The organism is Halomonas cupida, assembly GCF_900142755.1.
Classification (GTDB): domain Bacteria; phylum Pseudomonadota; class Gammaproteobacteria; order Pseudomonadales; family Halomonadaceae; genus Halomonas; species Halomonas cupida.
In genome coordinates, this window is record NZ_FRCA01000009.1 from 163,205 (window position 1) to 219,407 (window position 56,203).

At 59.5% G+C, this 56,203-nt stretch carries 54 protein-coding genes and 1 pseudogene (2 of these 55 cut by a window edge); 24 read left to right on the forward strand and 31 right to left on the reverse strand.

From position 1 onward, the window contains the following. Nucleotides 1-1,743, reverse strand: partial view of a methionine synthase gene (metH, locus tag BUE38_RS16120; protein ID WP_073436267.1) — the beginning only. Its footprint begins 1,959 nt before the window's first position; only the first 1,743 of its 3,702 coding nucleotides appear in the window; it begins with the start codon at nt 1,741-1,743; its stop codon lies off the left edge, out of view. A gap of 342 nt (nt 1,744-2,085) precedes the next feature. On the opposite strand from metH, the gene nfuA reads away from it, so the two are divergent. After that, nucleotides 2,086-2,676 (forward strand): Fe-S biogenesis protein NfuA, encoded by a 591-nt coding sequence (gene nfuA, locus BUE38_RS16125; RefSeq protein ID WP_143166367.1) that lies wholly within the window; start codon nt 2,086-2,088, stop codon nt 2,674-2,676. Nucleotides 2,677-2,772: 96 nt separating this feature from the next. Here nfuA and BUE38_RS16130 read toward each other — a convergent pair whose 3' ends face one another. Beyond that, nucleotides 2,773-3,615: a phosphodiesterase gene (locus BUE38_RS16130; RefSeq protein WP_073436269.1), complete on the reverse strand. Its 843-nt coding sequence runs from the start codon at nt 3,613-3,615 to the stop codon at nt 2,773-2,775. 265 nt (nt 3,616-3,880) lie between these two features. Here BUE38_RS16130 and BUE38_RS16135 point away from each other — a divergent pair, with 265 nt between their 5' ends. Beyond that, nucleotides 3,881-4,321, forward strand: a complete 441-nt coding sequence (locus tag BUE38_RS16135; RefSeq protein ID WP_073436270.1) for a VOC family protein — start codon at nt 3,881-3,883, stop codon at nt 4,319-4,321. Between the two features lie 49 nt (nt 4,322-4,370). Here the strand turns inward: BUE38_RS16135 and BUE38_RS16140 are convergent, their stop codons facing one another. The 3 genes from BUE38_RS16140 to BUE38_RS16145 all read right to left on the reverse strand — a co-directional run bounded on the left by BUE38_RS16140 (nt 4,371) and on the right by BUE38_RS16145 (nt 6,384). Next, a complete protein-coding gene (locus tag BUE38_RS16140) occupies nt 4,371-5,402 on the reverse strand; it encodes a DNA-binding protein (protein WP_073436271.1) in 1,032 nt (343 codons plus the stop codon). 434 nt (nt 5,403-5,836) lie between these two features. Continuing rightward, nucleotides 5,837-5,980 carry a hypothetical protein gene (locus tag BUE38_RS23005; RefSeq protein WP_159438903.1) on the reverse strand — a complete coding sequence of 48 codons (144 nt, stop codon included), beginning with the start codon at nt 5,978-5,980 and terminating at the stop codon, nt 5,837-5,839. After that, nucleotides 5,980-6,384 carry a hypothetical protein gene (locus BUE38_RS16145; RefSeq protein ID WP_073436272.1) on the reverse strand — a complete coding sequence of 135 codons (405 nt, stop codon included), beginning with the start codon at nt 6,382-6,384 and terminating at the stop codon, nt 5,980-5,982. Before BUE38_RS16145 ends, BUE38_RS23005 begins: the two co-directional genes overlap by 1 nt. A gap of 209 nt (nt 6,385-6,593) precedes the next feature. Here BUE38_RS16145 and BUE38_RS16150 point away from each other — a divergent pair, with 209 nt between their 5' ends. Next, nucleotides 6,594-7,772: a tyrosine-type recombinase/integrase gene (locus tag BUE38_RS16150; RefSeq protein WP_073436273.1), complete on the forward strand. Its 1,179-nt coding sequence runs from the start codon at nt 6,594-6,596 to the stop codon at nt 7,770-7,772. Between the two features lie 77 nt (nt 7,773-7,849). On the opposite strand, the gene BUE38_RS16155 is transcribed toward BUE38_RS16150, so the two are convergent. The 8 genes from BUE38_RS16155 to BUE38_RS16190 form a co-directional block, all read right to left on the reverse strand. Next, nucleotides 7,850-8,614 (reverse strand): SDR family oxidoreductase, encoded by a 765-nt coding sequence (locus tag BUE38_RS16155; protein ID WP_073436274.1) that lies wholly within the window; start codon nt 8,612-8,614, stop codon nt 7,850-7,852. Between the two features lie 3 nt (nt 8,615-8,617). Then, nucleotides 8,618-9,649: a zinc-dependent alcohol dehydrogenase gene (locus tag BUE38_RS16160; RefSeq protein ID WP_073436275.1), complete on the reverse strand. Its 1,032-nt coding sequence runs from the start codon at nt 9,647-9,649 to the stop codon at nt 8,618-8,620. A gap of 78 nt (nt 9,650-9,727) precedes the next feature. Then, complete coding sequence (locus BUE38_RS16165) at nt 9,728-10,852, reverse strand: mandelate racemase/muconate lactonizing enzyme family protein (RefSeq protein WP_073436276.1); 1,125 nt, start codon at nt 10,850-10,852, stop codon at nt 9,728-9,730. Between the two features lie 5 nt (nt 10,853-10,857). After that, the gene (locus tag BUE38_RS16170) at nt 10,858-11,835 is read right to left on the reverse strand and encodes an ABC transporter permease (RefSeq protein WP_073436277.1); all 978 of its coding nucleotides are present in this window, start codon (nt 11,833-11,835) and stop codon (nt 10,858-10,860) included. A 1-nt stretch (nt 11,836) separates the two neighbouring features. Next, nucleotides 11,837-12,835: an ABC transporter permease gene (locus BUE38_RS16175; RefSeq protein WP_073436278.1), complete on the reverse strand. Its 999-nt coding sequence runs from the start codon at nt 12,833-12,835 to the stop codon at nt 11,837-11,839. After that, nucleotides 12,832-14,415 (reverse strand): sugar ABC transporter ATP-binding protein, encoded by a 1,584-nt coding sequence (locus tag BUE38_RS16180; protein WP_073436279.1) that lies wholly within the window; start codon nt 14,413-14,415, stop codon nt 12,832-12,834. The genes BUE38_RS16175 and BUE38_RS16180 overlap by 4 nt, the downstream gene beginning before the upstream one ends. A gap of 55 nt (nt 14,416-14,470) precedes the next feature. Then, nucleotides 14,471-15,439: an ABC transporter substrate-binding protein gene (locus BUE38_RS16185; RefSeq protein ID WP_073436280.1), complete on the reverse strand. Its 969-nt coding sequence runs from the start codon at nt 15,437-15,439 to the stop codon at nt 14,471-14,473. A gap of 55 nt (nt 15,440-15,494) precedes the next feature. Continuing rightward, nucleotides 15,495-16,973: an aldehyde dehydrogenase family protein gene (locus BUE38_RS16190; protein WP_200802199.1), complete on the reverse strand. Its 1,479-nt coding sequence runs from the start codon at nt 16,971-16,973 to the stop codon at nt 15,495-15,497. 263 nt (nt 16,974-17,236) lie between these two features. On the opposite strand from BUE38_RS16190, the gene BUE38_RS16195 reads away from it, so the two are divergent. Together BUE38_RS16195 and BUE38_RS16200 are read left to right on the forward strand one after the other, a co-directional pair. Further along, nucleotides 17,237-17,938, forward strand: a complete 702-nt coding sequence (locus BUE38_RS16195) for an FCD domain-containing protein (RefSeq protein ID WP_073436281.1) — start codon at nt 17,237-17,239, stop codon at nt 17,936-17,938. Nucleotides 17,939-17,954: 16 nt separating this feature from the next. Beyond that, nucleotides 17,955-19,643, forward strand: coding sequence for a GMC family oxidoreductase (locus BUE38_RS16200; RefSeq protein WP_084541992.1), 1,689 nt, complete (start codon nt 17,955-17,957; stop codon nt 19,641-19,643). 97 nt (nt 19,644-19,740) lie between these two features. Here BUE38_RS16200 and BUE38_RS16205 read toward each other — a convergent pair whose 3' ends face one another. Next, nucleotides 19,741-21,357 (reverse strand): acyl-CoA dehydrogenase family protein, encoded by a 1,617-nt coding sequence (locus BUE38_RS16205; RefSeq protein ID WP_073436282.1) that lies wholly within the window; start codon nt 21,355-21,357, stop codon nt 19,741-19,743. Nucleotides 21,358-21,671: 314 nt separating this feature from the next. Here BUE38_RS16205 and BUE38_RS16210 point away from each other — a divergent pair, with 314 nt between their 5' ends. The 4 genes from BUE38_RS16210 to BUE38_RS16225 all read left to right on the forward strand — a co-directional run bounded on the left by BUE38_RS16210 (nt 21,672) and on the right by BUE38_RS16225 (nt 27,563). Further along, nucleotides 21,672-23,348 carry a GMC family oxidoreductase gene (locus BUE38_RS16210; RefSeq protein ID WP_073436283.1) on the forward strand — a complete coding sequence of 559 codons (1,677 nt, stop codon included), beginning with the start codon at nt 21,672-21,674 and terminating at the stop codon, nt 23,346-23,348. After that, nucleotides 23,333-25,006 (forward strand): long-chain fatty acid--CoA ligase, encoded by a 1,674-nt coding sequence (locus BUE38_RS16215; RefSeq protein ID WP_073436284.1) that lies wholly within the window; start codon nt 23,333-23,335, stop codon nt 25,004-25,006. Before BUE38_RS16210 ends, BUE38_RS16215 begins: the two co-directional genes overlap by 16 nt. After that, a complete protein-coding gene (locus tag BUE38_RS16220; protein ID WP_073436285.1) occupies nt 25,003-26,739 on the forward strand; it encodes an aldehyde dehydrogenase family protein in 1,737 nt (578 codons plus the stop codon). Before BUE38_RS16215 ends, BUE38_RS16220 begins: the two co-directional genes overlap by 4 nt. 170 nt (nt 26,740-26,909) lie before the next feature. Continuing rightward, nucleotides 26,910-27,563 carry a TetR/AcrR family transcriptional regulator gene (locus BUE38_RS16225; RefSeq protein WP_084541993.1) on the forward strand — a complete coding sequence of 218 codons (654 nt, stop codon included), beginning with the start codon at nt 26,910-26,912 and terminating at the stop codon, nt 27,561-27,563. A gap of 95 nt (nt 27,564-27,658) precedes the next feature. Here BUE38_RS16225 and BUE38_RS16230 read toward each other — a convergent pair whose 3' ends face one another. Beyond that, the gene (locus BUE38_RS16230; RefSeq protein WP_073436286.1) at nt 27,659-28,261 is read right to left on the reverse strand and encodes a TetR/AcrR family transcriptional regulator; all 603 of its coding nucleotides are present in this window, start codon (nt 28,259-28,261) and stop codon (nt 27,659-27,661) included. Nucleotides 28,262-28,384: 123 nt separating this feature from the next. Between BUE38_RS16230 and BUE38_RS16235 the strand changes: the two genes are divergently transcribed. From BUE38_RS16235 to BUE38_RS16245, 3 genes are all read left to right on the forward strand, one after another. After that, complete coding sequence (locus BUE38_RS16235; protein WP_073436287.1) at nt 28,385-29,125, forward strand: SDR family NAD(P)-dependent oxidoreductase; 741 nt, start codon at nt 28,385-28,387, stop codon at nt 29,123-29,125. 159 nt (nt 29,126-29,284) lie between these two features. Next, nucleotides 29,285-29,728, forward strand: coding sequence for a SufE family protein (locus tag BUE38_RS16240; RefSeq protein WP_073436288.1), 444 nt, complete (start codon nt 29,285-29,287; stop codon nt 29,726-29,728). Nucleotides 29,729-29,739: 11 nt separating this feature from the next. After that, nucleotides 29,740-30,285, forward strand: a complete 546-nt coding sequence (locus BUE38_RS16245) for a GNAT family N-acetyltransferase (protein WP_073436289.1) — start codon at nt 29,740-29,742, stop codon at nt 30,283-30,285. Between the two features lie 22 nt (nt 30,286-30,307). Here BUE38_RS16245 and yidD read toward each other — a convergent pair whose 3' ends face one another. From yidD to BUE38_RS16275, 6 genes are all read right to left on the reverse strand, one after another. Beyond that, a complete protein-coding gene (gene yidD, locus BUE38_RS16250) occupies nt 30,308-30,658 on the reverse strand; it encodes a membrane protein insertion efficiency factor YidD (protein ID WP_073436290.1) in 351 nt (116 codons plus the stop codon). Next, nucleotides 30,639-31,085: a phosphoribosyl-AMP cyclohydrolase gene (hisI, locus tag BUE38_RS16255; RefSeq protein WP_073436291.1), complete on the reverse strand. Its 447-nt coding sequence runs from the start codon at nt 31,083-31,085 to the stop codon at nt 30,639-30,641. The genes yidD and hisI overlap by 20 nt, the downstream gene beginning before the upstream one ends. A 51-nt stretch (nt 31,086-31,136) precedes the next feature. Continuing rightward, nucleotides 31,137-31,574 (reverse strand): transcriptional repressor, encoded by a 438-nt coding sequence (locus BUE38_RS16260; RefSeq protein ID WP_073436292.1) that lies wholly within the window; start codon nt 31,572-31,574, stop codon nt 31,137-31,139. 171 nt (nt 31,575-31,745) lie between these two features. Beyond that, nucleotides 31,746-32,735, reverse strand: coding sequence for an alpha-L-glutamate ligase-like protein (locus BUE38_RS16265; protein WP_073436293.1), 990 nt, complete (start codon nt 32,733-32,735; stop codon nt 31,746-31,748). A 3-nt stretch (nt 32,736-32,738) separates the two neighbouring features. Beyond that, the gene (locus tag BUE38_RS16270) at nt 32,739-34,253 is read right to left on the reverse strand and encodes an inactive transglutaminase family protein (protein WP_073436294.1); all 1,515 of its coding nucleotides are present in this window, start codon (nt 34,251-34,253) and stop codon (nt 32,739-32,741) included. Between the two features lie 107 nt (nt 34,254-34,360). Continuing rightward, complete coding sequence (locus tag BUE38_RS16275; protein WP_073436295.1) at nt 34,361-35,152, reverse strand: ATP-dependent zinc protease family protein; 792 nt, start codon at nt 35,150-35,152, stop codon at nt 34,361-34,363. Between the two features lie 779 nt (nt 35,153-35,931). Here BUE38_RS16275 and BUE38_RS16280 point away from each other — a divergent pair. The 4 genes from BUE38_RS16280 to BUE38_RS16295 all read left to right on the forward strand — a co-directional run bounded on the left by BUE38_RS16280 (nt 35,932) and on the right by BUE38_RS16295 (nt 40,024). Beyond that, complete coding sequence (locus tag BUE38_RS16280; protein WP_073436296.1) at nt 35,932-36,810, forward strand: sugar phosphate isomerase/epimerase family protein; 879 nt, start codon at nt 35,932-35,934, stop codon at nt 36,808-36,810. 55 nt (nt 36,811-36,865) lie between these two features. Then, on the forward strand, nt 36,866-38,551 hold the full coding sequence (locus BUE38_RS16285) for a GMC oxidoreductase (RefSeq protein WP_073436297.1): 1,686 nt from the start codon (nt 36,866-36,868) through the stop codon (nt 38,549-38,551). After that, nucleotides 38,551-39,135 carry a gluconate 2-dehydrogenase subunit 3 family protein gene (locus BUE38_RS16290; protein WP_073436298.1) on the forward strand — a complete coding sequence of 195 codons (585 nt, stop codon included), beginning with the start codon at nt 38,551-38,553 and terminating at the stop codon, nt 39,133-39,135. The genes BUE38_RS16285 and BUE38_RS16290 overlap by 1 nt, the downstream gene beginning before the upstream one ends. Nucleotides 39,136-39,211: 76 nt before the next feature. After that, a complete protein-coding gene (locus BUE38_RS16295) occupies nt 39,212-40,024 on the forward strand; it encodes a 3-keto-disaccharide hydrolase (RefSeq protein ID WP_073436299.1) in 813 nt (270 codons plus the stop codon). Between the two features lie 75 nt (nt 40,025-40,099). Here the strand turns inward: BUE38_RS16295 and nhaC are convergent, their stop codons facing one another. Together nhaC and BUE38_RS16305 are read right to left on the reverse strand one after the other, a co-directional pair. Beyond that, nucleotides 40,100-41,593 carry a Na+/H+ antiporter NhaC gene (nhaC, locus tag BUE38_RS16300; RefSeq protein WP_073436300.1) on the reverse strand — a complete coding sequence of 498 codons (1,494 nt, stop codon included), beginning with the start codon at nt 41,591-41,593 and terminating at the stop codon, nt 40,100-40,102. Between the two features lie 20 nt (nt 41,594-41,613). Next, on the reverse strand, nt 41,614-42,753 hold the full coding sequence (locus BUE38_RS16305; protein WP_073436301.1) for a trans-sulfuration enzyme family protein: 1,140 nt from the start codon (nt 42,751-42,753) through the stop codon (nt 41,614-41,616). A 158-nt stretch (nt 42,754-42,911) separates the two neighbouring features. On the opposite strand from BUE38_RS16305, the gene BUE38_RS16310 reads away from it, so the two are divergent. Continuing rightward, complete coding sequence (locus BUE38_RS16310) at nt 42,912-43,586, forward strand: FadR/GntR family transcriptional regulator (protein ID WP_073436302.1); 675 nt, start codon at nt 42,912-42,914, stop codon at nt 43,584-43,586. Nucleotides 43,587-43,677: 91 nt separating this feature from the next. On the opposite strand, the gene fabF is transcribed toward BUE38_RS16310, so the two are convergent. After that, complete coding sequence (gene fabF / locus BUE38_RS16315) at nt 43,678-44,961, reverse strand: beta-ketoacyl-ACP synthase II (RefSeq protein WP_073436303.1); 1,284 nt, start codon at nt 44,959-44,961, stop codon at nt 43,678-43,680. Nucleotides 44,962-45,119: 158 nt separating this feature from the next. Here fabF and BUE38_RS16320 point away from each other — a divergent pair, with 158 nt between their 5' ends. Both BUE38_RS16320 and BUE38_RS16325 read left to right on the forward strand, forming a co-directional pair. Then, entirely contained in the window at nt 45,120-45,824 is a 705-nt protein-coding gene (locus BUE38_RS16320; RefSeq protein ID WP_084541994.1) for a TetR/AcrR family transcriptional regulator, read from the forward strand. 43 nt (nt 45,825-45,867) lie between these two features. Next, complete coding sequence (locus BUE38_RS16325) at nt 45,868-47,508, forward strand: dihydroxyacetone kinase subunit DhaK (protein ID WP_073436304.1); 1,641 nt, start codon at nt 45,868-45,870, stop codon at nt 47,506-47,508. Nucleotides 47,509-47,513: 5 nt separating this feature from the next. Here the strand turns inward: BUE38_RS16325 and BUE38_RS16330 are convergent, their stop codons facing one another. Both BUE38_RS16330 and bla read right to left on the reverse strand, forming a co-directional pair. Beyond that, nucleotides 47,514-48,083: a GrpB family protein gene (locus BUE38_RS16330; protein WP_073436305.1), complete on the reverse strand. Its 570-nt coding sequence runs from the start codon at nt 48,081-48,083 to the stop codon at nt 47,514-47,516. Between the two features lie 84 nt (nt 48,084-48,167). Then, a complete protein-coding gene (gene bla, locus BUE38_RS16335) occupies nt 48,168-49,058 on the reverse strand; it encodes a class A beta-lactamase (RefSeq protein WP_073436306.1) in 891 nt (296 codons plus the stop codon). A gap of 138 nt (nt 49,059-49,196) precedes the next feature. On the opposite strand from bla, the gene BUE38_RS16340 reads away from it, so the two are divergent. Next, entirely contained in the window at nt 49,197-49,739 is a 543-nt protein-coding gene (locus tag BUE38_RS16340; protein WP_143166368.1) for a nucleotidyltransferase family protein, read from the forward strand. 23 nt (nt 49,740-49,762) lie between these two features. Here BUE38_RS16340 and BUE38_RS16345 read toward each other — a convergent pair whose 3' ends face one another. Then, nucleotides 49,763-50,689, reverse strand: coding sequence for a LysR family transcriptional regulator (locus BUE38_RS16345; RefSeq protein ID WP_073436308.1), 927 nt, complete (start codon nt 50,687-50,689; stop codon nt 49,763-49,765). Between the two features lie 154 nt (nt 50,690-50,843). Between BUE38_RS16345 and BUE38_RS16350 the strand changes: the two genes are divergently transcribed. Next, nucleotides 50,844-51,146: a DUF2798 domain-containing protein gene (locus tag BUE38_RS16350; RefSeq protein ID WP_234987067.1), complete on the forward strand. Its 303-nt coding sequence runs from the start codon at nt 50,844-50,846 to the stop codon at nt 51,144-51,146. 324 nt (nt 51,147-51,470) lie between these two features. On the opposite strand, the gene BUE38_RS16360 is transcribed toward BUE38_RS16350, so the two are convergent. After that, nucleotides 51,471-52,202 carry an SDR family oxidoreductase gene (locus tag BUE38_RS16360; RefSeq protein ID WP_073436310.1) on the reverse strand — a complete coding sequence of 244 codons (732 nt, stop codon included), beginning with the start codon at nt 52,200-52,202 and terminating at the stop codon, nt 51,471-51,473. 130 nt (nt 52,203-52,332) lie between these two features. On the opposite strand from BUE38_RS16360, the gene BUE38_RS16365 reads away from it, so the two are divergent. After that, nucleotides 52,333-53,229, forward strand: a complete 897-nt coding sequence (locus BUE38_RS16365) for a LysR family transcriptional regulator (RefSeq protein ID WP_200802200.1) — start codon at nt 52,333-52,335, stop codon at nt 53,227-53,229. 148 nt (nt 53,230-53,377) lie between these two features. Here the strand turns inward: BUE38_RS16365 and BUE38_RS16370 are convergent, their stop codons facing one another. Continuing rightward, complete coding sequence (locus BUE38_RS16370; protein WP_073436312.1) at nt 53,378-53,764, reverse strand: winged helix-turn-helix transcriptional regulator; 387 nt, start codon at nt 53,762-53,764, stop codon at nt 53,378-53,380. Between the two features lie 85 nt (nt 53,765-53,849). Here BUE38_RS16370 and BUE38_RS16375 point away from each other — a divergent pair, with 85 nt between their 5' ends. Continuing rightward, nucleotides 53,850-54,581, forward strand: coding sequence for an SDR family NAD(P)-dependent oxidoreductase (locus BUE38_RS16375; RefSeq protein WP_073436313.1), 732 nt, complete (start codon nt 53,850-53,852; stop codon nt 54,579-54,581). A 443-nt stretch (nt 54,582-55,024) separates the two neighbouring features. On the opposite strand, the gene BUE38_RS16385 is transcribed toward BUE38_RS16375, so the two are convergent. Both BUE38_RS16385 and BUE38_RS23525 read right to left on the reverse strand, forming a co-directional pair. Then, the gene (locus tag BUE38_RS16385; RefSeq protein WP_234987068.1) at nt 55,025-55,747 is read right to left on the reverse strand and encodes a LysR substrate-binding domain-containing protein; all 723 of its coding nucleotides are present in this window, start codon (nt 55,745-55,747) and stop codon (nt 55,025-55,027) included. An 18-nt stretch (nt 55,748-55,765) separates the two neighbouring features. Further along, nucleotides 55,766-55,951 (reverse strand): annotated as a pseudogene (locus BUE38_RS23525) (LysR family transcriptional regulator); the annotation flags it as partial. Between the two features lie 89 nt (nt 55,952-56,040). On the opposite strand from BUE38_RS23525, the gene BUE38_RS16390 reads away from it, so the two are divergent. After that, on the forward strand, nt 56,041-56,203 hold the 5' end (the start) of the coding sequence (locus BUE38_RS16390) for an ester cyclase (protein WP_073436315.1). It continues 308 nt past the right edge of the window; the window shows 163 of its 471 coding nt (coding positions 1-163); it begins with the start codon at nt 56,041-56,043; its stop codon lies off the right edge, out of view.

The window sequence follows — 56,203 nt, forward strand, 5'->3', positions numbered from 1 at the left end:
GGCCTCGCGAACCGGGTTGTTGCCGCGGAACGAGAAGGACACGTTGGAGACACCACCGGAGACCATGGCGTGGGGCAGGTGCTCAGTGATCCAGCGCGTGGCCTCGATGAAGTCCACCGCGTAGTTGTCGTGTTCCTCGATGCCGGTGCCGATGGCAAAGATGTTGGGGTCGAAGATGATGTCTTCCGGCGGAAAACCGATCTCGTCGACCAGTACCTGATAGGCGCGCTGACAGATCTCTGTCTTGCGCGCGAAGGTATCGGCCTGGCCGCTCTCGTCAAAAGCCATGACCACAACCGCAGCACCGTGTCGGCGACACTCGGTCGCCTGGTGACGGAAGGAGTCCTCGCCCTCCTTGAGTGAGATCGAGTTGACAATGGCCTTGCCCTGCACGCATTTCAGGCCGGCCTCGATGATGTCCCACTTGGACGAGTCAACCATGATCGGGACACGAGCAATATCCGGCTCGCCGGCAATCAGGTTCAGGAAGCGCACCATGGCTTCCTGTGACTCCAGCATGCCTTCGTCCATGTTGATGTCGATGACCTGGGCGCCATTCTCGACCTGCTCGAGTGCCACTTCCAGGGCAGTGGTGAAGTCCTCTTCCTTGATCAACCGCTTGAAGCGCGCAGACCCGGTGACATTGGTTCGCTCGCCGACGTTGACGAACAGCGACCCCTTCTCGATGTTGAAGGGTTCCAGGCCGGACAGTCGACAGGCCATGGGGCGTTCGGGCAATGCTCGCGGAGGCAGTTCCTGAATGGCAGCATGGATGGCAGCGATGTGCTCTGGTGTCGACCCGCAGCAACCACCGATGATGTTGACCAGACCACTGCGGGCAAAGTCGGCAACGATCTCGGCCATTTCCTCCGGCGTTTGATCGTACTCGCCGAATTCGTTGGGCAAGCCGGCATTGGGGTGCGCGGAAACAAAGGTGTCTGCCTTGTTGGAGAGCTCTTCCACGTAGGGGCGCAGCTCCTCCGCGCCCAGGGCGCAGTTGAGGCCGACAGACAAGGGCCGGGCGTGGCGCACGGAATTCCAGAAGGCCTCGGTGGTCTGGCCGGACAGGGTACGGCCGGAGGCATCGGTGATGGTCCCGGAGATCATCACCGGCAGGCGTATGCCGGTCTCGTCGAAGATCTCCTCAAGGGCGTAGATGGCTGCCTTGGCATTGAGCGTATCGAAGATGGTCTCGATCATGATCAGATCGGCACCGCCATCGATCAGCGCTAACGCCGACTCTCGATAGTTGTCACGCAGCTCGTCGAAGGTCACGTTGCGATTCGCCGGGTCATTGACATCCGGTGACAGCGAGGCGGTGCGCGACGTAGGACCAAGCACCCCAGCGACATAACGTGGAATGCCGGTTTCCTCTCCGACTGCGTCACAGACCTCTCGCGCCAGACGCGCGGCCTCACGGTTGAGTTCGGCGACCAGTTCCTCCATGCCATAGTCGGACTGGGACAGTCGGGTGGCGTTGAAGGTGTTGGTCTCGATGATATCGGCGCCGGCCTCGAGGTAGTCGCGATGAATGCGCGATACCAGCTCCGGGCAGGTCAACGCCAGCAGGTCGTTGTTGCCCTTGAGGTCGCTGGGCCAGTCGCGGAAACGATCGCCGCGAAAATCTTCCTCGCTCAGTGAGGCATTCTGCAACATCGTCCCCATGCCACCATCCAGCATCAGGATGCGCTGTTTGAGGCTTTCGGTCAGGCGGGCGGTCTGGTCTGTGGCAACAGCTACCATGGGAAGAGGGGTCTCCAGCAAAGCGCTAACGTCAGGTCGGCGTTAAGGTTGTTATGCGTAACAGCTATTGTATCGGCCAGTGTCTGCACTCACATGAGGAATGAGCCACTGACGTCCAAATGCGACAGTCATTACTGATATACTTCCGTGTCCTGGCATGAAGGTGGTGTCGCAAGGGCCTATATATTATCAAACTGGTGCGGCGGGCGGCAGGGGAAAGCTATACCCGACTAAATTGCTCGGGATTGTATCCCGCCATGTGGTCGCTTACCATGACAGGAAATAGACCGTAGCGGTAACAGCGGCGATATGCCGACGGGCCCAGACAGTAGTGAGAGACTCATGAGCGATAGTATCCAGATTACTGATAGCGCACAGGATTACCTGGCCGAGCTGCTCGAGAAGCAGGGAGTCGAGGGCATTGCGGTGCGTATCTTCATTACACAGCCGGGAACACCCTACGCCGAGACCTGTCTGGCCTACTGTCGTCCCGGCGAGGAAGAGCCCAGCGACGAGCGCCTGGAGCTCGAGAAGATTTCCGTCCATCTCGATGCCAATAGCATTCCCTTCCTGGAAGAAGCGGTGGTCGACTTCAATGCCGACCGCATGGGCGGGCAACTGACCATCAAGGCGCCCAACGCCAAGATGCCCAAGGTCAACGCTGACAGTCCGCTGGAGGACCGCATCAACTATGTACTCTACAGCGAGATCAACCCCGGGTTGGCTGCCCATGGTGGCGAGATCAAGCTGGTTCAGATGACCGAGGATCAGATTGCCGTGCTGGCCTTCGGTGGCGGTTGTCAGGGCTGTGCTGCCGTTGACCTTACGCTCAAGGAAGGTGTCGAGAAGACACTGATGGAGCGTATTCCGGAGCTGGCGGGAATTCGCGATGTCACCGACCATACGGATACCAGCAACGCCTATTACCGCTGACCCGGGGCCGTCGACATCGGTAGTGCAACACCGGACGCCGGGATACCGCTGTAGCCAGCGGTATCCCGGCGTACTTCCTTCCAGCCGAGCGTCCGCTCAAGCCGGTGTTGCGATCACCCGAGCGTCTTCCTGCTCAAAGGGCCAGGGGCCTTCGAACTGGCTGATGGCCATCTGGTTGGACACGATGGTCTGCTGAGACTTGCGAAACTGATACAGCGTCATCGCGCCTGGTTCCATGACCAGCGAATTGGCGCTGTCCGCCCGCTGATCGAGATGAACCGCGTGGCAGGTGCTCGGCGATACCTGGCAGAGAACGTTGCCGATCTGGGTGGTCAGGGCCCGATGGACATGACCGGAAATCATTCGTGCCGGGCCTGGGTAGGCCTCCAGTCTCTCCATCAACTGCTGCCCATTGCGTAGGTTGTTGTCATCCATGGCCTGGATGCCGCTATGCAGCCAGGGATGGTGAGTGGCAACAATCACCGGTGTCTTGCCAAGCTCGGCCAGGTTGTTGTCGAGAAAGGCAAGGCCGTCAGCATCGATCATGCCGTAGTGTTCGCCTTCGACCAGCGTATCCAGTCCGATGACACAGAAGCCGCTGAAATCACGACGCCACTGGATCGGGCCATGGTGCGGCATCCAGGCACAGTCCGCGAAGGTGGCTCGCAGGCGCTCGCGGTGATCGTGATTTCCCGGCAGTACCAGGTAAGGTAGCGCCAGAACATCCATGATGTAGCGGAAGCGTTTGTACTCCTGCTCACTGCCGTGGTCGGTGAGATCGCCGGTGACAATCACACACTCCACCTCGGTGATGGCAGGTAGCTGGTCATTGAGGGTGGCGATAGCCTGACGGAGAGGTCCCGCTGTTTCCGATCGGCCATAGGCGAGCTGACCTTCAGCAACGATGTGGGTATCGGTAAGCTGGATGAATCCCGACATTCAGGCGGCCTCTCCCGTCATCATCAGAAGGTCTGTGGGTCGATATTGACGTCGACCGTTTCGCTCGGCTGGGGAGCGTGGTACACCGAGAGCGATGATGGCGATACAGGGTGACAGTGGCGTGAAGATTCCAGGTCGTCAGGGTGACGGGTCAGGTAGAGCCGTAAATGTCGGAGGGAAAGAGGGGCATCTGCGAGGAGGATAGTTGGTGGGCTGACTCTTGTGCTTGAATGATGCTTACTTGAATACGTGGCAGGAGGGGCTCATGGCATATCCACGACAGCGAGTGACATTGATTACCCTCGGTGTGACCGACCTGCAGCGAGCCATGGAATTCTACCGAAACTGGGGGTGGCAGCCGCACCCCGAGTCCCAGCCGGGGATTGCGTTCTTCCAGATGCATGGCGCTGCGCTGGCGTTGTTCGGCAAGGCAGAGCTTGCTGCTGATCAGGGGCGCCCCGAAGTCGAGCTGGGAACCGGAGCGATGAGCCTGGCCCAGAACTGCGCTGATGAGGCGGAAGTGGACGCCGTCTTTGCTGCTGCCATGGCGGCAGGAGCAAATTGCCTCAAGCCGCCCGAGAAGGCCTTCTGGGGCGGCTATTCGGGGTATCTTGCTGACCCGGACGGCCATGTCTGGGAAATTGCCGCCAATCCGTTCTGGCCGTTGGAGGATGATGGTTCGCTGACACTGCCAGAGCCTGGCTGAAGGAACTCCGGAGCACATTTCGACAGGAATGGGGTGGCGAGTGCCTGGCTCAGGTGTCCGCTCGGGGTTCGTCCTTGTCATCCTCATCGTCGGGCGTACCGTCCTGATCCCTGGGCGAGGTGCCGGTCAGGGTCCAGAGTTTCTCGTCCAGTCGTGCTTCGAGGACATTGAGTCGATCTGACTGAGCGGCCATCAGGCGACGCTGCTCTTCCAGCCGTTCGTTGAGCAGGTCGATCTCGTGACCACGGGCGCGAGCGTTTTCCTCGGCGCGCGATCGAGCCGTCTGGGTTTCGCGGTGGCGCTTTTCCTCATCGGCCAGATCGCTGCGGGCACTCTGTAGCTGTTGCAGCAGGGCATCCTGACGGTGTTCGGCCTGTTTCAGGCGCTGGGCGTGAGCCTTCTCCAGTGCCTGACGTTCCTGGCGGGCGTCATCCAGCATCGCCATCAATCTTGCCTCGGCGGCTTCGTGTCGCTGCTCTTCCTGGTGCAGGCGTTCGCGCTGCTCCTCTTCCTGTTTCGCCAGGCTGGCCTGGTACTGAGAGGCCTGGCGCTCATTGTCCTGTTGCAGGCGAGACAACTGATCCTCCAGCTGCACTGCACGCTTGCGCTCCTTTTCCGCCTGCTGCTCGAGATTCTGAGCGGCGGCTTCCATGCGGGCGCCTTCTGCACTGCATTGCTGCAGGCGCTGCTCTGTGCTGCTCAGGTGAGCGGCGAGGGCGGACTCACGTTGCTCGGCGTCCTCCGCACGACGCAGGGCTTCAGCCACGCGGTCCTGTGCGGACTCCACCTGGCGGTCCGCTTCCTCGCGGTAGTGGCTGAGGTTCTCGGAAGCTGCTTGCTGCGCCTGACGCCATAGTTCCTCGGCCAGTTGCTGCAGTTCTGCAGGCATGCCCTGAGGGGGCGGCACATCGCGGCGCTCCTCACGGCGTGCACGCCATTCGCGCAGATGGTCGCTGATGGTGGTGTAGCTGCCGGTGCCGAGGATCTCGCGCACCTTCTGCACGCTCGGCGTTTCCTGTCGCTGCAACAGGCTGTCAACGGCGCGCTGAACATCTTCGAACGTAATCCCGGTCCGGGCCATGAATCTCTCCTTGAACGGCACAAACTGGTCGTGCCTGCACAGATGATGCCCGAACTCCGCACCGGGATGCCATGCCCCGCGATGATTCGTTCTCTGCTGATGTTGATCCAGCGGGCTTGTAACGATGGCTTTATGTCTCGGCCTATGTCGAGCGTCATCAGATTATAGATCTTTTTGCGTAATTACATAAAGAATATATACGTAATTTTATTAATGAAATATAAAATAAAATCAAGATTACGCGCATTATCTTGATTAATTTCGTGTACTGCTGATGAAGATAGAGGCCAGTGTTCATGGGCATTGGTGCCATCAGAGAGGCCTGAACGTAGGGTAGGGAGGGCTGTAATGTTGCTGTATCAGATACAGCAAGGCCCTACACGATGGTAAGGCCTTGCTGGTAGACGGGGGCGAAGAGTGAAGGCGGGAGGAGCTCAGCGCCGATTATCGAGGTACTGGTGGGCAAACCTGCGCAGTTCCTTGACGTCAGATTGGTACGACCTGTCCAGGCGCCAGGCCGCGAAGCCAATGGCTGCGGTAAAAAGCGTCATGGCTGCCAGAATGATATAGAACGCCATCAGTTGTTCCTCCATGTGAGGGGAGCCTTGCACCAGGACGCGACTACTGCCAGCAGAAAGCCAAGGATAGCGCCCCATAGCGGTTTCGATGTGCTCGCCACCAGCAGGGTGTCGGTGGTCTTGTCGGCAAAGAACAGAGCAATCAGCGATAACGAACCCACTGTGGTGCCTGCCCGGTCGGCGAGGTCCAGTAGATTGTTGAGGGCTGCGGCGTGCCGGGCCTTGCGTCTGGCGGCCAGGTGCTCGGTGAATCTCTCCAGTTCCTGCTCGGTCAGTGTGTTGGTACGTAGGGAGCCTGCCTCGCGTGACTGGGGGGCCGCAGTGGAGCGCGCCTCGATGAAGCGAACCAGTTCGCTCTTGAGCTCATCCAGCTGTCTGTCGTGGGAATCCTTGGGGTGGGACATCCTTGCTCTCTGCAATGTTGAGGGAGCGCAGTGCGCCGTCGGTTCTATATCAAGGTAGCTGTTTCCACCTGTTGGTGTGCAGATGGATGCGCCAGGTTTGGTAGCAAGGGCAGCCAGGGCCTTGGTTCTCCGGCTCTTGTTGCCGGTATACTCGTCACCACTGATGTTGTCACCATGTTCATTGTCCCTTTCCCGTTGCCAGGAAGCCGATGTCTCGAAGTCCATCCGCCCCCGTTGTGCCTGCACCGCTGCTGACGCTGGATGAGCCGTCGGGCGTGGGCACCTCCCGTGCACTGATACCATTCGAGGCGGCGATCCTGGCCAACAGTGACGCCGAGGCGGTGGCGGCCTGGCTGCAGGAATATCGTGGGAGTCCCCAAACACAACGCAGTTATCGACGTGAAGCGGAGCGTCTGCTGCTGTGGTTGGATGTTCGGGGTATGCGGCTGTGTGAATTGCGCCGTCCACACCTTGATGAATTCGAGGCCTTTCTCGCCGACCCGCAACCTCGGGAACTCTGGATTGGTCCGGTGAAGCCGCGCCATCATCCCGGATGGCGACCTTTTCGTGGGCCGCTGGCGCCAGCCAGTCGACGCCAGAGCCTGGTCATTCTGCAGGGCATGGTCAGTTGGCTGCTGGAAGCGGGATGGCTGACACATAATCCATTCCGTCTTATGCGCGACAAGCGCAGACGCCTCGACAACCGGCGCAGTGCCCGAGTCGAACGCTATCTGGAGCGTCCGCTTTGGGAGTGGTTGTGGAGCTGGCTCAATCGACCACTGAATGAACAGGCGTCAGCCAGGTCCAGAACTTTGTGGCAGCGTCGACGCCTGGTGTTCGGCTTCGCTTACCTTCTTGCACCACGAATATCGGAGATGTGCGAGGCGCGTCTCAGTGATCTGATGCTGCGTGAGGGACGTTGGTGGTGGCGTGTGGTAGGCAAGGGAAGCAAGCTGGCCGAGATACCGGTGCCGCCGGACATGATGCAACTGATACAGGAGGCCTGTGGCCATTATGGCCCTGGCGAGTCACCAGGTTACAGCGATGGCCCCGTGCTGCGGCGCCTGGATGGAAAAACGCCGCTGGGAGCGAACCAGTTGTATCGTCTGATTCGTCAGGCCCTTGCCGAGGCGGCCGATGTCATGGAGCAGCAGGGAGGAGACCCGCTGTCTGTTGTCAGGCTGCGGCAGGCCACGCCCCATTGGCTGCGCCATACGGCCTTGACTCACCAGGCTCAGGCCGGAGTCGAACTGCGTTATCTGGCGGAATCCGCACGTCATTCTCGCCTCGATACCACCGCGCGCTATCTGCATACCGAAGACGAGGAATGGCATCGCCAGCAATCTCGGCACCGCCTGTCGGGAGGCAACGAGGGCGAGACGGAGTGAGTCCGTCTCGCCCTGTTCCAGAGTCACCATGGGTGCAGAGTTGCATTGTCCCAGAGCAGCAATGGCAGGGTATCGATCTAGCGTCCCATCCAGCCGCCGTCGACGGTCAGGATGCTCCCGTGCATATAGTCGGAAGCCGAGGAGGCCAGGAAGACTGCCGGACCCGCGAAGTCCTCGGGCTGGCCCCAGCGCGCAGCGGGGATGCGTTCGAGAATAGCGCGAGAACGGGTCTCGTCATGGCGCAGCGCCTCGGTATTGTCGGTGGCGATGTAGCCTGGCGCGATGGCATTGACGTTGACGCCACGTCCGGCCCACTCATTGGCGAAGGCCTTGGTCAACTGGGCGATGCCACCCTTGCTGGCGGCATACCCGGGTACCGTGATTCCCCCCTGGAATGACAGCAGCGAGGCGGTGAAGACGATCTTGCCATGACCGCGCTGGCACATTGCTGCACCGATCTGGCGGGTCAGCACGAACTGGGCCGAGAGGTTGATCTCGATGACCCGGTCCCAGAGCTCATCGGAGTGCTCGGCGGCAGGGGCACGCTCGATGGTGCCGGCGTTGTTGAACAGAATATCAATGGGCTGTTGCGCCAACTGGTCGGCGAGTCCCTGCACGGCGTCACGGTCACTGAAGTCGCAGCGAACCCCGGTGAAGGTCCGTCCCGCTGCACGTACGGCATCTCCGATATCGCCGCCATCTTCGGGCATGGCAGCACTGACACCAATCACATCGGCACCTGCTTCGGCCAGTGCCACGGCAATGGCGCCCCCGATACCTCGCCTCGCACCGGTGACCACGGCCGTGCGTCCCGCCAGGCTGAAGTTGTCCAGAATCGACATGGATTACTCTCCCGGAGTGATGGTGATCAAGGTCTTGAGTGCTTCGGCATTGCCGGTCAGGCTGACAAAGGCATCTCCGATGCGCTCCAGCGGCTGCTGATCGGTAATGATGGCATCGACATCGATGGCACCGGAACCCAGCAGATCGAGGGCACGATCGAAATCTTCCGGCTCATAGACACGGGCTCCGATCAGTTCCAGCTCGCGCCAGAAGAAACGGAACAGGTCCACCAGCGGGCGGCTGGCATGAATGGCTACCATGACGATGCGTCCACGGGTGGCCGCGACTTCGGTCATGAGATCGACGCCCGGCTGGCTGCCGGATACCTCGAACACCACGTCAGCCCCCTTGTTGCCGGTGCGCTCATTGATCAGCGACACAACGTCCGTCTCCAACGGATTTACCGCATCCAGTCCCATGGCATTGGCCATGCGGATGCGCGTGGGGTTGATCTCGCTGAGGATAACGTCAGCTCCCTCGGCTTTTGCGGTCAATGCAATCAGGGTGCCGATGGGGCCGCCGCCGATGACCAGAGCGCATTCACCGGCTTTGAGTCGCGCGCGTCGAACATCGTGTACGGCTACGGCAGTGGGCTCGACCAGCGCTGCGGCTGCCAGCGATAGCTTGTCCGGCAGAGCATGCAGGAGCTTCGCGGGAACCGTCCAGAAACGCTTGAGGGCACCATCCGTATCGATGCCCATGAACTTGAGGTTGTGACAGATATGGGAGAGGTCGTTGTTGCAGGCTGGGCAGTCGCCGCAGTTGTCCAGCGGGCGAACCACGACGCGATCGCCGCAGTGATGATCTGCGACACCTTCACCCACCTCAACGACGGTACCGGCCATCTCGTGGCCGAGCACGCGCTGATCGCCTATCCGGGCATCCATATGGCCGAGATAGGCATGCAGGTCGGTGCCACAGATGCCACAAAAGGCAATCTCGAGGCGTACTTCGCCAGGCCCGGGCGCCGTGACCGGTTCGTCGACGATCTCGAAACGGCCATCGCCGCGATAGACAGCAGCAGGATTGTTCATGGGGTTCCTTGTCCTTGTGTTTCGGGGTGTGTCATGGAGACGGTTTGTGATGTCTGTTGTGTCACAGGCATCCGGGTGTCATGCCGCATGCAGACTACTGGATACCTGATACTGTTTGGTGCGGTGGTCTACGAGTCGTTCCCAGTCGAAACTCACCCCGATGCCGGGATCCTCGGGAGCAATGGCCCGGGCATCGCGGATCACCAGTGGCCGCTGGGTGTAACGGTCGATGGGGAAGGAATGGATCTCCAGCCATCCAGCATTGGGCTGCGCGGACACCAGGCTGACATGAAGCTCCTGCATGCCATGACTACAGACGGGAATGCCGGCCTGTCGGCAACGCTGTGCCGCAGCGAGCCAGCCGGAGATGCCACCGCAGTTGGAAGCGTCCGGTTGCAGCCAGGAGAGCGAGGCATCGCGCAGTGCGTGCTCGAACTCTTCGATGATGTGAAGGTTCTCACCCATGGCCAGGGGCATTCCGGTCTCTCTCGCAATACGAGCATAGCCGAGGTAGTCATCGGGAATGATCGGCTCTTCGAACCACAATAGATCGAGAGGCATGAAGGCTTGGGCCGCCTTGATGGCCTGGTCGACACTGAGACCATAATTGGCATCGACCATGAAGGTGATGTCCTTGCCGATCAGGTCACGAACCGCACTGGCCCGTTCGAGGTCCTCGTTCAGATCCGGCTTACCGACCTTGATCTTGACCGCTTCGACGCCGCTGGCGAGGTAGCCCTCGACATTGCTCAACAGGCGGGGCAGGGAAAAGTTGAGGTCAACGCCACCACAGTAAGCCTGGCAGCGAGTGTCGTGGCCACCAGCCATCTGTACCAGCGATTGGCCAAGACGCTTGCCACGCAGATCCCAGAGCGCAATATCCAACGCAGAAATCGCAAAGGAGGCGATGCCGCCGCGACCAACATAGTGCACATGCCACAGCATCTCGTCGTAACGGGCAGCGATGTCCTCGGCATCGCGTTCGATAAGCAGTGGCGCCAGATCCTGCTCGAGCAGGGCGAGAATGGCCTTGCCGCCCCGACCACCGGTGTAGGTATAGCCCGTTCCCTCGAGGCCGTCCGAGGTTCGTATGGTGGCAGTGATCAGCTCGAAGTGAGTGTGCAGCCCGTGCTTTGCATCACCCAGCGGTTCATCGAGCGGTATTCGGAACAACTGCAGGTCAATGTGTGAAATCCGTGTCATGAGTCTCAGTCTCCGACAAGAGGGCGGGTGATCTTCACTTGAAGAAGGATCACGATGAACAGGAAGACGCCGCGGATCACCATCTGCCAATAGGCACTCAGGTTGAAGGTGCCGAGGCCGTTCTCGAAATTGAGCAGGTTGAAGATCAGTCCCAGCATCAGAGCACCGGCCACGCTGGCGGGAATGGAGCCGCGACCACCGGTGAGCAGGGTGCCCCCTACGACGACGGATGCAATGGCCGTCAATTCCCAGCCAAGCCCCTCGAGGGGCTGGCCGGCGCCGAACCCGGAGGCGAGGAAGACGCCAGCCAGGCCGGCGCAGCCACCGCAGATCACGTAGGCCCAGGCGCGGGCCCATCCCGAGGAAAGGCCCATCAAATTGGTGGCATCCTCGTTGTCTCCAGCGGCGAGCATGACGCGCCCCAGCGGTCGATGCTCCACCAGCAGCCAGAGGGCAATGCCGACCACCATCGTCAACAGCATGGTCCAGGGCAGCCAACCCGCCACGCTGTTCATGCCCAGTTGGGTGAAGTTGCTGGTCCAGTCCACCGGCACGGTCTGGGCATCGCTGATCACCAGTGCTGTGCCCTTGGCTGCCAGTAGCGTTGCCAGGGTAGCGATGAAGGGAGGAATGCGCATGATCACGATCATGAAGGCATTGAGCGCTCCCACGGCTAACCCGGTGAGCACACCAACCGGTAACGCAACCTCCAGGCCATAGGCGCTGAAGCCGGCGGCGGTGACCGAGGACAGCGCCGCCACTGTGCCGACTGACAGGTCGATGCCCCCGGTCATGATCACCAGACACATGCCCATGGTGATCAGCACGAACATGGCGTTGTAGTTGAGAAAGGAGGTCAGGTTGTAGAGGCTGGCGAAATTGTCATAGCGCAAAGTGCCCAGCAGGATGAGCAGCAGCACACCGATCATCACGCCAGTGCTCTGCCCGTGGTCGGCGATATGCCTGCGAACGAGAGTTGTCATCTCAATGTCCTCCGCGCAGGGACTGAAGGTAGACCGCGCCGACGATGATCGCTGCCTTGACGATCAGGGCGACTTCATCGGGCACGCCATTGGCGAGCAGGGTATAGCGCACCAGTTGAATGATGGCAGCACCGATGACCACACCGATGAAGGGAGCTCGTCCGCCCTGAAGCAGAGCGCCGCCGACGACTGCTGCAGCGATGGCATCGAGTTCCATCAACTGACCGTTGCGTGCGGCATCGGAGGCGGAGTTGATCGCTACGCTGATCATTCCGGCGAGCCCGGCGAGCAGGGCACACAGGGTATAGGCGATCATGCGGACCCGTGCCACGGGAACACCGGCCAGTTCCGCAGCGCGCGGGTTGCCACCGCTGGCAAGCAGATAGCGCCCGAAGCGAGTGCGCGACACCACGAATACCGCTATGGCGGCCAGGAGTACGACCAGCCAACCCTGGATGGGAATGCCCAACAGTCGCCCGGACCCCAGATACTCGAACATCGGGTTGTCGAAGGTCTGCAGGTTGCCGTTGGTCAGCACCTGAGCGAGACCGCGTCCCGAGATGAAAAGGATCAAGGTGGCAACAATCGGCTGGACGCCGAAGCGGCTGACCAGCATGCCGTTGAACAGCCCACACATCATGGCGATGCCCAGGGCGGCCATGACGGCGATCAGTGTCATCAGGACAGGAAAGCTCTGGCCCGCGGAGGACAGGAAGATCAGTGGCACGATAGCGCCCGCCAGAGCCATTACCGCGCCCACGGACAGATCAATGCCGCCGGTAGCGATGACCAGTGTCATGCCCATGGCAACGATGGCGATGGTCGCCACCTGAGTGATGTTCACCGAGAGGGTCTGCATGGACAGGAAGTTGGGAGTGATCAGGGCGTTGAAGCCGATCAGCAGCAGCAGGGCAATCAATGGCCCGCTGTGTCGCAACCGATACCGCGACCACGGAGCTGTCGTGGCTCCTGATGAAGCCGTAGGAGTCGTGATCTTCATGCTTGTGTCTCCCTGGGAGTACTGGGCCGGGCGGATGTCTCCTGCATTCTGTGGTCATCACCGGAAGTCGAAGGCTGGCCGCGTGACAGGGCTGCGACGAGGGTTGACTCGGTCAGGCCCGGGTTGCTCAGCGTGTCGATGGAGCGGCCTTCGTGCATCACCACCACGCGGTGCGCGCCCTCGATGAGCTCCTCGAATTCGGAACTGATCAGCAGCACTGCACCACCCTGGGCTCTATAGTCCTGGATGATGCGCTGGATTTCCTGACGAGCACCGATGTCCACGCCTCGGGTCGGTTCGTCGAGAATCAGCAACTGGGGTTCGGTGGCCAGCCAGCGAGCCAGCAGGACTTTCTGCTGGTTACCGCCGGACAGCTCGCGAATGGGCTGGTCCATATCCGAGACCTTGATCTGCAGGGCCTCGATGTAATGCTCAACCAGTTTGCGTTCGGCCTCGCTGTCGATCTGCACACCTGCGGAGAGCGAGGGGAGAATGGACAGGGTCAGGTTCTCCCGTACGCTCAGGTCGGCGACGATACCCTCGCGTTTGCGGTCTTCGGCCAGCAGAGCGATGCCTTGACGAATGGCGGCACTGGCATTGGTCGGGTGGTAGCTGGCACCTTCGAGGCTCATCTGTCCGTCGCTCAGGGCATCCATGCCGAATACGGCACGCGCCACTTCGGTGCGACCGGAGCCGAGCAGTCCGGCCAGGCCAACGATCTCGCCGCGATGCACTTCCAGACTGGCGCTGCGCAGGTGTCGACGGGTGGCGATATCTCTTGCCTCGAAGAGCAGTTCGCCTGCCGGTTCAAGCTCACCGCCGAAATCGGTACTGCCATGGGTTTCGATATCGCTGACATCCTTGCCCAGCATGTCAGCGACGAGTACCGCTTTGCGGATGTCGCTGATGGCATGGTCCGCTACCCAGGCACCGTTACGCATGATGGTGACGTGGTTGCAGATCTCGAACAGCTCGTCGAGGAAGTGGGAAACATAGAGCACCGCTGTACCGCGCTGCTGGAGTCGTCGAATGACTTCGAAGAGCTGCAGCACTTCGGATTCATCCAGTGAGCTGGTTGGCTCGTCCATGATCACCAGCATGGCGTCACGCGAGACCGCACGAGCAATGGCGACCAGTTGCTGGATGGCGGTGGAATACTCCTCCAGCGGGCGACGCACATCGATATTGACGCCGAGTCCAGCGAGAATCTCACTGGCCTGCTGGTGGGCGAGTTTCCAGTCGATGAAGCCGCCAAGGCGGCGGGGTTCGCGTCCCATGACGATGTTTTCGGTCACGCTGCGCAGGCCGACGAGATTCAGTTCCTGATAGATGGTCGCGATACCCGCGTCCTGTGCCTGAGCTGGGCGTGAGAACTGGCAGGGCTGACCATTGAAGGTAATGTCACCGCCGTCTCGCTGGTGAACACCGGTCAGCACCTTGATCAACGTTGACTTGCCCGCGCCGTTCTGGCCAATCAGGGCATGTACTTCACCGCGCTGGATGGTCAATCTTGCATCTTCAAGGGCGAGGGTCTTGCCGAACTGCTTGTGGACGCCCTGGATATTGAGAAGTGGCTGCATCGCTTGCTCCCCGGCCGCATGGAGCGGTGATGACACCGCCCCATGCAATCCCGTCTCAGTAGGCTTCGTCGATATGATCGGCGGCATTGTCGGCGGTGAAGACACGATCCTCCACGCGCACCCAGGGCTCGATGGTCCCGCCGGCGGCATAGCGATTGAGAACATCACAGGCCACCGGGCCGAAGAAGGGCGAAGACTCGACTGACACTCCCATCTTGCCGTTGATGATGGCTCTCAGGGCATCACGGGTTCCGTCGATGGACACCACCAGCACGTCTTCGCCGGGCGTGCGTCCGGAAACTTCCAGTGCCTGGATGGCACCGATGGCCATCTCGTCGTTATGCGCATACACCACATTGACGTTGGGGTGGGCCTGGAGCAGCGTTTCCATTACCTGACGCCCGGTATCCCGCGAGAAGTCGCCGGACTGGGAGGCAATGATGGTCATGTTGTCCTGTTCGGCGATGACCTCATCGAACCCCTGCTTGCGATCATTGGCCGGGGAAGATCCGGTGGTGCCCTCCAGTTCGATGATTCTGGCTTCCTCACCGTCAAAATTGTCCACCAGCCACTGGGCCGCCGTCTGTCCCTGCTCCACGAAGTCAGAGCCGAGGAAGGCCACATAGTGCTCTCCGGCTCTGGCCACGGCGGGGTCGACCTGACGGTCAACGAGAAATACGGGAATGCCCGCGGCCCGTGCTTTCATGACGGCCGGGATCAGAGCGCGCTCCTCCCGAGGCGGCAGGAAGATGGCATCCATACCTTGGGCGATCATGCTGTCGACATCGGCAACCTGCTTGGCGGCCGATCCTGCGGCATCGGTCACGGTCAGATTCCAGTTGCACTGCTCAGCGACGTCTCGGAAGGATTGGGTTTCCGCAATGCGCCAGGGATTGTTGCTCTCCATCTGGGCGAACCCCACGCGGTAGCTGTCCTTCTGCTCCAGAGGTGGGAGTTGTTGTGCCATCGCGAGACCGGCGGTACACGCGAGTGCTGCGCCAAGCATCAATTTGAGTGTCTTCATGGTGATACCCCTCGTCGTTGTTGGTTTGTCGTTGTTGAGGTCGGTCGGTGGCGTGTCAGTCCTCCCAGTTCAGGTAGGTGGTCTGTTTCTTGAGGTAGGCGGAGAAGCCATGCTTGCCGTCCTCGCCGCCAATGCCGGAGTGACGCCAGCCGGAGTGATACCCCTGGACCTGCTCGCCATTGCTTCGGTTGATGTAGAGTTCGGCAAACCTCAGCTCCTGGGGCAAGCGCATCAGGCGCTGCATGTTACGGGTAAAGACATAGGCCGACAGGCCATAGTCGGAATCATTGGCGAAGGCCAATGCCTGCTCGAAGTCAGAGACTCTCTGAATGACCGCCACCGGTCCGAAGGCCTCCTGAGTGATCAGTGGTGAGGTGTTCTGCCGAGTCTCGATGACGGTGGGGGCGTACCAGTATCCGTTGGCATAGTCTCCCTCATTGAGCGGCCCTCCCTTCAGCAGCATCTGCGCGCCAGCCTCGACACTGCTGCTGACCAGTTGGTCGATCTTGTCGACTTCGACGCGGCTGACCTTGGGTCCTAGATCGGGATTGGAAAAGGGGTCGCCAATGGTCAGGCGTTGTGAGGCTGCCACGAACTTCTCGCTGAACTCGTCGGCGATGCTTTCGTGAAGGTACATGCGTTCATTGCAGGTGCAGATCTGCCCGCAGTTGGTGTATCTAGCCGTGACCGCGGCCGCTACCGCCTTGTCGATATCGGCATCTTCCATGACGATGAAAGGCGCCTTGCCTCCCAACTCCAGACGCAGGATCTTCAGTTCATCAGCAGCGGAGCGGAATATCTCGCGACCGGCACGAGTGCTGCCTGTCATGCTGATCAGGTCCGAACGCGGATCCTCGACCAGTGCACGTCCAAGCTGTGCGCCACGACCGGTGACCACATTGATGACACCTGGCGGGAACCCCACACGCTCCGCCAGGGCGGCGATGAACAGCCCCGAGAAGGGAGTGATTTCATGGGAAAGCAGGACCACGGTATTGCCAGCCACCAGTGCAGGTCCCAGCTTGCGGGCGGCAAGGGCTGCAGGATAATTCCAGGCGGTGAGCGCAACAACGACGCCGACCGGGAGTGAGCGGATCTGGATCTCTTCGTGGGGGTTGTCCGAGGCGACGATCTCGCCTTCAATGCGCCGCGCCCAGTGGGAGGAGTAATCGAGAAAATTGCTGGCGGCCTCGACTTCTCCTTGTGCCTGGGCAAGGGGCTTACCCTGTTCGAGGCTGATGATATGGGCGAGTTGCTCACTGTGGGCGGCGACTTCTGCGGCGAGGCGTGCCACCAGCCTGCCGCGCTCGATGGCCGGGCGGCGTCCCCAGTCACGCTGGGCGCGGCTGGCAGCGGCGAGCGCGGCATCGGCGATGTCTTCACCTCCTTCACCAATGGTGCCGAGCAGTGACTCATTGGCCGGATTGTCGACCTCAATTCGCGGATGATCGCCGGAATGCCAACGTCCATTGATGAACATGTCAGCATGCAGCGGCTGCTGGCCAGATTGCGAGAAAAGCTGCGAGAAATCCATGCGGCGGCCCTATTCGATGTTTGGTATGACCATAATTGTTAGAAAGAGTGGTAGGGGTCCGTCAACTGTTATTGAAGTGATTTGCGCGGTATTGAGTTAATTTTTATAAAAAACAAAATGTTATTTTGTATAGACTTTTGTTTAACATCGTAGTTATTGATATTTTTGTACGACCAAACTAGATTCGACATCATCAAGAAGGGCATCAGGGGTCATGACTGAGGCCGCTGGGGAAGACCCGTATCTTCCGGGGAGTAAGGGGTATGGATACAAGAACCGCTGAACATATCTGTGACGATATCGAGATCCGCATCGTCAATGGAGATCTGGTCGAAGGTAAACCGCTGCCGGCCGAGCGCAGCCTGATGGAGGCATACGGAGCAAGCCGCACGGTCATTCGCGAGGTGATCACGGCGCTGACCGCAAAGGGCTTTCTACGTAGCCGTCCCCGTTTCCGTCCGATCGTCTGCCGTCCCGACGCCAGTACCGCGATGCATGCAGCTGGAGGCGTTATCAAGCACCTGCTGGCCAGTTCACAGAACGTCCATGACCTCTATCAGGTACGTGTGCTGTGTGAACGCATGCTGGTACGCGATGCAGCCGTGGGCGCGAAACGCGAGGATATCCAGCGCCTGCGTCAGGCTCTGGATGACAACGAACAGGCCATCGACGATTCGGCGCAGTTCTATGCCACGGATGTTGCCTTTCACCGCCAGCTGTATGTGATTTCCGGCAATTCGGCCTTCCCGGCGATTCATCAGGCCTTTGTCGAGTGGCTGGCGCCGCAGTGGTCACAGATGCCACGCAGTCCGGAACGCAACCGCACCAACTTTCTTGCCCACCAGGCGATCTTCGAGGCGATTCTCAGCCGTGATCCGGACCTGGCCGAGAAGGCGCTTATCTCGCACCTGGACAGTTCCTGGCAATTCGTCAGTTCAACGTTCTTTGCCGAGGAAACACCATGAGCCCGAGGAAATCTTCATGAAGGAGTTCGATCACATCGTTGTCGGCGGCGGTGCTGCCGGTTGTGTGGCAGCGGCCCGCCTTGTCTCCGAGCAGGGCGCTCGGGTATTGCTGCTCGAGGCCGGACATTCCCACCGTCATCCGTTGCTGGATATGCCGCCAGGCATCTTCAAGATGATCAACGGCTCGAAGTTCATGCGCTATCACCAGACCCTGCCGCAGCCACACCTGGACGGTCGCGTGCAGGATATTCCCCAGGGCAATGTGCTCGGCGGTGGCTCATCGGTCAACGCTCAGGTGTACATGCGCGGCAGGCCAGATGATTATGATGACTGGGAGCGTGAGCTGAGCGGCAATGACGATCATGTCGGCTGGGGCTGGGGAGACGTACTACCGCACTTCCGGGGCATGGAAGACAACAACCGATTGTCCAATGCATATCATGGGCAGGGCGGGCCGCTGCTGGTATCGGACCCTGGCCACATCGATCCGGTGTCACGCTGGTTCGTGCAGGCCGTGCAGCAACTCGGCGAGCCGTACAACCACGACTTCAATGGTGATTCCCAGCGCGGTGTGGGGTTCTATCAATTCATGAATCGCGCCGGCCGTCGCAGTTCCTCAGCCTACGCCTTCATCAGTCCACTGCAGCATGACCCACGACTGGAAGTGCAACTGCATTGTGAAGTGCAGCGGGTGATGATCGAGAACGGCTGTGCCGTGGGGGTGGTCTATCGCGACAAGGCCGGCAGGGAACAGGTTGCCCGCACACGAGGGGAAGTCATCCTTGCTGCAGGCGCACTGGTAACCCCCAAGCTGTTGATGCTGTCGGGTATCGGCCCGGCAGATCACCTGCAGGAACATGGCATCGAGGTACAGCAGGACCTGCCGGGGGTGGGGCAGAATCTGATCGATCATCCCGAGGTGCCGGTTACCGCCTATGCCAGGCAACCCTGCGGGTATTATCGCCAGGGGGATGGCTGGCGGATGCTGCGCAATGGCCTGCAGTTCAAGCTGTTCGGCAGTGGCCCCGTCACCTCGGCAGGGGTGGAAGCGGGTGCCTTCGTCAACCCGGTGGATCCCGACGCGCCCCCCACCATCCAGGCCTTCTGTGTGCCCATCGTCTACCTGGACCGCGACGCCCGTAACTCGATGCAGGATGGCTATGGCATGACGGTCACTACGGTGGTGGTCAAGCCTCGGTCACGTGGCAGTGTACGGCTACGTTCCAGTGATCCAGCCGATATGCCACTGGTATCACCGAATCTGCTGCAGGACCAGGCGGATATGGACGATATGGTCGCCGGACAGCGCTTCTTCCTCGAGGCCTTTCAGCAGGGGCCGCTGAAGGAGCGCATACGTGAAGTGGTCCTGCCTCGGGCCGCCAACCCAACGGATGAGGAGCTGCGCGCCCATTGCCGACGCCACGTCAAGACCAATTACCATCCTGCTTCCACGGCGCGAATGGGGGCGGATGGCGACCCCATGGCCGTGCTCGACAGCCGCATGCGAGTGCGCGGTATCAAGGGGCTGAGAGTCTGCGACATGTCCGCAGTACCCAATATCAACGCCGGCAACACCAATGCACCGGCGATGATGCTCGGCAGCCGTTGCGCGGAGCTGGTGGGGATGGCAACCGGCAGACAAACTACTGTGAGCGGAGAGGAGCGACAGGCTTCTTCCCGGCCTGCGATGTCAGCGGCTAAGTGATCAGATAGGTCGAAAGTAATCGATAGGTCGAAAGTGGTCGATAGTCGCCCCGGTGTCAGTCACCGGGGCGCTTTGCGTACAGGGTCCGGCGTTTGCCTTACAGACGCGCCAGCAACTCGTCCGATATATCGCCTCCCAGTGCACCGATGACATGGCCTCGTTCACCATCGATGCGCGTGGTGACGAAGGCGTCGGAAACGGCCGAAACGCCAGCTCGTATCAGTACTGACGCGGTGAGCAGCAAAGCAGTGCGCTCTGCAAACCAGCGGGCCTCGCTCTCCTGGGGAAGGCTGGGCCAGCGTTCGAGATGGGCGCGCAGTGCCGCATCGTAGCGGCGATCACTACCCTGGGCAGCGACCAGCTCCTGGCGGAGGACTTCTGCGGCCAGTGGTTCTTTCGCCAGTGTACGCAGGATGTCGAGACAGATGACGTTGCCGGAACCCTCCCAGATACCGTTCAGCGGTGCCTCACGATAATAGAGGGGCATGCCGGTTTCCTCGACATAGCCCATACCACCGAGCATTTCCATGGCCTCATAGGTCACCAGTGGGCACCGCTTGTTGCCGAGGAACTTGGCCAGGGCAACACCGATGCGGGCAAAGGCGCGATCCTCGTCGCTGGTACCGTCGAAGGAGCGTGCCACACGCAGGCCAAGCGCGAGGGCGCCCTCGACATCCAGAGCCAGGTCGCCCAGCACAGAGCGCATCAAGGGTTGGTCCACCAGGTCACGCTTGAAGGCGCTGCGATGCGAGACCCAGTGATGGGCGGTACTCAGCGCACCGCGCATCAGGCCGGCAGGGGCAAGCGCAGTATCCAGCCTGGTATGGTGGACCATCTCGATGATGGTGCGAACGCCTGCGCCCTCGTCACCCAGTTGCCAGGCCAGGGCACCGTGGTACTCGATTTCCGAAGAGGCGTTGGAGCGATTGCCGAGTTTGTCCTTGAGGCGCTGGATATGGATGGCATTGCGCTCGCCTTCGAGCCAGCGGGGCACCAGAAAACAGGTCAGTCCACCCGGAGCCTGAGCAAGGGTCAGAAATCCGTCCGACATCGGCGCCGAGCAGAACCACTTGTGGCCGAAAAGACGCCAGGCGTCACCTTCGGGTTCGGCTCGGGTGGTATTGCTGCGTAGATCCGACCCCCCCTGTTTCTCGGTCATCGCCATGCCCAGAGTGGCAGAAGACTTCTGTTCGATAGGGCGAGTGGACGGGTCGTAGTGATTGGCAATCAGGCGAGGTCGCCAGATATCGGACAGGGCCTGGTTGGCTGCGAGGGCAGGAACCGCTGCATAGGTCATGGTCATGGGGCAGCAGTGGCCCGGTTCCGTCTGGCTGGCGAGATAGATCATGGCCGCGTGGGTGACATGGCCACCGGGATTTCCCTGCCAGGCCACGCTGGCATAGCCGGCCGACTGAGAGGTTTCCATCATCTTGTGCCAGGCCGGGTGGTATCTCACTTCATCCAGGCGGCGCCCGCCCTGATCGAACAGCACCAGTTCCGGTGAGTGGCGATTGGCTTCCATACCCGCTTCACGCATTTCCTGGCTGCCCATCTTCCGAGCGTAGTCAGTGATGGCAGTAGCCTGCCCACCTTCACGCTCCGTGGCCTCGCGCAGGGCAATATCGGTCGACCACAGATCCACATCACCGCGTATCGGTGGCTGGTTGACAACCTCATGGGTGGTGAGGGTTGAGCGTGGCGTTGAGTCGGTCATGGTGCCTCCCTTGTGATGATTGGAGTTGTCGTTGTTGGTGCCTGGAAACACAGCTGGAGTCTGAAAACATAGCTGGGGCCTGGAAACATAGCTGGCGCACCAGGATTCGACAGGTGCCGGAAAGGGTCGCATGAAAACCGTCGAATGCCACCTGGACTAAAGTTCGTACAATTATATTGGTCATTTGTACGAATTTTTTCTAGAGTTCAATGTAGCGCACATGGAAATGCCAACAAGACAAAGCAGCAGAACAGCGCATTACAACAGCTCAATAGAACAGTTCAGCAGAACAACAAATACATCTCGAGGTGATCATGGAGTACGACTACGTCATCGTCGGTGGGGGCTCCGCCGGCGCCACGCTCGCCAACCGGCTCAGCGCGGACCCGGACAATCGCGTATGCCTGCTTGAAGCAGGAAAGAACGGCAGCAGCCTGCTGGTCAGAGCGCCGGTGGGTGTGGTGGCGATGCTGCCTGGTTACGGCAAGCTCAACAACTGGGCCTTCAAGACCGTGCCTCAGTCGGGCATGAATGGCCGCCGTGGCTATCAGCCTCGCGGTCGTTGCCTCGGAGGCTCTTCGGCAATCAACGCGATGCTGTACGTCCGTGGTCATCGTGCTGACTACGATGACTGGGCCGAGATGGGCAATGAGGGTTGGGACTGGGAGTCCGTGCTGCCGTATTTCCGCAAGGCCGAGAGCAACGTGCGTGGAGACAGCCATGCCCACGGCGGTGACGGCCCTCTTCAGGTCAGTGACCAGGAACGTCCGCGCCCGATTTCCCGAGCCTTTATCGATGCGGCGGCATCTTTGCAGATTCCCGTAACCAATGATTTCAACGCCGGTGATAACGAGGGCGTGGGCTATTTCCAGGTGACCCAGTTTCACCATGGAAAGCACAAGGGCGAACGCTGCTCGGCAGCACACGGCTATCTGCATCCGGTCATCAATGAACGCCACAACCTGACAGTGATCACTCAGGCGCATGCCACGCAGATACGCTTCGAGGGCAAGCGTGCCGCCGGTGTCAGCTACACGCGAAATGGCAGCGAGCAACACGTCAAGGCGAGCCGAGAGGTCATTCTCGCCAGCGGCGCCTTCGGTTCACCGCAGTTGCTGCAGTTGTCGGGGGTGGGGCGGCCGGAAGATATCCAGCCGCATGGTATCGAGATGGTCCATGAGCTGCCGGGGGTGGGGCAGAACCTCCAGGATCACTTTGACTACATTCAGGCCTACAAGTCGAAGGACACCGATCTGTTCGGTATCTGCACCCGTGGCGGATTGCGCTTGCTCGGCCAATTGCCACGCTGGAGCAGGCATGGCAACGGCATGATTGCTTCACCCATCGGTGAGGCTGGCGCCTTTCTCAAGACAGATCCATCACTCGACCGGCCGGATATCCAGCTGCACTTTGTCGCCGCCATTGTCGATGATCACGCGCGCAATCTGCACTGGGGCTATGGCTACTCGGTACATGTCTGCCAGTTGCGCCCCTGGTCTCGCGGCTCGGTATTCCTGGAGTCGGGGGATCCTCATGCTGCTCCGGGAATCGATCCGAATTTCCTCAGTGATCCCCGCGATCTGGAGGTCATGATCAAGGGTGCCAAACTCACTCGCGAGATCATGCACGCCTCACCGCTGGTCGAGTACAAGCACAAGGAACTGTTCGGCATCCACGACAACATGACCGATGCCGAGTGGGAGGCCAATATCCGCGCACGCGGTGACACCATCTATCACCCGATCGGCACCTGTCGCATGGGACACGATGACCTGGCGGTCGTCGATACCGAGTTGAGAGTGAAGGGTCTTGAAGGGCTCAGAGTCGTGGATGCCTCTGTCATGCCCAAGCTGGTCAGTGGCAATACCAATGCTCCCACCATAATGATCGCCGAAAAGGCGGCAGACATGATTCTCGGCAGAAAAGGGGCCGCCGAGACCATGTCTCAGCAAGCAACAACGCAGGAGGATCTGACATGCGCGGACAAATGATGTTTCAGGCGCTGACCACTGGGTCATTGATTGATCATGCAGCGCGCTATCATGCCGGTACAGAAATCGTTTCCGTTGCCACCCTGGGCGGCGTCGAGCGCACCTGTTGGTCAGAGGTTTCGGCCAATGCCCGTCGTCTGGCATCGGCGCTTGACCAGCTCGGTGTCGCGGCTGGAGCTCGCTGCGGCACCATCGCCTGGAACAATCGCCGTCATCTCGAGATCTATTTCGGTGTCGGTGCGGGGGGGCGGGTCACTCACACCATCAACCCGAGGTTGTCGCCGGAGCACCTGATCTACATCATCAATGATGCGGCCGATGAGATACTGTTCTTCGACCATACCTTCCTACCGTTCATTCCTCAGCTCCGTCCGCATCTGACCACGGTAAAGCACTACGTGTTGATGGGGCCACGCGATGAGGAAGCATCAAATACGCTGGACGGATTGCAATTCTTCGATGAACTGATTACCAGCGGCGATGCGCAGTACACCTGGCCCGAGCTCGACGAGACTACGCCAGCCGCACTCTGTTACACCTCGGGCACCACCGGCAAGCCGAAGGGGGTGCTCAACTCTCATCGCTCGCTGGTCCTGCACGCTCTGGGTGGTAACCAGCCTGATGGCACCTGTATCTCGGCACGTGACTCGTTGCTGCCCGTGGTACCGATGTTCCACGTCAATGCCTGGGGGATTCCCTTCATCGCCGCCATTGCCGGCGCGCGGCTGGTACTGCCGGGACCGAATCTGGATGGTGATAGCCTGCTCAAGCTGTTGACCGAGGAAAAGGTCAATGTGGCCTTTGGTGTTCCGACCATCTGGATGGGGCTGTTGGCAACATTGAAGAGCTCCGGTGCTCAACTGCCGGATCTTGAGCGATCCTTTGTCGGTGGCACGGCCTTGCCACCCTCAATGATCAGTACCTTCCGCGACGATTATGGGGTCGAGTTGATCCACGCCTGGGGCATGACCGAGACCACCCCCATCGGCACTATCAACATGCCCCTGCACAAGCACGGCGAGCTGCCCCTGGAGCAGCAGCGCGAGATACGCCATGCGCAGGGGCGTCCGATCTTCGGTGTCGAGCTCAGGGTGGTGGATGCCGAAGGCAACACTCTGCCCAATGATGGTAAGAGCCAGGGCAACCTCCAGGTACGCGGTCACTGGGTCATCGAGCGCTACTATAGTCACGATAAAAACAGCCTCGATAAAGGTGGCCTGGATAAAGAAGGTAAGGAGGAAAATACCCTGACCGACGATGGCTGGTTCGATACCGGGGATATCGCCACGCTTGATGAGAACGGCTATCTGATCATTCGTGATCGTGCCAAGGACATCATCAAGTCGGGAGGCGAGTGGATCTCCACCGTGGACCTGGAGAATATCGCCATTGCTCACCCGGGTGTTGCCAATGCTGCGGCCATTGCCGCCTGGCACCCCAGATGGGATGAGCGCCCGGTGTTGGTCTGCGTGCGTGCCGAAGGATCCGATGTCGAGGAGTCGCAGCTGCTGGCCGATTATGAGGGCAAGGTGGCGAAGTGGCAGATTCCCGATCGAGCGATCTTTGTCGATGCGCTGCCCATGAGTGCCACCGGCAAGGTGCTGAAGAACAGGTTACGGGATGAATACGGCCAGATTCTGGCGGAGGACAGGGAATGACAACTACAGAACAGGAGGTGGCGACAGCCGCTTCCCGTTACCCCCAGCACGAGGCCGCTCTGGAAGCTCTCTATCGGCACCGGAATGACTGGGCGCAAACGTCGGTGAAGGAACGTCTTTCCGTTCTCCAGCAGGTCAAGGATGCCTTGCTGGTGGTGGCGGAAGACTGGGCCATGGCCGCCTCGAAAGCCAAGGGCCTGCCTGAGAGCAGCCCTCTGGCAGGTGAGGAATGGCTGGCCGGTCCGGGTGCGATGATGGCGGGCTGCAACGGCTTGATGCACACCCTGCAGCAACTGGAGGGCAAGGCCTTTCTCGATGGCGTGCCACGCCGCACCCTGGCCAACGGGCGTTTGTCTGTACGAGTCACTCCGTCCAGTCACTGGGATCGCTTGCTGCTGTCCGGAATAACCGCGGATGTGTGGATGCAGTCTGGCGTCACCGAGGGCAACCTGGCCGAGCATGCGGCGCTGGCTTATGACGTGCCTGAGGAAAAGCGGGAAGGCAAGGTGGCTCTGATCCTCGGTGCCGGCAACGTGGCTTCCATCGCACCGTTGGACGTGTTTCATAAGCTCTTCGTCGAAAACCAGGTCTGTCTGCTCAAGCTGAACCCGGTCAACGATTATCTCCTGCCGTTCCTCGAAAAGGCGCTTGCAGCGCTGATTGACCGCAATGCGTTGCATATCGTCAAGGGCGATGGTGCGGTGGGTGCCTGGTTGACCGAGCATCCGTACATCGAGGAAATGCATATTACCGGCGCCGAGGCGACCCATGACGCCATTGTCTGGGGCACCGGTGACGAGGCCCTGCGCAATCGTGAGGCTGGTACTCCACGCAACAGCAAGCGGTTCACCTCTGAGCTGGGGGCGGTTTGTCCGACGATTGTGGTACCCGGCCCATGGAGCAAGGCGGATATTGCCTTCCAGGCCGAGCAATTGGCGACACAGAAGCTACAGAACTCGGGGTTCAACTGCGTGGCCTGTCAGGTGCTGATCATGCCGCGTGGCTGGGAGCATGGCGCCGATCTGCTGGAGCAGTTGAAGACGGTCATGGCTAGCTCGACGCGCCCGGCCTGGTATCCGGGGGCCGCTGATCGGCTGGCGGCATTTCGCGAGAAGGCCAATGATCCTGTCGAGGTCAGCCGGGGAGAAGCGTTGCCGGTAATCATGGCCAAGACCAGTGACGCCGATTATTTCCGGGAAGCAGAAGTGTTTGGTCCGGCAATGTCGCTGACCGAGTTGGAGGCAGGTGATGCCGAGAGTTACCTGCGTGCGGCGATCGACTATGCCAATGAGAAACTGCACGGCACTCTGGGCGCCAACATCGTGATCCATCCGGAAACCCGGCGGGCCATCGGTAAGCAGCGTTTCGAGGAACTCATCACTGAACTGCGTTACGGTACCATCGCCATCAACACATGGTCGGGTATAGGCTTTCTGCTGGCTCCCTGCCCCTGGGGCGCATTTCCGGGCCATACCCTGGAGGATGTGCAGAGCGGTATCGGCACAGTGCATAATTGCCTTATGCTGGAGAAGACGGAGCGTACTATCATCGAGGCACCGTTTCGACCATTCCCGCGGACTCTGCTGACTGGTCGACCAACACTACTGCCCCGGCCGCCATGGTTCATCACCAACCGGCGCCAGGATCGAGTAGCGGAGCTGCTGGTTGATTTCTACCATGCCCCGGGTTGGCTGAAACTGCCTCGACTGTTCCTCCACTCGTTGCAGGGCTAGTTCCGCAATCGGGGGTTGGATAACGGCAGTGCCCTGGCCGTCCTGCATCTGCGTCATACAGACAGCTTGAACAGTACGGTCGGGGTAATGTTTCAGGAGCCGGGCTTGCTCCACCTACATGCACTGGTCTCCATCGGGAGATACGGACAGACAGCAAAGCAGATGGACACATGAACCAACAACTGTCGCACCCGGAACTGTCGCATTCAGAAACCAGACTCGAGGAACGTGCGCGCCGCAAGGCGGCAAAGCGTGAGTCGAAGAAGACCGAGATTGCGGTCAGCACTCTGGATGCGCTGAAACGTCTGGGATACGCCAATACCACCATGCGTGACATTGCCGCGCACTCTGGCATGTCACTGGGCAGTTTGACTTATTACTTCACTGACAAGGCGGAGTTGATCACCTATTGCGTACGCCTCTACAAGGCCGAGTTCATTGGCCGTATCGAGAGTGCCGTAGGTAGCCATCGCACGCCCGATAGAATTCTCGATAGTCTGGCCGCAGAGCTGGCAAGGTCGATCACCGATGATCTCTCCACCCATCGTCTGTGGTACGACATTCGCAGCCAGGCGATGTTCGATCCGAGCTTTCGTCCGGTGGTGGCGGAGATCGAGGACAAGCTCAAGCGGACGTTGAGTGCTGCACTACAGGCGGCAGGCATGAAAGGAGACGAGGTCTTGCCATTGGGGTATGCCATGCTCGACGGAGTCTTTCGCTTGTTGCTGCAGAATACAGCAGCCGACCACCAGCCCTATGATCAACTGGAACGTCAGTTCCGCATGGCGTTGGAAGGTATTGTCCAGATGACACCCTCGTCCTGATCCACCGACTCTCCTGTGGGTTGGTCGTCCTCGCGATGGGAGAGAGTGGATGTCTTTCCGTGCGGATAGCCCATATACCGGCGGTAGGCTTCTGGTCAGTCGGTCAGTGCATCCCAGGCTGCCATCGCGCAGGACGCTACATCCAGTAATTCCTGTCGAGTGGCGCCGTCACGAGCCAGAATCGACATGCCGTGCTGCACGGTGGTGTAGTAGTTGGCGATGGCGTTGCAATTGATATTCGCCTTCAGTTCTCCTTCATCAACAGCGCGCCGCAGGCGATGCTCCAGGCAATCGCGATTGCCATTGCGGTGCCGCTCCAGCTCTGCGCCAATGACGGGATTGGTTCCCTGTGATTGTGGGCTGGCCAGGACAATCAGACATCCCCGCGAGGGGATCTGTTGAGTAAAGGCAATCGCCGTGGCATGGAGTACATGGCGGACGGCGTCCCGAGCCTGTTCAATGCGATTCACTGGATCCCAGATACCGCTACCACCGGTGGTGATGTACAGCTCAACGGCTTCACGAAACAGGGCTTCCTTGCTGCCGAAAGCGGCATAGAGACTTGGCGAACTGATTCCCATGGCTCGTGTCAGTTCGCTCATTGAAGCGTTGTCGAAGCCTCTCTCCCAGAATACCTCCAGCGCTTGCTGAAGGGCCTTGTTCCGGTCAAAGGTGCGTGGCCGTCCACGTGATGACATGGCTTACCTCTTTTATGTGCCGGTCGATACAAAAATATCTTGACAGTACCTGTGAAGTCCAGTCAGTGTTATTTATGTATCGATCGATACATAAATAACACTGACTGGAACAGGAGTACATTCATGAGTGGTCTGACAGGAAAGGTGGCACTGGTGACCGGCGGCAGCCGAGGCATCGGTGCAGAGATTGCCCGCCGTCTGGCGGCTGACGGCGCAGCGGTTGCCATCACCTATGCCAGTCGAGAGGAGGACGCCCGAAGCGTGGTCTCGAATATCGGGGCTTCAGGTGGCAGTGCGATTGCCATTCAAGCGGATGGCCGTAACGGAGAGGAAATTGAAAGCGCCGTGGCACAGGTCCTCACGAACTATTCGGCACTCGACATCCTCGTCAACAATGCGGGGATATTTGTCACCGGTGACCTGCTGGAGTTCAGCGAGGAGGATCTTGACCACTCGCTGTCGATCAATCTGCGAGCCCCCTTCATCGCCATGCAGGCGGCGGGTAGACACTTGCGTGATGGTGGACGCATCATCAATATCGGCAGCAATCTGGCATCGAGGGTACCGTGGCCGGGGATCAGCCTCTATGCCATGACCAAGTCGGGGCTGGTGGGGCTGACCAAGGGCGCCGCCAGAGATTTCGGACCTTGCGGTATTACCGTCAATGTGGTTCATCCGGGCTCCACGAATACGGACATGAATCCCGCGGACGGTGACCATTCTGATCTGCAGCGAGGCGCGATGGCTATCCCCCGATACAACGAGGCAAGTGACGTCGCCTCTCTCGTACGCTGGCTGGCCGGTCCAGAAGGACGTTCGGTAACCGGGGCGGAGTTCACCATTGATGGTGGATCAAACGCTTGAGAGCGGAGGGCTGATCATGCGCGCTCCCGATTCTCCCAGACTCGGGAGCAACCTTGCGAGGACTGCAGTAGATTTCTGTTTCCATGGAGGAGGGTATTCGATGGGACGACGCTGGGCCCTTGTTGAGGGTATAATTGATGCAACGATTCCGGAGGCGTCATGACCAGCATCACCACCGCAGAACAGGCTCAACAGGAACTGCTCGAGGACTTCGAACTGTTCGACAACTGGATGGACCGTTATCAGTACATCATCGATATGGGCAAGGCATTGCCGGCCTTTCCCGATGAATGGAAAACCGATGATCGGAAGATCCAGGGGTGCCAATCGAATGTCTGGATGCACCATGAGGAGCAGGGCGGTCGTCTGCACTTCGATGCCATTTCGGATGCCGCCATCGTTTCGGGCCTCATCGCTGTACTCATGCGTATCTACAATGATCGCGATCCCGCCGACATTGTCGCCACCAGTCCTCATTTCCTGAAGGACCTCGGGCTGGACAAGCACCTGTCGCCAACGCGCAGCAATGGTCTCAATGCCATGCTGGAACGCATCTACCTGGTGGCTCGTCAGGCCCATCAACAACATGCCGGTGCCCAGTAGAGGACCCTGCGGTGCGTGATCTCGACTCGGTAGCCATCCGCGATGCCACGGATGCGGATATGGCTGCGGTACAGCAGATTTATATGCATCACGTGCTCTACGGACTGGCGTCCTTCGAGGAACATCCTCCTTCCACCGACGAGTTGATGACCCGCCGTCAGGCATTACTGGATGCGGGCCTGCCATATCTGGTCGCCGAACAGCATGGCGAAGTGGTGGGCTATGCCTACGCAGGAAGCTACCGGCCGCGGGCGGCCTATCGGTTCACCGTCGAGAACTCTGTCTATGTTGCGGTGAAGCAGGGCGGTAGAGGCGTTGGCAGTGCATTGCTGAAGGCACTGATTGAACGCTGTGAACAGGGACCATGGCGACAGATGCTGGCAGTCATCGGCGATAGCGGGAATGCTGCCTCCATTGCTCTGCATCGACGGATGGGATTCAGGGTCGTGGGCACTTTCGAGGCGGTGGGTTTCAAGCATGGCCGCTGGGTGGACAGCGTATTGATGCAGCGTGCGTTGGGGCAGGGGGCCGACACGCCACCCGCAGGAGTGGGCTAGTCTGCCATTGTTGCCTTTCGTTCTAATCTCGCCTGTCGTTGCGAGGCCGGAATTGTTCGTCGAGTTCCGGGTCTTCGCGACACATCTTCTCACTGGGGCCACCCGGGACGGGATCGATACCACTCGGTGCCCATGGGTGGCAGCGCAGGATGCGTCTGAATGCCATCCAACCGCCCCTGAAGGGCCCATGCACGCTGATCGCCTCACTGGCATAGTGAGAGCAACTGGGCCAGTAGCGGCAGCGTGGGCCGAGTATCGGGCTGATCACCCATTGATAGAACCGGATCGGCAGAATGAACAGTGTCCCGGCCAATCGCTTGAGCAAGGTTGGCTGCTGGCGGCTGGATGAGGGGTCAGGTGGCTGATTTGCCATAGAGCGTATCAGGATCGATCAGTGGAGTGCTGGTGATCCGTGCCTCCTCTGCTTCAAGTGCGATGTAGAAACAGCTCTTGCGGCCGGTGTGACAGGCTGGGCCGGTCTGATCGACCTGCAACAGCAGAGTGTCGCCATCACAGTCCAGTGCGGCGCCCTTGAGGTGCTGCTGCTGACCGGAGGATTCCCCCTTGCGCCACAGTTTCCCACGGGAACGTGAATAGTAGCAGACGCGGCCGGTACTCAAGGTTTCCTCGAGGGCTTCGCGATTCATCCACGCCATCATCAACACCTCTCCGCTGTCGTGTTGCTGGGCGATCGCGGGGATCAGGCCGTCGGCGTTGAAGGGAATGGCGGCGAGGACGTCGCTCAGGTTGTGGCGGCTGTCCAGTGGCGCACGTTCGAGATCCTTGAACAGAGTGGTCATGCTGTCAGTCCTGGCAGGGGATTATTCCGTCTTTCGTGAAGCCTCATGGCTTCAGTTAGCCTGGCACTTGCGGCACAGGCCGAGTAGCTCGATGGTTTGGCGCTGGACCTGGAAACCGAGTGCCTTGGCCTGCGCTGTCAGCTGATCATTAACGTCATCGAGATGCAGTTCCTCGACATGCCCACACTCGCGACAGATCAAAAGCTGGAAGCGGTGGGCATGTTCCGGGCAGGGGCAGGCGACGTAGGCATTGAGCGACTCGATACGATGCACCAGCCCCTGGTCGATCAGGAAATCCAGCGCACGATATACCGTCGGGGGGCGTGCCGAAGCATGGTCCCTGGCGAGAAGGTCGAGAAGGTCATAGGCCTTGAGGCCACCGCTGGTATTGGCGATGAGCTCCAGTACACGGCGCCGGATCGGCGTAAAACGAACGCCACGACGTGCGCAATGCTGTTCGGCCTGATGAAGCAGGGCAGTTTCTGTCATGATGTCCTGAATGCAAGAGTCAGCCCAATAGTCTACGCCTTGACCGCAGCGGCGGCCAGCAGACAGGGACCTGATGTGGCGCCACCGCGTCACCCGTTGATGTCGGGAAGAGCGTGGCACAGGTAAACGGAGCAGGAGCCCATGGGCAGAGTGACCCATGGGCGTGGCGAGTCAAGAGACGACGGCTTCCAGGGCCTCCTCGCTCTGCAACTCCCCCTGACGAGCAAATTCGCGTTGTGCAAAAGCTACACGTTCGGCGACCGGCACTCCTTCGGGTTGCTGCTCGACCAACTCCAGTCGTCCCCGCAAGCCTTCACCGTTGGCCATCTGGATAGCCAGGCCGGGGCGCGCATTGAGCTCCAGCAGCATGGGACCATGGTCACGGTCGAGCACCATGTCGGTGCCCAGATAGCCGAGACCGGTCACTTCGTAGCAACTGGATGCCAGTTCCAGTAGGGTATCCCAGCCCTGGATATGCAGACTGGCCAGTTCATGGCCGGTATCCGGGTGATCGATGCGTGGGCGATCAAACTGGACCCCGCGAACAGCGCGCCCGCTGGCGATATCGATGCCCACTCCCACTGCCCCCTGGTGCAGGTTGGCCTTGCCATCGGAAACCGCAGTGGAAAGCCGCATCATCGCCATGACCGGATAGCCCTTGAAGACGATGACACGAATGTCCGGCACCCCTTCGTAGGTGTAGGCGGCAAAGCTCGTATCGAAGTTGATCAGTGCCTCGACCAGTGCCACATCGGGTGATCCACCCAGCGAGTACAGTCCGGACAGGATGTTCGATACGTGGCGTTCGACATCATCGATCTCCAGTTCGGCGCCGCTGGGCTTGATGAAGTGCTTACCCTCGACCCGCTCGATAACCAGAATTCCCTTTCCGCCACTGCCCTTGGCCGGCTTGATGACGAAGCCGTTGTGGCCCGCCAGCATTTCGGCAATGTGCTTGACACCGAATTGGGTCGTCACCGTACCGATCAGCTCCGGCGTGGTAATGCCGTACTTCTGTGCCAGCAGCTTGGTCTGCAGCTTGTCATCCACCAGGGGATAGAGCCTGCGGTCGTTGTAACGTCCGATGTAACGGATGTTGCGCCGGTTCATGCCGATGATGCCCCTGGCGCGAAGCTTGCCGGGCGAGGTCCAGTTCTTCATCCCTCAGTCCTCCGTCACCGGTTTGAAACGGCGCAGTTCGAGGAGGCGATATCCGGTATAGCTGCCCAACAGCAGGATACAGGCCATCAGGATCAACTGGACCCCCAGGAAGTTGAAGGTGATATGTCGAATCCAGGGGTTGTTCATCGCCATGTAGGCTACCACCGCGGTCAACAGACTGCCGCCACCCTGGATAAGCACTTCCTTGGGACCTTCCTCTTCCCACAGGATCGACATCCGTTCGATGGTCCAGGAGAGGATGATCATCGGGAAGAAGGTGATGGTGAGGCCAGCATTGAGACCGAAGCGGTAGGCCGCCACGGTGAATATCGAGATGATCGCGATCACCGTTATGATGACCGCGGTGACTCGCGCCACCAACAGCAGGTTGAGATGCGATAGATAACTGCGGATCACCAGACCCACAGCGACTACCAGCAGGAAGCCGATCAGACCGGTGAGCAGCGAGGTCTGGATAAAGGCCAGAGCGATCAGTACCGGCATGAAGGTACCGGAGGTCTTGAGGCCGACCAGAACCCGCAGGAGTACGACAACCAGAGCACCGATGGGAATCAACAGGATGGTCTGGAACAGGGCCTGCTCTTCCAGTGGCAGACTGTGGATCGAGAAGTTCAGCAAGGTATCGCTGTCCTTGGCCTGCTGAGTGCGCACTGCGGCGGAAGCCGACTGGTTGCGGACCAGCATCGAGAACGAGATATGCGAATTGCTGCCGCCCTCAACCTCTAGCACTGAGTCACCAGCCCCTTCCCATACCAGCAGGTTATCGGGACGTCCCTGCTCTCCGGTGGCAGGGTTGAACAGTGCCTGTTTTTCACCATCGAAGACCTGCACCCAGGGCGTCAGGCTCTGGCGGCGCCGTCCACTCTCCAGCATCAACACACTGACGTCACGGGCAGACACGCCGGCCTGATTGAGCAGGCGGACCAGCAGCGGCACGCGATCGAACTGGGTCAGCAGCAGGCGCGCATTCTCTCCCTGCTGGTCATCGGTGAATTCGCCCAGCAATTGTTGCGCAAAGGTGAAGGCGTCAGCGGAGCGTGCCCAGGCCTGATCGATGACCTGTTGTGCCGCCGTGTCATAGGGACGCTGCCACACGATATCCTGCACCGGAGGTGAAGGAGGCGTGCTCATGGTCTTGTTGGCGTCGTTGGTCACCAGCAGTTGGGAGCTGTAATAGAGGCGCTGGTCACCCTCGGCGCTACGGGTCGACCAGACAGCGCGACGAGCGCCACCCTTTTCCTCGAAGCTCAGGCCATAACCGGGCGAGGCGGTGTGCTCGGTCACGATACGGAAGCCGGGCTGGGAGGATGGGAGCGCCATATTGACCCTGGCGGGCTCACCATTTCCGTCGAAGGTCACCTGGGCCTCGATATCCCAGACCTGGCGTTGCTCGCCAGGCGTCCAGGGAACCTCGAACTCGATGTGACGATGAATGCTCATGGCAATGCCAACCACCATCAGCATGGCAACAATGATATAGAACGGGAGTCTGGACATGGGTCTTCCTTGCGGGGAGCGTAAGGCCGGATAGCGACAGTGGTATGGCGGTATCCGGCTCCTGCATCCAGCAACCAGATGTGATCTGGCTGTCTTGATCGTACGGGCTATTCGCCTGCGTTGAATTCGGGGCGCTTGTGGAGATTGTTCTGCGAAACATCCACGACGGCAATGTCCATCAGGAAGCGTCGTCCCAACATGACCGGGAAGTCATCGCTGGGACGATCGCTGAGGATGAAGTCAACCTGCTCGCGAATCGGGCCCAGTGTCATCAGTAAGCTGACCACGGGGCGAGTTTCCTCGCCGGACTCCTGGGTCAGTGTGGCTTCACGTTCAATGGGGGCCTCGATCCAGTCACTGCGCACGCTGTCGACGACTTCGTCGTCGTCATTGAGCCCCAGCTTGAAGCGAACCCAGGACTCACCATCGCGCTCGAAGTTGGTGATCTCGCTTGCCGAGAGAATCGAGGTGTTGGCCCCGGACGCGATGCGTGCATTGATATAGGTGCCAACCGTAGGCAAGCCGATCCATTCGCTGCGCCCCAGCAATTCCTTATTGGCCAATCCTTCGACGGCCGGTTGGCATTGGGACACCACGGGGCGAGGCTGATGCGAGCGGGAGTCCAATGCTTCGACCTGGCTACGCAAGCTGCGCAGCTGACTGCCAACCTCGCGAATATCGGCGGTCATCATCGAGTTCTGCGCCGCGTTGTCGGCCATCAGGCGCTGGTTGGTGCTGCACTGTCCGGAAATCTCCGCGACAACACGGGAGATGCCTGCATCGAATTCGGCTGGTGTAATGGTCTGTGGAGGAGGCGTGTCATCGACCGGCGCAAGAGCGCATCCACCCAACAACAGGGCACCCACCAGGGGAAGAAGGGAAAACGGTCGAAAGGGCATGACACTGGCGTCCTTGTATCGGCATGAAAATGGGTAACGAACACGTACTGCCGCGAACAGGCGAGCAGTCGGCGAAGAAGAATTGAAGCGATGATAAGGAGCCTTGTGAATCCTGTCCATGCTGGCTGACTTGTCGTGCATTGGTAACCTTCCCACCTGATGTCCCCGGCAGAGGTGTCTTGATCAACAGATACACCTCAGACCCGCTTGATGGCATTGCCTTGATCCTGCCCACCGGATGCAGAGTGTCGAGACTCCGTTTGAAGGGCATTCTGGCGGCAACATTCATCAGTCAGGACACACAAGGCCGCAGATAATTCGAAAATTGTCTCGCAAATCGAGCTCACCTGCACCCTGTAGCATAAATGCGACGCCATCTATTACAGCATCTGCGTGATAGCCACCATGCCCACGTCTTCCTGACTTTCCTGAACCCATTCCACTGTTGATGAAAGCCGGTTACCGCAGCTTCTGTCTGTACCTCCAGACGATAGTCTGCACCGGCCAATCGGTGGAATTCGCTTCAGGTGCAGCCTGTTCCCGACATTACAGCAACCCAGACGCAATATATCAGACCAAGGTGGATGAAACTAATGTCTTACAAGGCATTTTCAGTTGGTCAGAATCTTTTCAATGCGCTGAAATAAAAGAATTTTCTATATAAGAAGACTGGTGTTCCAGTGCGGTCATAATTGACCATGGGTTGCCAGAGACAGGGCAATCATCTATTACAATGTAACCGGTTACATACCTTCCCCTGAAATGGAGTTCGCCACTAGATGCAGATCAACGACAACAATTCATCAACCACATTACTGGCTCGTCATCTTCTCGTTTCCGGCCTGGCAATGGCCATGGTTCCGGTGGCGATGGCCACTGAGGAAACCAGTAAAGCGCCGATTGCCGTCCAGATGTATACCCTGCGTGATTTCGGCACCCTCGAGGAACAGTTTTCCACCGTTGCTGATGCCGGCGTCGGTGCTGTCGAGCTGGTTGGCGACCAGGGAATACCCGCAGATCAGTTGAATCAATTGCTGGACAGCAATGATCTGGAGGTCTCGTCCAGCCACGTACAGCTGGAAGATCTGCGCCAGAACCTTGATGAGGTTGTGGCCTTCCACAAGGCCATCGGCAACGACACCCTTGTGGTGCCTTACCTCGATGAATCCCAGCGCCCGATGGATGAGGCCGGATGGCAGGCCCTGGGGGAAGAGCTGGGCACCATGGCCCGAGAGCTTGCCGAGCAGGACCTTCGCTTGGCCTATCACAATCATGACTTCGAGATGGAGACCTTCGGCGACCAGACCGCAATGGAGGTACTGTTCGACGCTGCAGGACCGGATCTGTACGCCGAGGTTGACGTAGCCTGGGTCGCCCGTGGCGGGCTTGATCCCGCCCAGTATCTCGCCAATTTCGATGACCGGCTTTTCGCCATTCACGTCAAGGACAACGCACCGAAGGGGGAGGCCGAGGACGAAAAGGGATTCGCTATTCCTGGCCAGGGCGTTCTGGACTGGCAGAGCATTCTTCCGGCTGCCGATCAGGCCGGTGTCGAGTGGTATGTCATCGAGCATGACCTGCCAGCGGACGCAGCAGCGGTGGTCATGCAGGGAGCAGAGTTTCTGGAGCAGGCGCTGGCCTCAGACGTCGCTGAATAACCTTCCGTTCCATCAACAACGACAACAGAAGCCCATATAACAGGAGCTCTATACCGTGGCAGACAATCATTACGACGCCATTGTGGTCGGTTCAGGCATCAGCGGAGGCTGGGCAGCCAAGGAACTGACCGAGAAGGGACTCAAGGTGTTGCTCCTTGAGCGAGGTCGAAATATCGAGCACATCAAGGACTACCAGAATGCTCAGAAGGAGGCCTGGGACTATCCGCACCGTGATGTCCCGACCCAGCGCATGAAGGATGAGTATCCGGTTCTAAGCCGCGACTATCCCCTCAATGAGTCCACCCAGGGCATGTGGGTCAATGAGCAGGAGTCGCCCTACGTCGAGGAAAAGCGTTTCGACTGGTTCCGCGGTTACCACGTTGGTGGCAGGTCGCTGATGTGGGGGCGCCACAGTTACCGCTGGTCGGATCTCGACTTCGAGGCCAATCAGCGTGAAGGGGTGGCCATCGACTGGCCGATCCGCTATGCCGACCTTGCCCCCTGGTACGATTACGTGGAAGGTTTCGCCGGAATATCGGGGACTCGTGAAGGCCTGGATGTTCTGCCGGACGGGCAGTTCCTGCCACCGATTCCGCTCAACTGCGTGGAAGAGGACGTGGCCGAGCGCATCAAGCAGGCATTTGACGGTGAGCGGCGCCTGATAAACAGTCGTGTGGCTAATATCACCCAGCCAAAACCCGAGCAGCAGCGCACCAACTGTCAGTACCGCAACAAGTGCTGGCTTGGCTGTCCCTTCGGCGCTTATTTCAGCACCCAGTCCGCGACCCTGCCGGCGGCAGTGGCGACCGGCAACCTGACGCTGCGTCCGCATTCCATCGTTACCCAGGTCCTCTATGACAAGGACCGTCAGCGCGCGACCGGTGTTGAAGTGCTCGATGCCGAGACCAATGAGACCTACGAATACACGGCCAACGTGATCTTCCTCAACGCCTCGTCCTTCAACTCGACCTGGATTCTGATGAATTCAGCGACCGATGTCTGGCCAGGTGGGCTTGGCAGCAGCAGCGGCGAGTTGGGCCACAACGTCATGGATCACCACTTCCGGGCTGGTGCCAGCGGTGACGTGGACGGTTACCTCGATCGCTATTACTTCGGGCGTCGTCCAGCCGGCTTCTATATTCCTCGCTTCCGCAATGTTGGTGGTGAACAGCGTGATTATCTGCGCGGCTTTGGCTATCAGGGCTCGGCCAGCCGTGAAGGCTGGGATCGTGACATCGCCGAACTCAACCACGGCGCCGACTTCAAGCGTGCTTTGAGTCAACCGGGAAGCTGGACCATCGGTATGACCGGCTTCGGTGAGATGCTTCCGTATCACGACAATCGCATCTACCTCGATACGCAGACCACCGACAAGTGGGGGCTGCCGGTATTGGCGATGAGCGTCGACTTGCGTGACAACGAGCGTGCCATGCGCAAGGACATGATGCAGGACGCCGTCGAGATGTTCGAAGCCGCGGGCATTCAGAACGTCAAGGCGGAAGAGGGCGACTATGGCCCTGGCATGGGCATTCACGAGATGGGAACGGCGCGTATGGGACATGACTCAGCCACCTCGGTGCTCAACGCTCATAATCAGGTCTGGGACGCGCCCAATGTGTTCGTTACCGACGGTGCCTGCATGACTTCATCCTCCTGCGTCAATCCGTCGTTGACCTATATGGCGCTGACCGCACGCGCTGCGGACTTTGCCGTCAATGAACTGAAGCGGGGGAATCTGTAATGCATCGTCGAGAATTGCTCAAGATGATCGCAGCTACCACAGGCACCGCCTTGATCGGTGGCAATGTGGCGCTGGCCTACAGCAATGAAGGCACGGCGGGCGGCGAAGTATTGTCGGCGGACGACGTCGAACTGCTGGACGCCGTCGCGGAAGCCATCCTGCCGCGTACCGACACCCCCGGCGCCAGCGATGCCAAGGTGGCGGAATTCATGCAGGTGTTTGTTCGTGACTGCTATACCAGTGCCGAACAGGATCGTTTCCTGAGTGGCCCGGTCGACATTCGTGAGCGGTGCCAGCAACAGTATGGACGTGCCTTCCCGCAACTCGAGGACGCCGAGCGCAGCGAGTTGATCGAAGCTCTGGATCAAGAGGCTCGGACACTACTGGAAGGAAGCGACGAGGGTACGCCTGACATCGACGCTCCCGGTGATGTGCATTACTTCACCATGATCAAGCAGCTGACTTTGTTCGGCTTCTTTACCTCGGAAGTCGGTGCGACAGAAGCCCTGCGCTATGTCGCCGTACCCGGCAGTTACGATGGTTGTGCTCCCTACGAAGAGGGGGAGCCCGCCTGGGCAACCTGAGGGTAATGCAGTGAATGTCGGGGCCATGTTCGGCATGGCCCCGACACAACAGGGAATTGTCTCAGGAGAGAGGCGGATGAACGCAAGAGTGATTTCGAGCACCAGGTACAGTGCCTGGTGTCTGGGTGGCCTATTGGTCGCGGTATCCGGTGGCATGGCGGTGGCGGAGACAACCGATGTCAGCCAGGAGGAGAGAGAGCGTCAGGCAGCGCTGACCGAAGTCTGGGAGCCTGTCCCGGAGATGGTGGACGCCCCCGCCGATGGCGTTCCCTCAGATGCCGTTGTGCTGTTCGACGGTGAGGACCTGGACGGCTGGCAGAGCGAACAGGGAGGCGCTGCCGAATGGCATGTCGAAGATGGAGCCATGACGGTCTCGCGCGGCAGTGGTGGCATCCAGACGCGGGAAGAGTTCTGCGATGTACAGCTGCATGTGGAGTGGCGAGCACCGGCGGATACTGCCGGATATGAAGGCCAGGATCGCGGCAACAGTGGCATCTTTCTGCAGCAGCGCTACGAAGTGCAGGTGCTGGACTCCTGGCAGAATCCGACCTACCCGAATGGCCAGGCGGCGTCGATCTACAAGCAGTATATCCCGTTGGTCAATGCATCACGGGAGCCGGGTGAATGGCAGAGCTACGACATCATCTACACGGCGCCACAGTTCGATGACAGCGGCTCGCTCACCAGTCCGGCCTATGCCACTGTGCTGCACAATGGCGTACTGGTACAGAATCATGTGGAAATCCAGGGCACTACCGAATGGATCGGGGCTCCCGAGTACGAGGCCCACGGTTGCGCACCGATCTTCCTGCAGGATCACGATGCCGATGTCAGTTATCGCAATATCTGGGTAAGGCCGCTGGGTGGCGAGTTCGCTACCGAGGGTTGATGAGCAGCCCAATGCGAAAGGCCCCGACAGCAGTAATGCTGTCGGGGCCTTGTGTATCTGGTGTAGGGAAAGCGACTAGCGTGCGACCGGTTCTGCCGCTGGTTCTCCGACACCGTTTTCTGTGATGTCGTCCTCCACGTCAATGCGCCGCACCCCGAACCAACCCGTCCACGGACCAGCCACGGCGAGCACTATCGAGAAGACCAGACCAAGGTAGTTGAACAGCGCCCAGGGGGCGTACTCGATGGTTGCCACACCCAGAGTCGCCGCCATGTACACCGCTGATACCGTCCAGGGGGCCAGTGGCTCAGGGATCATGCCTCCGTCCTCGAGGCTGCGTGACAGATTCAGAGGATGCAGGCCGCGCTTGCGATACTGTTCGGCGAACAACTCACGAGTCAGGAAGAAGGTCACGTAACTGTTGCCCGTCGCCAGGATGATGGCCATACCCGCCGCCAGCGAGGCAAGGATGGTCCCGGTGGCCGAACGCACATACGCCAGCGTTCGGTTGAGTACCGTCTGCAGGATACCCGAGGCTTCCAGGGCCGAGGCAAAGAAGAAGGCACAGAACACGAACAACACTGCACCATGCATGCTGTAGAGTCCGCCGCGATTGAGCAGCGTCAGCAAGGCGGGATATAGGCTCTCCACGTCGACTTCCGGGTGGATAAGGCTGAGCATCTCGACGTTGAAGCCGGACACCGCCGCCGTGGCTACCGCGGAAAGTGGAGCTTGCTGTACGGTCATTGCCAGCACGATGGCACACAGCGTCGCCAGGAACAGCACCACCAGGGTCGGCTTCTTGCGAATGGAACCGGTCAGTACGATGGCCACCGGCAGCATCAACCACAGGTTGAGATCAAAGATCGAGCGGATCTGATCGGCGCCCTCAGCAATGGCGGCTGGTGTCGCCGCGCTGTCGCCCATGTTCAGGCCCAGCATCAGGTAGACGGTCGCGGCAAGCACGGCCGCCGGCAGTGAAGTGAACATCAGGTAACGGATATGGCGGTAGAGATCCACTCCCACCACCATGGACGCCATGATGGTGGTATCGGACAGCGGTGACAGCTTGTCACCGAAATAGGCACCGGACAGCACCGCACCGGCGGTGATGGCGAGGCTCACATCCATGGCGGTGGCGATGCCCATGATCGCTACGCCCAATGTACCGGCAGAACCCCAGGAGGTACCGGTAAAGGTCGAGACAATCGCCGTGCCGAAGAAGGCCATGACATATAGGTAGCGAGGATCGACCAGTTCGAGACCATGGTAGATGAAGTAGGGGATGGTGCCGGAGATCATCCAGGTACCGATGATCATGCCAATGCTGTAAAGCACGAGGATGGCAGTCAGAGCGGTCTTGATCTTGTGGCCCATGATATCCATGACCAACTGCCAGGTACCGCCGTGCAGAATGGTGAAGAGCGTTGCCACTGCACCGCAACTGATCAGTACCAGTTCGGTGGGTAGACTGGAAATGACAATGCCGTAGATGATGGCAGTGGCGATGGCGATCAACAGCAGTAGCGATGGTGCAAAACCTGGTTGTAGTTGTTGTTGAGCTGGCATTGGGAATCCTCCAGAAGCGCTCAGTGATTGAGGGCAGTCAACCCTCGAGTCAGGTCGGCGAGGATGTCATCAATATCCTCGAGCCCGATGGCTAGACGAATCAGCGGCTGCCCACTGCCATCAGGGCGCATGGGAGATACCACGAGGCTCTCGTATCCTCCCCAACTGACGCCGATGCGGAACAGTCGTAGGGCATCGATGAAACTCACGATGCGGTGGTAGGTCGGTTGCTGGATGTGCAGACTCAGCAGCCCGGAGTGGCCGTCAAGCTGTTTCTGCGCCCAGTCGGCGGCGGAGCCCACGGCAAGGCTGGGGTGCAGGACTTCCAGGACCTGAGGCTGTTCGGCGAGGAAGTCCACGACACGCAAGGCGTTGCGCTGGTGTTCACTCATACGCAACGGCAGGGTGCGCAGACCCCGCAGTACCAAAGCAGCGTTCTGGGGGGCCAGAGCTGCGCCAAGCAGTTGATGACCAATGGCGAACAGTCGATCGATCATCTCGGCTGACCCGATGACCGCACCTCCCACCACGTCGCTATGGCCGCCGATGTACTTGGAAAGTGAATGGATGACGAGATCGAAGCCATGCTCCAGTGGCTTCTGGAACAGCGGCGTTGCCCAGGTATTGTCGATCACCGTGATGATGCCACGGGCCCTGGCCAGCTGTGCGATGGCTTCCAGGTCGGCCAGCTCCATCAACAGTGACGAAGGGCTTTCGACATAGATGATCCGGGTGGAAGGACGCAGCGCGGCTTCGATGTCGGCCGTGCCACTGATGCCATCATGTTCGACACCATAGGCACCCAGTTGATCCAACAGCTCGACGGTAGGCCCGTAGGTCTGATTGATGCGTAGCACATGGTCGCCCTGGCGCAGCAGCGAGAATAGCGTCGCAGCAATGGCGCCCATGCCGGAGCCAAAGGCCTTGCAGGCCTCGCCACGCTCCAGAGCTGCAAGTTTGCGCTCGACCAGTTGCACGCCGGGGTTCAGGCCTCGGCTGTAGATGAAGTGCTGTCGCTCCTTCATCTGGGCACGGCTGAAGGTTTCCAGGTCGGGAAAAGTGAAGATACTGGTCTGATAGACCGGTGGAGTAACGGCGCCATGGTGGCCGGCATCATTCTCGAAGGCATGCTGGCAGATATAACGATCCTGGCTGTTCAAGGGAGTACCTCGATGATTATTGCTATACTGAGGCTATCAGCCTGTCTGACAGGTAAAGCTAGCACGGACTCTATACGGCATCAATTGATCCCGCCGGGCTATGCGGTTAACGTTCCTGCTGGCAAGTCTGCGTACATACCATTGGATGCCTGTTCACCATGAAGCGCCTCTATTTATCCGATACCGTGGCCGGCGAGATCAGCAACTGGATCAGCACCAGGCAGCTGAAGGCGGGTGATCAGCTACCGTCTGCCTCCGAATGGATGGCGCGTCTCGAGGTCGGCCGCTCGACCCTTCGCGAAGGGCTCAAGAAACTCGAGGCCGAAGGCATCATCGAGGTGATCAACGGCAAGGGAATCTTCGTCAGTGAGCAGAAGACCTTCCAGTTGCTGGAGACTCTGGGCCTCAGCGACGCGCGTGAGCATCTACTGGAAATGCTGGATGTGCGGCAGGCACTCGAGGAGCGGGCCATTGTGTTGGCGACACGCCGCGGTTCAGAGTCTGCCTTTGCGGCGATGGCTGCGCATCTGGACGATTACCGCAAGGCGCGGGCAGCAAAGGATTTTCTTGGAGTCAGCGAGGCGGATGCCGCCTTTCATCTGGCTATCTATGAGGCCTGCGGCAACAGCGTGCTGGTAGGATTGATCAAGTTGATGCACGACGACCTCTACGTCTCCTGGGACAGTCTGGAGGATCGTCTGCAGGTGTTTGATGCCAGCTTCGACCACCATGTCGAATTGCTCGAAGGCATGCGTCGACGTGACGAACCTGAGGCCGTCAGTGCCTTCGGGAAGTTGATCGAGGCCACGCGGCGTACCGTCGAGGCCATGTAACCGGTCGTGCCATGGCAGGTCCTGGAGAATGAAGCAGGCCGATGAAAGGCCGCAGCAGCAGGGCTGCCACGGCCATCATGACATCAGGCCACTAGGACCTGTCTTGAGCGTCGAGACGACTGATGATCAGTGCCGCGTTGACCCCGCCGAAACCGAAACCATTGCACAACACATGGCGCATGGGCTTCTCGCGACCAGTATCCGGCACGAAGTCCAGATCCTGCATGTCCTCATCGGCGTTGTGCATGTTCAGCGTGGGCGGTAGACGGCCGGTCATGGCTGCCATGGCGCTGAACAGGCTTTCTACACCACCGGCGGCTCCCAATAGATGGCCGGTCGCGGACTTGGTCGAGGAAATCGGGATATCGCGCAGCCGGTCACCAAACACCTGACGTAGTGACGCGATCTCGGCGCGATCACCGACCGGCGTAGAGGTGGCGTGGGCATTGACGTAATCGATGTCCTCGGGAGACAGCTTCGCCATGCGCAGGGCAGCGCGGATCGCCAGGGCTGCGCCGGCACCATCTTCCGGACCTGCGGTGATATGCCAGGCATCGGCGCTGGTACCGTAACCACTGATCACTGCCAGCGGCTCCGCTCCACGTTGGCGGGCATGCTCCAGTGTCTCGATGACCATCAGTCCGGCACCTTCGCCCATGACAAAGCCATTGCGTGCCTGATCGAAGGGCCGCGATGCGCTGGTGGGCTGCTGCTCTTCCGTGGACAGTGCCTTGAGTGCATGGAAGCCCGCCAACGACAGGGGATCGACACAGGATTCAGCGCCGCCAACCAGAGCGACCTCGGCCTCGCCGCTGCGGATAAGGCGCATGCCATCACCGATGGCCTGCAGACCCGCCGCACAGGCAGTCACCGGGCAACCAAGCGGGCCACGCAGGCCATAGCGGATCGACAGCTGGCCAGCCGCCATATTGGCGAGAAAGGCGGGCACCGTGAACGGCGACAGGCGGCGATGGCCTCTCTCGGTGAGGGTCTGCTGGGCCTGAGTAATGGTTGGAAATCCACCGATGCCGGTGCCGACAATAGTGGCGGTGGCACATTGATCAGCGAGATCCTGGGGCAACCATCCGGCCTGGTTCAGCGCTTCCTCGGCCGCCGCCAGGGCGTAGAGCGAGAACAGGTCCTGTTTACGTCGTTCTCTGGGGTCCGCGACACGATCGATGTCGAATCCTGCCTCCGGGTCGGCATCCAGATCCGGCACCAGGCCGGCAATCTTGATCGGCGGGTTGTCGGTGGCGAATCGTGTAATGGGGCCAACGCCGGAATTCCCCGAGACGAGGCGTTTCCAGACCTTGCTGACTCCGCAGCCAAGCGGGCTGACCATACCCATGCCGGTGATGACGATAGGGGATTCCATGCTGCCTCCTGAGAATCGGATATCGTCGTGACGCTATCATCAGGCTTGATATGATCAAGATAATATTCAATCCGCGTAGTAGAATACCGAGGCTGTCGACCCGATATAGACCCCGGATATAAATACTGTTTGTTCAATGGATCAGTGGCGAGACTCCCATGCCATATTCCCCGACCCGCAAGGCCAGTAGTCGCGAGCGCATCCTGGCATCCGCGACCGAGTTGTTCTGTCGCTATGGTTTCAACAAGGTCTCGATCAGCCAGATCATGAAGCTCGCCAGAATGACCCATGGCGCCTTCTATGCTCACTTCGAGTCCAAGGAAGCGCTGTACAGTGCCTCGGTCAGCGAAACCCTCAAGAACAGCCGAGCGGCAAGGCTGGTCAAGGGGCCTTTGTCGATCAAGCACCTGACTGCTCTGGTGACCAACTACTGCAATCTGCAGGAGCTGGAGCGCAAGAACCGTCCTGGTCCGGAAAATGTGCTGTTCAATGAGATCGGCAATGACAATGATGAGGTCAAGGCACAGTTCGAGGCTTCCTACCTGCGTATCAAGAAGATGGTGGAGACGCGCCTGATAGCGCTCGGCAAACTCAAGAAGCTGCCATTCGAACCTGATCGTGAGGTGGTCGCCGAGAAGGCCCGTGCCATTCTTGCTTCCCTGGTAGGGGCCGTTGCCATCGCGCGCAGCCTTCCTGACACTCAGGAGCGGACCCATATTCTCGAAGCGGCTCAGAAGCAGATCCTGCGCATGTTGGGGGTGGATGAGCAGGAAATGGGCTCACTGCTGCGCAACGACGAATCGACTGATGGACGCAGCCTGTGGGCTGACATTGCAGCGGTCAGGAGCTCCATGACACCCTGATCGACATTCTTCACCCGCCAGCAACCAGCAAGGGAAGTGCGCCATGGACCAGTTCATCAATGATCGTAACGCTCTTGTCACCGATGCCATCGAGGGAGTGCTGAGCAGCTCGGGAACGGGTGTCACACGCCTCGATGGTTATCCGCATATCAAGGTGGTGGTGCGTACCGATCATGATCGCGGCAAGGTTGCTCTGGTGTCCGGTGGTGGCTCCGGTCATGAGCCCAGTCATGCTGGCTTTGTCGGCCGAGGCATGTTGACTGCTGCGGTGTGTGGCGAGGTGTTTGCCTCGCCATCGGTGGAGGCAGTGCTGGCAGGCATTCTTGCCGTGAGCGGCGACGTCGGATGTCTGCTCATCGTCAAGAACTACACCGGTGATCGCCTCAATTTCGGCCTTGCGGCGGAAAGGGCACGTGCTCTCGGGCATCAGGTCAGGATGGTGATTGTCGATGACGATATTGCCATTCCCGATGCGCCTCAGGCCAGAGGTCTGGCGGGTACGCTATTCGTGCACAAGATTGCCGGGGCGCTGGCGGAGCAGGGCGCGGACCTCGACACCGTGGCGGATACCGCACAGCGCGTGATCGATAACACTCTCTCCATTGGCATGGCACTCGATACCTGCACAATTCCCGGCTCCAACAAGGAGCAGCGGTTATCTGCCGGCAAGGCCGAGCTGGGCCTTGGCATTCATGGCGAACCGGGGGTTGAACAGGTTGATTTCAGTGGTGCTCGGCAGGCCGTGACGTTGCTTGTCGACAAGTTGGGCCAGCACCTGGCGGCCACTGAAAACCGGCGCAGCCAGGTGGCGCTGATCAATAATCTCGGTGGCTGCACGCAGCTGGAAATGTCGATTCTGACCAAAGAGCTACTGCACTCCTGTATCGGTGAGCACATTGGCTGGGTGATCGGGCCCGCCTCCCTGATGACCTCGCTGGATATGCACGGTTTCTCTGTCTCGCTGCTGGACGTGTCGGGCGATGACGACCTGAGAGCAGCGCTGCTCACCGAGGCGGCACCTCGCTATTGGCCTGGCTGCAGCGCCGTGGTTGCCCAGCCTGAGGTGTTACCCGTCTCGAAGGGATTGAGTCCATCACGCCCTGCACCTTCGGCCCATGAGCCGACCCGAACCTTGATTGACAGTAGTTGCGCCATCCTGATCGGGGCGGAAGCTGAGTTGAACGCTCTGGATGCCAAATCCGGCGATGGTGATACCGGTAGCACCCTGGCCACCGCCGCGCGGGCATTGCGCAATCGGCTTGATGACATGCCGCTGGCCGACACACCGCAGTTGCTGCACTCTCTAGCGGCGGAGCTGAGCCAGACCATGGGAGGGTCTTCCGGGGTGCTGCTGGCGATCTTCTTCGCTGCGGCCGGCGATGCTGCCTCGCGAGGCTCGGATCTCCAGCAGGCACTTCAGGCTGGTCTGGCGCGTATGCAACAGATCGGCGGCGCCAGACCAGGGGATCGCACCATGATCGATGCCCTTGCGCCTGCGTTGGAGATACTGGACCAGGGACTTCCGGAAGCCGCTCGGGCAGCACGTCATGGCGCGGATGCCACCGCCGGCATGACCCGTGCCCGTGCCGGGCGTGCCAGCTATGTCAGCGAAGCCAACCTGGTCGGCCATATCGATCCCGGCGCCGAGGCAGTAGCAAGATTGCTGGAGCAACTGGCGACGTAGCCTGGCTACGAAGGCGGGGCGTCTTTCTGCCTGGCCTGGCGGATCACCTGCTCAATGAAGGCTGTCTTGGCTTCGGCATAGGCGTTCATGTCTTCCCAATCTTTGAGACTGAGCTCACGTTTCAGGTTTGCGTAACGATCTCGGGTCTCGGGACAGTTGCGTAGATAGTCACGAAACAGCAGGTAACGCCGGCATTCAGCAGAATCGAGCGGGAACACATGGATATGGACGTCACGCTCCGGCGTTCGGAACATGCGATGCTCATCGAACGCCGGTTCGCGGACTCGCAGCTCGTATCCCGCCGCCTGCAGAGCGGTGAGGTAACGGTCCTCACGGGATGGGTCCTGGACGATGGCGAGGATATCGATGATCGGTTTGGCCGCGAGCCCGGCCACCGACGTTGAACCGATATGTTCGATACCCTCGAGGGTCGGGCCGAGTGCAGCCTGAACTCGCTCGGCATGGTGATGGAACATGTCCCGCCATTCGCTGCGCCAGGGCACTATCTTGATCTCACGCTTCTCGATACCGCCAATCAGGCCGGTCTCCAGCGAGGAATGTGGAGCTTCTGACATGCTTATCGTGTCCGTATTGGTTGAAATGCTCTGTGCGCCTCCGCAGCGGGAGAGCAGGGCAGTGGAGACGCCAGGAGAAGAGCTCTAGATCATCGAGGCCAGTTTACCTACTTCCGCTACTACTTCGTCCCGCTGCTCCGGCTCGGCATCCGGGAGCCAGGTATAGGCTACGGCAATGACTGCACCACGATCCATCGGCCAGGCAACACCAATATCGTTTGCGTTACCGCCACTGCTGGTACCTGTCTTCTCGGCGACCAGCCAACTGGACGGCATGCCGGCCCGCAAACGGTTGTCACCGGTCTTGCCTTCCACCATCCAGGCGACCAGTTGATGCCGCGATTGAGGTGATAGAGTATCGCCGAACAACAGTGCGCGCAGTGTCTGCAACATTGCCAACGGCGTCGTGGTGTCACGTTCGTCACCATCGTGATCATGCTCATTGAGTGCAGGTTCGATGCGATCCGAGCGGGTTACATCGTCGCCGATGGTGCGCAGGTAATCAGTGATGGCGGCCGGACCTCCAAGCTCCCTGAACAGCACATTGGCAGCAGCGTTATCACTCCAGGCCACCGCAGCCTGACACAGCTCGGCAACGGTCATGCCGGGCTCACCGAGATGTTGCTCGGTGATCGGTGTCCAGCCGCCCAGATCGGATTCAGCAACGACAAGTCGACGGTCAAGAGCGGATTCGCCACGATCCACCCGCGCCAGGATGGTGGCGGCAATGATCACCTTGATGGTGCTGTTGAACAGGAACCGTTCATCGCCGCGATGGCTGGCAACAGCACCGGTGGCAAGATTCATCAGCGCAATGCCCAGGCGACCATTGTGCTGCTGTTCGAGTTCGGCCAGGCGAGCCTGCAGGTCAGAACTCTGGTTGCCGTCGGCGGCCAGTGCCGAAGGGATGATGAAGGCACTGGCCGTCAGCAGGGAAGCACTGGACAGGAAACTGCGTCGAGTCAGGGAGGACATGGGGAGCTCCATTCGCAAGGGGTATTCCATCAGGGCGGCCACAGCGATAGCCGCAGCAACGACAGCTAATGTAGAACATTCCCGCGACAAGATGTTGCCGATAATCGGTGGAGAATGGATAAAGAGAGCAAAAGCTGCATGGAAGACAGACTGGTCAGCTGGCTCATGGCCGATAGTCTGCGGTTTGAAGCGCTGCATCTGGCAAGTGAACTGGGGCTGAGTGACTGGTGCCTGGCGGCTGGCTTTGTGCGCAACCTGGTCTGGGACAGGCTGCATGGTTACAGGCAGTCAACACCGCTCGACGACATTGACCTGGTTTATTTCGATTCGCACAACCCTACGAGTGACCGGGATCGCGCACTGGAGGCTCGGCTAAAGGCCAGTTCGGCCTTGCCCTGGTCAGTCAAGAACCAGGCCAGAATGCACCTGCGAAACAATGACCCAGCGTATTCCAATACCACGGAGGCGATGAGCTACTGGGTAGAGATCGAAACGGCGATCGGCGCACGTTTGAGCGCTGACGGCAGACATATCGAGTTCGTTGCCCCCTTTGGCCTGGCGCCATTGTTTGCCGGCACCCTGACACCGAACCCGAAAAGGCCGGGCAGGGATGCCTTCATGGCGCGTGTCGAAGGCAAGTCCTGGTTATCGAAGTGGCCACGCCTGGTTCTGCGAACCTGAAGACAGCGAGCAGGACCGAACTGTCATTGTGGCCGCCATTGAGCGGGCAGTCGCTCAACCAGAAAATCCATCAGCGCTCGGACCTTGGGTGTCAGATCTCGCCGGTCCCGCACGCACAGATAGATGTCCATGGGCTCCGACACGGCTCTGGCCGTGGCACTTTGTCCGGGCTCGAATAATGCCACGAGACGCTGTTGGTTCAGGTACGGCTGGGCAATGAAAGCAGCCAGTCGGGTGATACCGCCACCGGCCAGGGCCATCTGCGCCAGTACATCAATATCATCGCTGATCATCGCCACCCTGGTTTCGGGCTCGAAACGAAGCCCATCGCGTATGAACCCCCAGCTCAGGAAACGACCATCCCGTGGAAAACGAAAGACCAGGCAATCGTGCTCTCGGAGTGCTTCTGGCTCATGTGGTGTTCCTGCCTGAGCCAGGTACCCGGGGGAGGCGCAGAAATGGAACGGGATCGAGGCAATGTGACGCGCAATGAGCCCCTCATCCAGTTGAGGCGCGAAGCGGATACTGACATCCAGCGTCTCGCTGATGTGATCAACGCTACGGTCGGTAGTAAGCAGTTCGACAGACAACAAGGGATAGCGAGCATTGAAGTCCGGTAGCAGGGGAGCCAGAACATGGCGCCCGAAGGCCGCAGTCGAGGCGATTCGCAGTCGTCCCTGAGGCTCTGCATGCAGCACCGAAATGGCATTGTGGGCGAGTTCGATATCCCGGGCGATATGTTTGACCCGCGTATAGTAGGCTTGACCGCTATCGGTAAGCGCCATGCGACGAGTGGTTCGCGTCAGCAGCCGGACGTTGAGGTGGGTTTCCAGACGATTGATGTTCTGGCTGGCGGCGGCCGAGCTGATGCCCAGCCGTCGGGCCGCTCCGGCGATGCTGCCGGTATCCACGGCATGCACGAAGCATTCGATGGCACGCAGTCTATCCATAAGCACCTGAGTGATTGAGGCTCCTGATTCGTAATCATGCCTTTATAGTGTTGTTAGCGTCAGGCGTCTACTGGGTGTCACTCAACTGGTCTAAGGTAGCAAGGCTTCAGACATTGCCAGAAACCAGTACGTCGCCAACAACAAGGAGTCAACATTGGATCAGCAATCATCCGTACAGCGTGGTCGTTTTTCCATGGTCAAGGGAATCGTGGTGCGGCGAGGGCTGCCGCATCGTCTTACGCCGGTGGTCTTTGCCTTCTACATGGCGGGTATCATGGCTTTTCTTATGTGCCTGGTGATCACGGCAGCCAATGGTGGAGTAGGGCCCGGATATCTCGAAACGGTGCTCGACGCCTATGCGCTGGCCATGCCGGTCGCATTTCTATGTGTTTTGGTCGTCAGACCCGTGGTCGTGCGCCTGGTAACCCTGACCATCGAGAAGGATTCGGTGCGCTGATAAGAGACCACGCTAGTGCTAGTTCCTCGACACTGATGAGGTCCTTTCCGGCCTCTCTGGAAGGCCATCCATCAGGTGGCCAGCGCTTTCTCGGCATCACGTCAGTTGCTGCAGCCTCAGCAGCGCTATCGCCGATAAAGCACCATTCCACCATGATGCAGGACATCGTCTTCGAGGAAGTCTCCATCCGGAAGATCCAGACGAACTGGTTCTCGTAGGGCCCGCCGGAAGTGGTGGTCGCGGAGCCATCGAATCGGACGACAACAAATGCTCCGAAGCGTCATGGTCTTGTCTCCCTCCTGGGTTGGGTCAGCTCGCCCCGGTTCACTGCGGCGAAGCCGTTGGGCGAATGGTGATCTCCGTCGTGTCGACGGTGTCGGGGGCTTCGATGATTTGCAGAACCGCACGGCTGATATCGGCGGGCTTCAGCGCGATCGCGCGATAGTCGTCCATAAAGGCCAACGTTTCTTCATGGGTAATGGTGCTGGCCAGTTCACTCTCCACAACGCCCGGATTGACGCAGGTGACGCGGATATGGTCGCTCTCTTGCCGCAGCCCGTCGGATACGGCCCGCACAGCGAATTTCGTCGCGCAATATACGGCTGCTGTCGGCACCACATTCAGCGCCCCGATAGACCCGATATTGATGATCTGGCCTGACTGCTGCTGGTTCATCGCCGGCAGCACGGCGCCGATGCCCCAGAGCACGCCCTTGATGTTCACATCGACCATGCTCTCCCACTCGTCCAGCTTTCCGGCCGAAAGCGGCGACAGTGGCATGATCCCAGCATTGTTCACCAGAACGTCGATACGGCCCCAGAGGTCCTGTGCCGCCCGTGCGAACTCCTCCATCGCAGCCCTGTCCGTCACGTCCAGCGCCCGCGTTTCGACCACACCGCCCGACTTGCGGATGTCTGCGGTGATCTGCTCCAACTTCTCGGTCCGACGCGCCCCGATAAGGACCCTGGCCCCGGCTGCGGCCAGTTCACGTGCCATTGCTTCACCGATGCCGCTGCTTGCGCCTGTGATGAGGATGACCTTTTCTGCAATGCTCATGATGTCTTCTCCTGTTTCACCTGAAGCGAGCCTTGGTGCTGCTCCAGCTGGAAACAAGATAAGTGGTCAGTTTGTCCAGCAGTAGACGCCAATTGCTTGACCAGGTGATTAGCAGTGGTTACCAATAGATATGGATCTCAATCTTTTGACGATGTTTACCGCAGTGGCGGAAGCGGGGAACTTTCGAGTTGCGGCGGACCGGCTGGGGGTAACGCGCTCTGCCATCAGCCAAGGTGTACGACGGCTCGAAACTGCCCTCGGGCAGCCGCTTTTCCACCGCACGACGCGAAGCGTACGCCTGACAGAGGAAGGTGAACGATTTCTGCTGTCTGTCTCGAACCCGCTCGCCGAGGTCACGGCGGCTCTGGAAACGGCGCTGAATGCGACAGGGGAGCCTCACGGGCTTCTTCGGGTCACTGCGACATCGATCGCTGAGCGGTTCCTGTCGGGACCGCTCATTTCCACCTTCGCCGAGGCTTACCCCAAAATCACGCTGGATGTGACAGTGACCGACGAAGAATTCGATATCGTCGCCGCTGGGTTCGATGCGGGCGTGCGCCTTGGGGAAGTGATCGAGCGAGACATGATCGCCGTGCCGGTGACCGGTAACCAGCGCCAGGTCACCGTCGCTACACCAGGTTATCTAGAGCGTTATGGTGTACCGCAACATCCGAGCGAACTGTCGGGTCATCGCTGTATCGGCTGGCGCCCATCACCCGATACGGCGCCTTATCGCTGGGAATTCGAACGCGAGGGGCGGGCTTTCGACGTGGCGGTTGAGCCGCAGGTGACCACCAACGACATGCTGCTGATGATCCGCACAGCACTTGCCGGCGGTGGCATTACCTTCGGCATGGAGGAAACCTTTCTGCCCTATATTCGAAGCGGCGAACTCGTGACGGTCCTCGACGATTGGCTGCCGCCTTTCGCCGGCTTCTACCTCTATTTTCCGAGCCGTCGCTCGGTTACACCGAAATTGCGGGCCTTGATCGACCACGTTCGCGAGTTCCGGGAGATGTGGAGGTAACGGCGCGGCTCCCTATTACCGGGCCAGTTCCTCGTTCAAGACTTCGGGACCCTGCTGAGCTTGCAGGAAAGGAGAAATTGCAGTCGTGCGCCCGGCCACTGTCGCCTGCGCTCAAACAAGGGGAGGGGCGGTGTCTGTGAGCTTTTGGTCAGGTCGAACCCTGAGATCTCTTGTCGTATCGCTGCTGAGCCTCTATCACCTCGGATGAGTGCTCCAATGACCATTTGTATAACGCCGAGAATGGCTCCCTTAGCGAGTGGCCCAACTCGGTGATCGAATACTCCACTGCCACCGGCGACGTCGACAAGACCGTTCTGATAAGCAGGCCATTACGCTCCAGGCGTCGCAATGCCTCCGTCAACGCCTTATGGGTAATGCCATCCAGACGCTTCTTGATGGCATTGAAGCGCGCAGGCCCCGAGCAGAGGATGGTCAAGATCATCACGGACCATTTATCGGCTATCTGACTCAGAATCAGCCGCGTGGTGCGCGCTTCGGCAAAGAAGTCATTGGGCAGGGCGGTATCTTCAGCCATATCTAGGCTACTCCAGGTGCGTAATTGTTAACTAGATATACGAAATATACCATGACGCTTCCACACTCAGAAATGGAGAAGCAACATGGGTCGTTTAGCAGGCAAGGTAGCACTCATCACCGGCGGCAACAGTGGCATCGGGTTTGCCGTCGCACATCGCTTTGCCGCGGAAGGTGCCGAGGTGTTCATTACCGGACGTCGCCAGGCGCAGCTCGAGAATGCCGCAACCGCCATGGACGGCAATGTCACGCCGATCATCGGCGACGTCACGGATACCGAAGGGCTGGATCAGCTCTTCTCCAAAGTCCACGCCACGGCGGGCTGTTTGGACGTCTTTGTCGACTGCGCAGGCATTGCCGAGCCAGCATCGCTGGAAGATACCGATGAGCCACACTTCGACCGTCACTTTGACTTGAACGTCCGCGCCACTCTGTTCAGCACACAGAGGGCCGCCTCGCTCATGTCCCGGGGGAGTGCGATCGTACTCATCGGATCGATCGCGGGCTCTATCGGAACACCCAGCTATGGCGCTTACGGTGCCAGCAAAGCAGCCGTTCGCGCGTTCACTCGAACCTGGGCAAACGAACTGGCGCGAAGGAGCATTCGTGTCAACGTGCTCAGCCCGGGTCCGATTGACACACCCATGTTTGAACAAGCGACCGACGAGGTTCGTGCGGCACTCGCCGAGCAAATTCCATTGAGCCGTCTCGGTAGGCCTGAGGAAGTGGCTGCCGCTGCGCTGTTTCTGGCATCCGACGAGAGCAGCTTCATCACCGGTGCCGAACTTTGCATTGACGGCGGCATGAGCCAGGTGTGATCCACCACTGAAGATAGGTTATCGGGAGCCTCCGGTCGCGACTATCTGCATGGCTACATCGGCGCGGACCTTAAGCCAACAACGATAGTCGCGCTCAAGCATCACGTCGTTGAAATCGATAGAGCTCTGACCAGCGGAGGCCACGTTCTCGATGCGCGAAGGCCTTTGGCATTTGCTCGCCTTGAACAGAGGCAGTAAGCGTACGGTCAGTAGAAATGTCGAGAGGCAATTAATTGCAAGGTGCGGACCATTAGGTTTCGAAATTTCGACGCTGTTGATGAGAATATCGAGATGCGGATATTTCGCCCGAACCGTATCTGCCAATTGACCTACCTTAGCAAGCGAAGCGAAATCCGGCTCGAAAAACTCAGCGGAGCCACCGACCCTTCCAACCGCGAGGACCGTCGCTTCCCGGCGGAATTCACTCGGAAAATAGATGGCCGTTAGCCGCTCTTCTGCGTTGGACCTTGGTGGAATATGTCAGTGATACAGTCACGGAACCAGCGCTGTGCAGGGTGTGTATCGTTACGCCGGTGCCATGACAGCGTGAAAGAGATTGGGTCGAGTTGGATGGGCGGCTTCCTCACGCAGAGATATTCAGCCTGCCCGGATGCTTCGAGCACACCCTCCAGAATCGTCGCTATCATATCCGACGAGGCGACGAGAGCGGGGGCTGCGTAGAGGTGAGGGAGCGTTAGGGCGAGGCGGCGCTTCAGCCCCTGCTTTGCCAGAGCCGCGTCGACGACGCCGAAACGGTCGTTCTCGGGCGAAACCAGGAGGTGCGACAGAGACAGAAATGTCTCGAGGTCCAAGTCCAGACTGGCAGCCGGATGATCCTTCCGCAAGATACAGACGAAACGCTCATCGAATAGGGGGGCGTTCAGAATACGGCCAGTGGAAGAGGGCGGGACGCCGATGGTCATGTCCACTTCCCCAGCATCGAGCATCGAGATGGCATCATCCCGGCCAGTAAAACTCCGGACAGCAAGGGCTATTCCAGGGGCTGTCTCGCGCAGCTTCGCAACAAGCTGTGGCAAAAAACTGAACGCTGGGTGATCGGACAGGCCGATAGAGAGAGCGGCGGTGGATGTAGAGGGATCAAACTCTTGAGTGAAATCCAGAGTGCGCTGGATTTCCGCCAACGCATGCCCAAGGGGCTCGGCCAAGTCGAGTGCCCTTGGCGTCGGCTGTAGCCCTTTTGGTCCGCGGACGAATAACTCATCCCGTAGCAGAACACGAAGTCTTGAGAGAGCAGCACTCATTGCTGGCTGGGTGCGCCCGATCCGTATACCTGCACGTGTGACGCTTCGTTCCACCATGAGTGCATCGAACGCGACAAGCAGATTGAGATCTATGCCGTGAAGATTCATGAAATGGATGTTAATGGATATCAAAAATCGATTTCAAGCATGTTCTTCACGCTCCTATGCTATGACAGTCCTCTTGACGAGAATCTCCCATGACTGACTCAGCTACTAAGCCCAGGACTCAGGTGGTGGGCTTGACCCCGGAAGATCGCAAGGCCATTGAGACATTTTATCGCGCCTTCGAAGGCAGGCCGGAACTGCTCGATGATGCGGTCGCCGAGAATTGGCAGGACATCCCACTCCCGCCTGGCCAGG

Excerpts from the sequence above, each read along its gene's own strand:
- nfuA (WP_143166367.1), top strand. The coding sequence starts at position 2,086 with ATGAGCGATAGTATCCAGATTACTGATAGCGCACAGGATTACCTGGCC.
- BUE38_RS16130 (WP_073436269.1), bottom strand. The coding sequence starts at position 3,615 with ATGTCGGGATTCATCCAGCTTACCGATACCCACATCGTTGCTGAAGGT.
- BUE38_RS16135 (WP_073436270.1), top strand. The coding sequence starts at position 3,881 with ATGGCATATCCACGACAGCGAGTGACATTGATTACCCTCGGTGTGACC.
- BUE38_RS16140 (WP_073436271.1), bottom strand. The coding sequence starts at position 5,402 with ATGGCCCGGACCGGGATTACGTTCGAAGATGTTCAGCGCGCCGTTGAC.
- BUE38_RS23005 (WP_159438903.1), bottom strand. The coding sequence starts at position 5,980 with ATGGCGTTCTATATCATTCTGGCAGCCATGACGCTTTTTACCGCAGCC.
- BUE38_RS16145 (WP_073436272.1), bottom strand. The coding sequence starts at position 6,384 with ATGTCCCACCCCAAGGATTCCCACGACAGACAGCTGGATGAGCTCAAG.
- BUE38_RS16150 (WP_073436273.1), top strand. The coding sequence starts at position 6,594 with ATGTCTCGAAGTCCATCCGCCCCCGTTGTGCCTGCACCGCTGCTGACG.
- BUE38_RS16155 (WP_073436274.1), bottom strand. The coding sequence starts at position 8,614 with ATGTCGATTCTGGACAACTTCAGCCTGGCGGGACGCACGGCCGTGGTC.
- BUE38_RS16160 (WP_073436275.1), bottom strand. The coding sequence starts at position 9,649 with ATGAACAATCCTGCTGCTGTCTATCGCGGCGATGGCCGTTTCGAGATC.
- BUE38_RS16165 (WP_073436276.1), bottom strand. The coding sequence starts at position 10,852 with ATGACACGGATTTCACACATTGACCTGCAGTTGTTCCGAATACCGCTC.
- BUE38_RS16170 (WP_073436277.1), bottom strand. The coding sequence starts at position 11,835 with ATGACAACTCTCGTTCGCAGGCATATCGCCGACCACGGGCAGAGCACT.
- BUE38_RS16175 (WP_073436278.1), bottom strand. The coding sequence starts at position 12,835 with ATGAAGATCACGACTCCTACGGCTTCATCAGGAGCCACGACAGCTCCG.
- BUE38_RS16180 (WP_073436279.1), bottom strand. The coding sequence starts at position 14,415 with ATGCAGCCACTTCTCAATATCCAGGGCGTCCACAAGCAGTTCGGCAAG.
- BUE38_RS16185 (WP_073436280.1), bottom strand. The coding sequence starts at position 15,439 with ATGAAGACACTCAAATTGATGCTTGGCGCAGCACTCGCGTGTACCGCC.
- BUE38_RS16190 (WP_200802199.1), bottom strand. The coding sequence starts at position 16,973 with ATGGATTTCTCGCAGCTTTTCTCGCAATCTGGCCAGCAGCCGCTGCAT.
- BUE38_RS16195 (WP_073436281.1), top strand. The coding sequence starts at position 17,237 with ATGGATACAAGAACCGCTGAACATATCTGTGACGATATCGAGATCCGC.
- BUE38_RS16200 (WP_084541992.1), top strand. The coding sequence starts at position 17,955 with ATGAAGGAGTTCGATCACATCGTTGTCGGCGGCGGTGCTGCCGGTTGT.
- BUE38_RS16205 (WP_073436282.1), bottom strand. The coding sequence starts at position 21,357 with ATGACCGACTCAACGCCACGCTCAACCCTCACCACCCATGAGGTTGTC.
- BUE38_RS16210 (WP_073436283.1), top strand. The coding sequence starts at position 21,672 with ATGGAGTACGACTACGTCATCGTCGGTGGGGGCTCCGCCGGCGCCACG.
- BUE38_RS16215 (WP_073436284.1), top strand. The coding sequence starts at position 23,333 with ATGCGCGGACAAATGATGTTTCAGGCGCTGACCACTGGGTCATTGATT.
- BUE38_RS16220 (WP_073436285.1), top strand. The coding sequence starts at position 25,003 with ATGACAACTACAGAACAGGAGGTGGCGACAGCCGCTTCCCGTTACCCC.
- BUE38_RS16225 (WP_084541993.1), top strand. The coding sequence starts at position 26,910 with ATGAACCAACAACTGTCGCACCCGGAACTGTCGCATTCAGAAACCAGA.
- BUE38_RS16230 (WP_073436286.1), bottom strand. The coding sequence starts at position 28,261 with ATGTCATCACGTGGACGGCCACGCACCTTTGACCGGAACAAGGCCCTT.
- BUE38_RS16235 (WP_073436287.1), top strand. The coding sequence starts at position 28,385 with ATGAGTGGTCTGACAGGAAAGGTGGCACTGGTGACCGGCGGCAGCCGA.
- BUE38_RS16240 (WP_073436288.1), top strand. The coding sequence starts at position 29,285 with ATGACCAGCATCACCACCGCAGAACAGGCTCAACAGGAACTGCTCGAG.
- yidD (WP_073436290.1), bottom strand. The coding sequence starts at position 30,658 with ATGGCAAATCAGCCACCTGACCCCTCATCCAGCCGCCAGCAGCCAACC.
- hisI (WP_073436291.1), bottom strand. The coding sequence starts at position 31,085 with ATGACCACTCTGTTCAAGGATCTCGAACGTGCGCCACTGGACAGCCGC.
- BUE38_RS16260 (WP_073436292.1), bottom strand. The coding sequence starts at position 31,574 with ATGACAGAAACTGCCCTGCTTCATCAGGCCGAACAGCATTGCGCACGT.
- BUE38_RS16265 (WP_073436293.1), bottom strand. The coding sequence starts at position 32,735 with ATGAAGAACTGGACCTCGCCCGGCAAGCTTCGCGCCAGGGGCATCATC.
- BUE38_RS16270 (WP_073436294.1), bottom strand. The coding sequence starts at position 34,253 with ATGTCCAGACTCCCGTTCTATATCATTGTTGCCATGCTGATGGTGGTT.
- BUE38_RS16275 (WP_073436295.1), bottom strand. The coding sequence starts at position 35,152 with ATGCCCTTTCGACCGTTTTCCCTTCTTCCCCTGGTGGGTGCCCTGTTG.
- BUE38_RS16280 (WP_073436296.1), top strand. The coding sequence starts at position 35,932 with ATGCAGATCAACGACAACAATTCATCAACCACATTACTGGCTCGTCAT.
- BUE38_RS16290 (WP_073436298.1), top strand. The coding sequence starts at position 38,551 with ATGCATCGTCGAGAATTGCTCAAGATGATCGCAGCTACCACAGGCACC.
- BUE38_RS16295 (WP_073436299.1), top strand. The coding sequence starts at position 39,212 with ATGAACGCAAGAGTGATTTCGAGCACCAGGTACAGTGCCTGGTGTCTG.
- nhaC (WP_073436300.1), bottom strand. The coding sequence starts at position 41,593 with ATGCCAGCTCAACAACAACTACAACCAGGTTTTGCACCATCGCTACTG.
- BUE38_RS16310 (WP_073436302.1), top strand. The coding sequence starts at position 42,912 with ATGAAGCGCCTCTATTTATCCGATACCGTGGCCGGCGAGATCAGCAAC.
- fabF (WP_073436303.1), bottom strand. The coding sequence starts at position 44,961 with ATGGAATCCCCTATCGTCATCACCGGCATGGGTATGGTCAGCCCGCTT.
- BUE38_RS16320 (WP_084541994.1), top strand. The coding sequence starts at position 45,120 with ATGCCATATTCCCCGACCCGCAAGGCCAGTAGTCGCGAGCGCATCCTG.
- BUE38_RS16325 (WP_073436304.1), top strand. The coding sequence starts at position 45,868 with ATGGACCAGTTCATCAATGATCGTAACGCTCTTGTCACCGATGCCATC.
- BUE38_RS16330 (WP_073436305.1), bottom strand. The coding sequence starts at position 48,083 with ATGTCAGAAGCTCCACATTCCTCGCTGGAGACCGGCCTGATTGGCGGT.
- bla (WP_073436306.1), bottom strand. The coding sequence starts at position 49,058 with ATGTCCTCCCTGACTCGACGCAGTTTCCTGTCCAGTGCTTCCCTGCTG.
- BUE38_RS16340 (WP_143166368.1), top strand. The coding sequence starts at position 49,197 with ATGGAAGACAGACTGGTCAGCTGGCTCATGGCCGATAGTCTGCGGTTT.
- BUE38_RS16345 (WP_073436308.1), bottom strand. The coding sequence starts at position 50,689 with ATGGATAGACTGCGTGCCATCGAATGCTTCGTGCATGCCGTGGATACC.
- BUE38_RS16360 (WP_073436310.1), bottom strand. The coding sequence starts at position 52,202 with ATGAGCATTGCAGAAAAGGTCATCCTCATCACAGGCGCAAGCAGCGGC.
- BUE38_RS16365 (WP_200802200.1), top strand. The coding sequence starts at position 52,333 with ATGGATCTCAATCTTTTGACGATGTTTACCGCAGTGGCGGAAGCGGGG.
- BUE38_RS16370 (WP_073436312.1), bottom strand. The coding sequence starts at position 53,764 with ATGGCTGAAGATACCGCCCTGCCCAATGACTTCTTTGCCGAAGCGCGC.
- BUE38_RS16375 (WP_073436313.1), top strand. The coding sequence starts at position 53,850 with ATGGGTCGTTTAGCAGGCAAGGTAGCACTCATCACCGGCGGCAACAGT.